This is a genomic window from Anabaena sp. CS-542/02, from assembly GCF_028331085.1.
Taxonomy (GTDB): Bacteria; Cyanobacteriota; Cyanobacteriia; order Cyanobacteriales; family Nostocaceae; genus Anabaenopsis; species Anabaenopsis arnoldii.
This window is the reverse complement of the sequence record NZ_JAQMTM010000073.1, coordinates 1-57,671: the sequence shown is the minus strand read 5'-3', so window position 1 is coordinate 57,671 and position 57,671 is coordinate 1. Positions and strand designations below refer to the sequence as shown.

Annotated in this window: 53 protein-coding genes, 1 tRNA gene, 1 other RNA gene and 1 pseudogene (1 of these 56 running past the window's edge); 20 read left to right on the top strand and 36 right to left on the bottom strand. The window is 43.2% G+C overall.

Annotated elements, in window-relative coordinates; genetic code table 11:
• The 3 genes from arsS to arsM all read right to left on the bottom strand — a co-directional run.
• A protein-coding gene (arsS, locus tag PN447_RS08050; RefSeq protein WP_271762209.1) for an arsenosugar biosynthesis radical SAM (seleno)protein ArsS crosses the window boundary here: on the bottom strand, positions 1–86 show its 5' end (the start). 925 nt of this gene lie to the left of the window's left edge; the window shows 86 of its 1,011 coding nt (coding positions 1–86); it begins with the start codon at positions 84–86; the stop codon falls past the left edge of the window.
• A 75-nt stretch (positions 87–161) separates the two neighbouring features.
• Positions 162–1,118 (bottom strand): inorganic phosphate transporter, encoded by a 957-nt coding sequence (locus PN447_RS08045; RefSeq protein ID WP_442867087.1) that lies wholly within the window; start codon positions 1,116–1,118, stop codon positions 162–164.
• Positions 1,119–1,135: 17 nt separating this feature from the next.
• A complete protein-coding gene (gene arsM / locus PN447_RS08040; protein ID WP_271762207.1) occupies positions 1,136–2,104 on the bottom strand; it encodes an arsenosugar biosynthesis arsenite methyltransferase ArsM in 969 nt (322 codons plus the stop codon).
• A 252-nt stretch (positions 2,105–2,356) separates the two neighbouring features.
• On the opposite strand from arsM, the gene PN447_RS08035 reads away from it, so the two are divergent.
• The gene (locus tag PN447_RS08035; RefSeq protein WP_271762206.1) at positions 2,357–2,977 is read left to right on the top strand and encodes a class I SAM-dependent methyltransferase; all 621 of its coding nucleotides are present in this window, start codon (positions 2,357–2,359) and stop codon (positions 2,975–2,977) included.
• Positions 2,978–2,986: 9 nt separating this feature from the next.
• Here PN447_RS08035 and PN447_RS08030 read toward each other — a convergent pair whose 3' ends face one another.
• The 6 genes from PN447_RS08030 to PN447_RS08005 form a co-directional block, all read right to left on the bottom strand.
• Entirely contained in the window at positions 2,987–3,127 is a 141-nt protein-coding gene (locus tag PN447_RS08030; protein WP_334311087.1) for a hypothetical protein, read from the bottom strand.
• Positions 3,102–3,836, bottom strand: coding sequence for an HAD family hydrolase (locus tag PN447_RS08025; RefSeq protein WP_271762205.1), 735 nt, complete (start codon positions 3,834–3,836; stop codon positions 3,102–3,104). Before PN447_RS08025 ends, PN447_RS08030 begins: the two co-directional genes overlap by 26 nt.
• A gap of 336 nt (positions 3,837–4,172) precedes the next feature.
• Entirely contained in the window at positions 4,173–5,252 is a 1,080-nt protein-coding gene (locus tag PN447_RS08020) for a 30S ribosomal protein S1 (protein ID WP_271762204.1), read from the bottom strand.
• Between the two features lie 298 nt (positions 5,253–5,550).
• Complete coding sequence (locus PN447_RS08015) at positions 5,551–5,658, bottom strand: photosystem II reaction center protein T (protein WP_089093525.1); 108 nt, start codon at positions 5,656–5,658, stop codon at positions 5,551–5,553.
• A 174-nt stretch (positions 5,659–5,832) separates the two neighbouring features.
• Complete coding sequence (gene psbB / locus PN447_RS08010) at positions 5,833–7,362, bottom strand: photosystem II chlorophyll-binding protein CP47 (RefSeq protein ID WP_271733947.1); 1,530 nt, start codon at positions 7,360–7,362, stop codon at positions 5,833–5,835.
• Between the two features lie 513 nt (positions 7,363–7,875).
• On the bottom strand, positions 7,876–8,010 hold the full coding sequence (locus PN447_RS08005; RefSeq protein WP_271762203.1) for a hypothetical protein: 135 nt from the start codon (positions 8,008–8,010) through the stop codon (positions 7,876–7,878).
• A gap of 195 nt (positions 8,011–8,205) precedes the next feature.
• Between PN447_RS08005 and PN447_RS08000 the strand changes: the two genes are divergently transcribed.
• The 3 genes and pseudogenes from PN447_RS08000 to PN447_RS07990 all read left to right on the top strand — a co-directional run.
• Positions 8,206–9,846: an ABC transporter substrate-binding protein gene (locus tag PN447_RS08000; protein WP_271762202.1), complete on the top strand. Its 1,641-nt coding sequence runs from the start codon at positions 8,206–8,208 to the stop codon at positions 9,844–9,846.
• 125 nt (positions 9,847–9,971) lie between these two features.
• Positions 9,972–10,997, top strand: a complete 1,026-nt coding sequence (locus PN447_RS07995) for an ABC transporter permease (RefSeq protein WP_271762201.1) — start codon at positions 9,972–9,974, stop codon at positions 10,995–10,997.
• A gap of 312 nt (positions 10,998–11,309) precedes the next feature.
• A pseudogene (locus PN447_RS07990) lies at positions 11,310–11,561 on the top strand (Uma2 family endonuclease); the annotation flags it as partial.
• A 33-nt stretch (positions 11,562–11,594) separates the two neighbouring features.
• On the opposite strand, the gene PN447_RS07985 reads toward PN447_RS07990, so the two are convergent.
• Complete coding sequence (locus PN447_RS07985) at positions 11,595–11,879, bottom strand: hypothetical protein (RefSeq protein ID WP_271762197.1); 285 nt, start codon at positions 11,877–11,879, stop codon at positions 11,595–11,597.
• A 112-nt stretch (positions 11,880–11,991) separates the two neighbouring features.
• On the opposite strand from PN447_RS07985, the gene egtC reads away from it, so the two are divergent.
• Both egtC and egtB read left to right on the top strand, forming a co-directional pair.
• Positions 11,992–12,780: an ergothioneine biosynthesis protein EgtC gene (gene egtC, locus PN447_RS07980; protein WP_271762195.1), complete on the top strand. Its 789-nt coding sequence runs from the start codon at positions 11,992–11,994 to the stop codon at positions 12,778–12,780.
• Positions 12,755–13,996 (top strand): ergothioneine biosynthesis protein EgtB, encoded by a 1,242-nt coding sequence (egtB, locus tag PN447_RS07975; RefSeq protein WP_271762194.1) that lies wholly within the window; start codon positions 12,755–12,757, stop codon positions 13,994–13,996. The genes egtC and egtB overlap by 26 nt, the downstream gene beginning before the upstream one ends.
• Here the strand turns inward: egtB and PN447_RS07970 are convergent.
• The gene (locus PN447_RS07970; RefSeq protein WP_271762193.1) at positions 13,993–14,694 is read right to left on the bottom strand and encodes a serine/threonine protein kinase; all 702 of its coding nucleotides are present in this window, start codon (positions 14,692–14,694) and stop codon (positions 13,993–13,995) included. The genes egtB and PN447_RS07970 overlap by 4 nt on opposite strands.
• A gap of 267 nt (positions 14,695–14,961) precedes the next feature.
• Here PN447_RS07970 and egtD point away from each other — a divergent pair, with 267 nt between their 5' ends.
• A complete protein-coding gene (egtD, locus tag PN447_RS07965; protein ID WP_271762191.1) occupies positions 14,962–15,993 on the top strand; it encodes an L-histidine N(alpha)-methyltransferase in 1,032 nt (343 codons plus the stop codon).
• 148 nt (positions 15,994–16,141) lie between these two features.
• Positions 16,142–16,873, top strand: coding sequence for a hypothetical protein (locus PN447_RS07960; protein ID WP_271762189.1), 732 nt, complete (start codon positions 16,142–16,144; stop codon positions 16,871–16,873).
• Positions 16,874–16,884: 11 nt separating this feature from the next.
• Here PN447_RS07960 and PN447_RS07955 read toward each other — a convergent pair whose 3' ends face one another.
• Together PN447_RS07955 and PN447_RS07950 are read right to left on the bottom strand one after the other, a co-directional pair.
• The gene (locus PN447_RS07955) at positions 16,885–18,015 is read right to left on the bottom strand and encodes a quinone-dependent dihydroorotate dehydrogenase (protein ID WP_271762187.1); all 1,131 of its coding nucleotides are present in this window, start codon (positions 18,013–18,015) and stop codon (positions 16,885–16,887) included.
• Between the two features lie 169 nt (positions 18,016–18,184).
• Positions 18,185–18,547, bottom strand: a complete 363-nt coding sequence (locus PN447_RS07950) for a four helix bundle protein (RefSeq protein ID WP_271762185.1) — start codon at positions 18,545–18,547, stop codon at positions 18,185–18,187.
• Between the two features lie 105 nt (positions 18,548–18,652).
• Between PN447_RS07950 and PN447_RS07945 the strand changes: the two genes are divergently transcribed.
• From PN447_RS07945 to PN447_RS07930, 4 genes are all read left to right on the top strand, one after another.
• Entirely contained in the window at positions 18,653–19,045 is a 393-nt protein-coding gene (locus PN447_RS07945; protein ID WP_271762183.1) for a hypothetical protein, read from the top strand.
• Between the two features lie 29 nt (positions 19,046–19,074).
• Entirely contained in the window at positions 19,075–22,833 is a 3,759-nt protein-coding gene (locus PN447_RS07940; protein ID WP_271762181.1) for a WD40 repeat domain-containing protein, read from the top strand.
• A gap of 107 nt (positions 22,834–22,940) precedes the next feature.
• A complete protein-coding gene (locus tag PN447_RS07935; RefSeq protein WP_271762180.1) occupies positions 22,941–23,096 on the top strand; it encodes a DUF2256 domain-containing protein in 156 nt (51 codons plus the stop codon).
• A gap of 139 nt (positions 23,097–23,235) precedes the next feature.
• The gene (locus PN447_RS07930) at positions 23,236–24,183 is read left to right on the top strand and encodes an isoaspartyl peptidase/L-asparaginase (protein WP_271762179.1); all 948 of its coding nucleotides are present in this window, start codon (positions 23,236–23,238) and stop codon (positions 24,181–24,183) included.
• Positions 24,184–24,468: 285 nt separating this feature from the next.
• On the opposite strand, the gene PN447_RS07925 is transcribed toward PN447_RS07930, so the two are convergent.
• The 3 genes from PN447_RS07925 to PN447_RS07915 all read right to left on the bottom strand — a co-directional run bounded on the left by PN447_RS07925 (position 24,469) and on the right by PN447_RS07915 (position 27,243).
• On the bottom strand, positions 24,469–24,891 hold the full coding sequence (locus PN447_RS07925; RefSeq protein WP_271762177.1) for a DUF29 family protein: 423 nt from the start codon (positions 24,889–24,891) through the stop codon (positions 24,469–24,471).
• A gap of 42 nt (positions 24,892–24,933) precedes the next feature.
• Positions 24,934–26,286, bottom strand: a complete 1,353-nt coding sequence (gene glmU / locus PN447_RS07920) for a bifunctional UDP-N-acetylglucosamine diphosphorylase/glucosamine-1-phosphate N-acetyltransferase GlmU (protein WP_271762176.1) — start codon at positions 26,284–26,286, stop codon at positions 24,934–24,936.
• A 72-nt stretch (positions 26,287–26,358) separates the two neighbouring features.
• On the bottom strand, positions 26,359–27,243 hold the full coding sequence (locus PN447_RS07915; RefSeq protein WP_271762175.1) for a tRNA (5-methylaminomethyl-2-thiouridine)(34)-methyltransferase MnmD: 885 nt from the start codon (positions 27,241–27,243) through the stop codon (positions 26,359–26,361).
• Between PN447_RS07915 and PN447_RS07910 the strand changes: the two genes are divergently transcribed.
• The gene (locus PN447_RS07910; protein ID WP_271762174.1) at positions 27,242–28,063 is read left to right on the top strand and encodes a sulfurtransferase; all 822 of its coding nucleotides are present in this window, start codon (positions 27,242–27,244) and stop codon (positions 28,061–28,063) included. The genes PN447_RS07915 and PN447_RS07910 overlap by 2 nt on opposite strands.
• On the opposite strand, the gene PN447_RS07905 is transcribed toward PN447_RS07910, so the two are convergent.
• The 3 genes from PN447_RS07905 to nifJ form a co-directional block, all read right to left on the bottom strand.
• Positions 28,064–28,387 (bottom strand): hypothetical protein, encoded by a 324-nt coding sequence (locus PN447_RS07905; RefSeq protein ID WP_271762173.1) that lies wholly within the window; start codon positions 28,385–28,387, stop codon positions 28,064–28,066.
• 154 nt (positions 28,388–28,541) lie between these two features.
• Positions 28,542–28,733, bottom strand: coding sequence for a hypothetical protein (locus tag PN447_RS07900; protein WP_271762171.1), 192 nt, complete (start codon positions 28,731–28,733; stop codon positions 28,542–28,544).
• A gap of 326 nt (positions 28,734–29,059) precedes the next feature.
• Positions 29,060–32,608, bottom strand: coding sequence for a pyruvate:ferredoxin (flavodoxin) oxidoreductase (gene nifJ, locus PN447_RS07895; RefSeq protein WP_271762170.1), 3,549 nt, complete (start codon positions 32,606–32,608; stop codon positions 29,060–29,062).
• A gap of 320 nt (positions 32,609–32,928) precedes the next feature.
• Between nifJ and PN447_RS07890 the strand changes: the two genes are divergently transcribed.
• Positions 32,929–33,669, top strand: a complete 741-nt coding sequence (locus tag PN447_RS07890) for a cytochrome c biogenesis protein CcdA (RefSeq protein ID WP_271762169.1) — start codon at positions 32,929–32,931, stop codon at positions 33,667–33,669.
• Positions 33,670–33,672: 3 nt separating this feature from the next.
• Positions 33,673–35,043, top strand: a complete 1,371-nt coding sequence (locus tag PN447_RS07885) for a cytochrome c biogenesis protein (RefSeq protein WP_271762168.1) — start codon at positions 33,673–33,675, stop codon at positions 35,041–35,043.
• A 35-nt stretch (positions 35,044–35,078) separates the two neighbouring features.
• On the opposite strand, the gene queF is transcribed toward PN447_RS07885, so the two are convergent.
• From queF to PN447_RS07860, 5 genes are all read right to left on the bottom strand, one after another.
• On the bottom strand, positions 35,079–35,495 hold the full coding sequence (gene queF / locus PN447_RS07880) for a preQ(1) synthase (RefSeq protein WP_271732352.1): 417 nt from the start codon (positions 35,493–35,495) through the stop codon (positions 35,079–35,081).
• 23 nt (positions 35,496–35,518) lie between these two features.
• Entirely contained in the window at positions 35,519–35,917 is a 399-nt protein-coding gene (locus tag PN447_RS07875; RefSeq protein WP_271762167.1) for a hypothetical protein, read from the bottom strand.
• A 210-nt stretch (positions 35,918–36,127) separates the two neighbouring features.
• The gene (locus PN447_RS07870; RefSeq protein WP_271762166.1) at positions 36,128–36,526 is read right to left on the bottom strand and encodes a phasin family protein; all 399 of its coding nucleotides are present in this window, start codon (positions 36,524–36,526) and stop codon (positions 36,128–36,130) included.
• 26 nt (positions 36,527–36,552) lie between these two features.
• An RNA gene (gene ffs, locus PN447_RS07865) (signal recognition particle sRNA small type) lies at positions 36,553–36,649 on the bottom strand.
• Positions 36,650–36,686: 37 nt separating this feature from the next.
• Positions 36,687–36,953, bottom strand: coding sequence for a YciI family protein (locus PN447_RS07860; protein ID WP_271732357.1), 267 nt, complete (start codon positions 36,951–36,953; stop codon positions 36,687–36,689).
• 144 nt (positions 36,954–37,097) lie between these two features.
• Here PN447_RS07860 and PN447_RS07855 point away from each other — a divergent pair, with 144 nt between their 5' ends.
• Positions 37,098–37,379 (top strand): small RNA NsiR4-regulated ssr1528 family protein, encoded by a 282-nt coding sequence (locus PN447_RS07855; RefSeq protein ID WP_271732358.1) that lies wholly within the window; start codon positions 37,098–37,100, stop codon positions 37,377–37,379.
• Positions 37,380–37,442: 63 nt separating this feature from the next.
• On the opposite strand, the gene petA is transcribed toward PN447_RS07855, so the two are convergent.
• Positions 37,443–38,444, bottom strand: coding sequence for a cytochrome f (gene petA / locus PN447_RS07850; protein ID WP_271732359.1), 1,002 nt, complete (start codon positions 38,442–38,444; stop codon positions 37,443–37,445).
• 60 nt (positions 38,445–38,504) lie between these two features.
• Positions 38,505–39,044, bottom strand: coding sequence for a cytochrome b6-f complex iron-sulfur subunit (gene petC / locus PN447_RS07845; protein ID WP_271762165.1), 540 nt, complete (start codon positions 39,042–39,044; stop codon positions 38,505–38,507).
• Between the two features lie 229 nt (positions 39,045–39,273).
• Between petC and PN447_RS07840 the strand changes: the two genes are divergently transcribed.
• The gene (locus PN447_RS07840) at positions 39,274–39,582 is read left to right on the top strand and encodes a DUF3067 family protein (RefSeq protein ID WP_271762164.1); all 309 of its coding nucleotides are present in this window, start codon (positions 39,274–39,276) and stop codon (positions 39,580–39,582) included.
• A 345-nt stretch (positions 39,583–39,927) separates the two neighbouring features.
• Here PN447_RS07840 and PN447_RS07835 read toward each other — a convergent pair.
• A tRNA-Phe gene (locus PN447_RS07835) sits at positions 39,928–40,000 on the bottom strand.
• A gap of 88 nt (positions 40,001–40,088) precedes the next feature.
• Positions 40,089–40,958, bottom strand: coding sequence for a metal ABC transporter permease (locus PN447_RS07830; protein ID WP_271762162.1), 870 nt, complete (start codon positions 40,956–40,958; stop codon positions 40,089–40,091).
• A 179-nt stretch (positions 40,959–41,137) separates the two neighbouring features.
• Here PN447_RS07830 and PN447_RS07825 point away from each other — a divergent pair, with 179 nt between their 5' ends.
• Positions 41,138–41,401: an ArsR/SmtB family transcription factor gene (locus PN447_RS07825; RefSeq protein ID WP_334311089.1), complete on the top strand. Its 264-nt coding sequence runs from the start codon at positions 41,138–41,140 to the stop codon at positions 41,399–41,401.
• Positions 41,402–41,473: 72 nt separating this feature from the next.
• On the opposite strand, the gene PN447_RS07820 is transcribed toward PN447_RS07825, so the two are convergent.
• Together PN447_RS07820 and PN447_RS07815 are read right to left on the bottom strand one after the other, a co-directional pair.
• The gene (locus PN447_RS07820; RefSeq protein ID WP_271762161.1) at positions 41,474–42,241 is read right to left on the bottom strand and encodes a metal ABC transporter ATP-binding protein; all 768 of its coding nucleotides are present in this window, start codon (positions 42,239–42,241) and stop codon (positions 41,474–41,476) included.
• 53 nt (positions 42,242–42,294) lie between these two features.
• Positions 42,295–43,305 carry a metal ABC transporter solute-binding protein, Zn/Mn family gene (locus PN447_RS07815; protein ID WP_271762160.1) on the bottom strand — a complete coding sequence of 337 codons (1,011 nt, stop codon included), beginning with the start codon at positions 43,303–43,305 and terminating at the stop codon, positions 42,295–42,297.
• Positions 43,306–43,696: 391 nt separating this feature from the next.
• On the opposite strand from PN447_RS07815, the gene PN447_RS07810 reads away from it, so the two are divergent.
• Positions 43,697–45,256, top strand: a complete 1,560-nt coding sequence (locus PN447_RS07810) for an iron uptake porin (RefSeq protein ID WP_271762159.1) — start codon at positions 43,697–43,699, stop codon at positions 45,254–45,256.
• 269 nt (positions 45,257–45,525) lie between these two features.
• On the opposite strand, the gene PN447_RS07805 is transcribed toward PN447_RS07810, so the two are convergent.
• The 6 genes from PN447_RS07805 to trpS form a co-directional block, all read right to left on the bottom strand.
• Positions 45,526–47,247 carry an Rqc2 family fibronectin-binding protein gene (locus PN447_RS07805; RefSeq protein WP_271762157.1) on the bottom strand — a complete coding sequence of 574 codons (1,722 nt, stop codon included), beginning with the start codon at positions 47,245–47,247 and terminating at the stop codon, positions 45,526–45,528.
• Positions 47,248–47,269: 22 nt separating this feature from the next.
• Positions 47,270–48,535 (bottom strand): glycosyltransferase family 4 protein, encoded by a 1,266-nt coding sequence (locus PN447_RS07800; RefSeq protein WP_271762156.1) that lies wholly within the window; start codon positions 48,533–48,535, stop codon positions 47,270–47,272.
• Positions 48,536–49,237: 702 nt separating this feature from the next.
• Positions 49,238–49,723, bottom strand: a complete 486-nt coding sequence (locus tag PN447_RS07795; RefSeq protein ID WP_271762154.1) for an RNA recognition motif domain-containing protein — start codon at positions 49,721–49,723, stop codon at positions 49,238–49,240.
• Between the two features lie 1,053 nt (positions 49,724–50,776).
• Positions 50,777–53,092, bottom strand: coding sequence for a M48 family metalloprotease (locus PN447_RS07790; protein ID WP_442867086.1), 2,316 nt, complete (start codon positions 53,090–53,092; stop codon positions 50,777–50,779).
• Between the two features lie 604 nt (positions 53,093–53,696).
• The gene (locus PN447_RS07785) at positions 53,697–54,620 is read right to left on the bottom strand and encodes a methylenetetrahydrofolate reductase (RefSeq protein WP_271762153.1); all 924 of its coding nucleotides are present in this window, start codon (positions 54,618–54,620) and stop codon (positions 53,697–53,699) included.
• 59 nt (positions 54,621–54,679) lie between these two features.
• Positions 54,680–55,690 carry a tryptophan--tRNA ligase gene (trpS, locus tag PN447_RS07780; protein WP_271762152.1) on the bottom strand — a complete coding sequence of 337 codons (1,011 nt, stop codon included), beginning with the start codon at positions 55,688–55,690 and terminating at the stop codon, positions 54,680–54,682.
• A gap of 216 nt (positions 55,691–55,906) precedes the next feature.
• Between trpS and PN447_RS07775 the strand changes: the two genes are divergently transcribed.
• Positions 55,907–57,475 (top strand): B12-binding domain-containing radical SAM protein, encoded by a 1,569-nt coding sequence (locus PN447_RS07775; protein ID WP_271762151.1) that lies wholly within the window; start codon positions 55,907–55,909, stop codon positions 57,473–57,475.
• Positions 57,476–57,671 lie beyond the last annotated feature (196 nt).

Genomic DNA, 57,671 nt, shown 5'->3' with positions numbered 1-57,671 from the left:
ATACTTTTTTTTGTCAGAGGATAAGTAAGTTTATTTTTAAATGATGTTATGACTGGTGTAAATATATTTGTTTGAATATTTGACATGATTTTATATTTCCCAATTAGTTCATATTATTATGGTTTATCGAAATTTTATCTAACTTATAGTACTTTTTACTATTATTGTAATAATCTGTAAATAATTCCACTAATCATCATGGCAATGGGTAAAGTTAAAACCCACGATAATAAAATCTGACCAAAGACGCGGAAATTAGATTGGCTGTCAATCAGTCCTACACCAAAAATAGAACTAACTGAAACTTGAGTAGTGGAAATAGGCAGACCAAAATAACTAGAGGCTATTACTAAAATCCCAGTTACTATATTTGCAGATAGTCCCTGGTTATGATTGATGTCGGCAATTTTTTCGCCCATAGTTTCGGCAATTTTTTGGGAGTTGAGTAAACCACCGAGTCCCATGGCCATTGCTATGGTTAACATTCCTCCTTGAACCGAAAAATAATCAATAATTAAAATGAGGGAAACAATCTTAGGAGTATCATTTAAACCTCTGGTAAAACTGATAATACCTGCACTGATCAAGTGGCAAATATTAACTATTTTTTCGTCGGGTTGCAGGTGAACTTTAGAACCGATGTATTGGAAGAATCGATGAATTACTGCTGCTAAACAAATAGCAATAATAGGACTGAGAAAGAGGGGTAAAATAAATAAGCTGCCCAAAACTGCAAAGTTAACCTTGAGTCCAATAGCCACTAACCCTGCCCCCAGTATAGCACCTGTGATAGTGTGAGTTGTGGAAATGGGAAATCCTGTGATGGCAGCAAATAGCAAGGTTAAACCGGTGGTGATGGCTACAGCTAAATGGATTTCTGGTGCATTAGCGATCGCATCTGGAAATATACCTTGAGCAGTAAACCTTGGTACTAATGTACTTGCCCAGAAAACCGCAGCTAGAGCACCAGCAAAAGTTGTAAAACTTGCCCACAAAATTGCTGTTTGGTAACTGATTGTACAGCTACCAAACAGTGTTGCTACACCTTTAAAGTTATCGTTTGCTCCATGGGAATAAGCTAAAAAAAGCGTAGCCAAAAATAAACTAATTATTAACATTTCTGGGGTGTTCAGAGTTAACAGCAACCACCACCGCTATAGTGCCAGGTAGAATCGGTGATTAAAATTTCTGCTGGCTTGAAGGCGGCCAGTTTAGCAGCCGTTTTATCACAGACGGCTGCGGGAATACCACGCTGTAGCAGATGTCCATCCCCATCATTAAAACAAGATTCTATACCAGCATAAATTGCCGTTTTCCCTGTAAATATACAAGGGCCATCTTCGGGAATATCAACTTTAAAAGCAACAGAATCAAGACTTTCTAACAGGAGATGTGTTTCTATGTTGTAAGTGTGGGAATCTAGCAGACGGTAAGGGCGGCGGGCGCGAATTTCAATTTGACCAAAACCGGCATTAACGATACTTTGACTATATTCCTCATAAGTGAGCGCCCCGGATAAACACATAGCACGTAGTCTCTCATCCTGTTGTAAATGAGCAGGAATTGCACGGGTAGCAATGGGGTCGCTCATTTGCAAGCGTCCACCTGATTTTAAAACTCGATATGCGGCTTTTAAAGCACGGCTTAAGTCTTCTGGCTCAAAAATGTTAAAAAGGCAATTTTGCGCCACAATATCGACCCTAGCATCACCTACGGGCAAATTAAAAGCGTCGCCTTCCCGAATTTCTACAAAGCTGGGGTCAAACCAGGGGTTTTCTCTAGCAGCAATTTCTAGATTACGTGCTGCGGCTTCTCGCATAGCTGCAACTGGTTCAATGGCAATTACAGCACCTGGATAACGAGAAAAATAGGCGAATTGCAGTGCTTCCAACCCACCACCCACACCGACATACATCACCGTGGGTTGGTTGGAAAGTTCATTATGGTGAACGGTGGTACCACAACCATAGTTCATTTGCTGCATTTCCCGGGGAATTTTCAGCCCTGGGAGTTGCACGGGTGTAGTTTGGACACAACACAGTCCCACTTCTGGTGTTTGTGCAACTTGACTGTAAAACTGTGCTGCTGTTTCTAGATAGGTCATTATAGTTTTGGTCTGATATGTTGTGTCTAGATGCGGCCTTGTGCATCCTAATATAGCTAATCATGATTTAAATCAAACAAGTGCAGATTTATCGATTCTTATCTGTAATTAGTTATTTCTTCAAGTACTATGAGTCAAATTCGGATAATTAGTGATGTTTTCCCCACTCGTTGCATCTACCCCTGAACTTGAGTAACACTTGAGAGGGGTTACTCCCTTTGAGTTTTAACCAGATACAAGGGTGATTGATGTATGACTTCTAAGTTTTTGAGCAACAAAAAGCGCCTTTTTGATCAATGGGCTCCCAGCTATGATTGGCTGTTTCCTTCGGTAATTTACCAAGCTATCCACAAGCGGTTATTGGAGTATGTGGATTTACCCCGGAAGGCTAATATACTTGATATGGGCTGTGGAACTGGAAAACTTCTGGAACGATTACTAAATGAGTTTCCTGATGTGAGTGGTACTGGTTTAGATTTGTCTCCAGAAATGTTGCGGATAGCCAGACAGAGCGATCGCCACCGTCCACGTTTAATTTATATTCAAGGTCAAGCGGAATCTTTACCATTTGGTGAAGGTGAGTTTGATGCTGTATTTAGCACTATCAGCTTCTTACACTATTTGGAACCTGAGCAGGTACTAAGGGAAGTAGCGCGGGTGCTTTCTGCGGGAGGGCGGTTCTATTTAGTGGACATTACCACCAAAAAACAGACAGCGCCCCAAGTGTTACCAATGTCTGATGGGAGGATGAGATTTTATAGTCCTCAACAACGTGAAGTTTTTGGCTCATCGGCGGGATTATTGTGTGTGACTCACCAGTATTTATTAGGTCCAGTTTTGCTGACAATTTTTGCTAAACCATCTGAGATTTAATCAGAAATATTACTGAATTGGTGGTAGCATTTCTAAAACAAGAATTTGTAAATCAGGAAACGCCAAGGGGGAAATAGTCGCATCTTCTGGCAAAATCCCTGCGCTTTCATACCCTAATAATGACTCAATCTGCCAAAATTTGAATTTCATCTAGTTGATTAATTACCACATCCGCACCCCGGACATGATCTGATTGACCCACCCAGGTAATACCAATGCAACCGGCGGCTTGAGCATTACGCGCCATTTGCATATCACCGATCGCATCCCCTACCATCAAGCTATGACCAGGTTCCACCCCCAAAGCCTGACAAGCCTGTAAAAACAAGATGGGATCTGGTTTACTCGGTCCGTCATCTACTCCTTTTTGTACCTGGATGTAATCATTTAATTGGTATCTTGTGACAAAATCACGGACTTCCGCTGTGGTGGCGGCGGAAATTATCCCCAGTTTGATTCCTGCGGCTGATAAGGATTTTAATAGCTCGAAAGTACCTGGAAATAGTGGCGCTGGCGTGGTACTGAGATATTTTTCCGCTTCCTCTAAGGATTTGCGAGCGATTGTTAAAGACTCAAACCATCCTCTACCAGTTTCGGCAATATATGCAGCTGCTGCGATTTCTGTTTCCCTGCGACTAGCTACCGAAATTAAACCTGCCCGGTCTAGGGTGTCGCTGTTGATACCAAAAGCCATTAATAAAGGTTCGCCAATACCGGGTATTTGCGCGTCTATGATCCGCACTGCTTTTTGTCCGAGCGATCGCAAATAGGCTTCTGAGTCTTCCAATGTACCATTTTTATCAAAAAAAATTGCCTCGATCTGATCAAAACTGATATTTCTACATTTAATATTTACCAAGCCATTTCACCTCATATAAACAGTTTGTAGTAGGGAATATAGTAAAAAACTCCCATAATTATGGGAGTCCTGCACTTTTGGTCATCTGAGACAACAGGTTTTAACCGATACTTTTTTGCTCACTAAGGCTAACAAATACATAACTTAAGATTGTTTCTCAACCAAGGGGTATCAAGCAATGCACTCCAGATAAATTAAGCGCGCACCTGTTAAAAAATTCCTGGATATAAGTCTGTAACAAGACCTTGGTTCTCGGCTTTATGTTTTAGACTTTCGTGAGCAGGATTTTTTTTTACCTTGTTTTAACAAAAGCATTAATGAAAGGAACTGAGCAAATCATTCCTGTTCAACAACGGCTGGAATCTCGTCTTCAACATCAGTTGCTACTGGGGCTTCCGCATCTATTGTAGTTACATCTGATACTTCTTCTGCAGATGGAGCTTCTGCTGTAGCTTCTATCGCCTCCTCAGCAGCCACAACCTCCTCAGCTTCGGTAGGCGCAGCGGTAATACCTTGCTGTTTAGCTAACATCTGTTCGCGATACTTAGCCGCCATTTCTTCGGCTTTATCATAAACCAAATCACGGTTTTTAATCATATCACCGGGTTCTGGTTCCAGCTGCTTGGTAGACAGGGAAATCCGACCTCTTTCTGCATCCAAATCAATGATCATGACTTTAACTTCATCATTAACATTGAATACGCTGTGAGGTGTATCAATATGCTCGTGGGAGATTTCCGAAATGTGTAGCAGTCCGCTCACACCACCAATATCAATAAATGCACCGTAGGGTTTGATACCACGAACCGTACCGATGACCACTTCGCACACTTCCAGGCGGTTCATCTTGCGCTCAACCAGTGCTCGACGATGGGAGAGAACTAGGCGGTTGCGTTCTTCGTCCACTTCTAGGAATTTTAATGGTAGTTCTTCGCCTACCAATTCTTCTTTGGCTTTGCGGGTACTAATATGAGAACCGGGGATAAAGCCGCGTAATCCTTCAATGCGGACTAATGCACCACCGCGGTTAGTAGCAAACACACCGGAGCGAACAGTAGCATCTTCTGCTTGTAACTGCCGCACACGTTCCCAAGCCCGCATATACTCGATGCGACGAATGGAAAGGGTTAGCTGACCATCTTCGTTTTCATCGGTCAGGATGAAAAATTCTCTGGTTTCGTTGGATTGTAAAACTTCTTCCGGGGCATCGACCCGGTTAATAGACATTTCTTGTATAGGTATGTAGGCTGCTGTTTTAGCACCTATGTCAATCAGAGCGCCGCGCGGCTCTATACTGAAAACTGTACCTGGGACAATATCCCCAGGGCTAAAATGATAGTCATACTTATCAAGTAGAGCAGCGAAATCTTCGTGAGTGAATCCAATTTCTGTAGCGGTTAAGTTCTGATTGACCATGCTGATTTGTTCCTGGTTCTAGTCTCCGTAAAGGTTGTGGCATAGGCGTGATGTATATGCAAGGCACTACGCGGCAGGTACACCTACATCTTTTTTTATATTAGCTCACAAAAGCTAGTATTAACACATATTAACTTCCAGATATTATATTATATCACATTATTTTATGACAGCAATGATTTTTTTATGGTGATTTAACACTGCCTGGGTATTGACAAAATGACACAGCCGCCGAGCACAATGGTGTACTCGGCGAATAATAAGATTTAAATGCCCTTAACATTCCGGTAAGAGCGGTTTATTTTTCTTCTTTCTTTTCGATGCGGGGGGGTTCGCGGAATGCGATCGCAAAGAAAAGAACTCCTATAGCCAAAGCCAAAATCAAGATATATGCAACGCTTTCCATCTTAAAAGCTCCTGCGTCATTAATTAGTTAGTAATCATGGTTTATTGTTATTTGACGAATTTTGGGGCTAATTGCCAGCCATCAAGCGTCTTTTTTAGGGGTAGGTGGTGGGACAGGGGGTTAGGAGAAAACCCCTTCCCCAGTCCCTAATTACCCGGAAGTCAAACGAATTGCTTACGCTTCCTTACGTACACGGGTGGTCTTGTCACCCACTTTCTGGAACAGACCCCATTCAACTTGTTCTTCCAGGTCAGCATCAACACCGGCAAATACGTCTCGGTAGATTGTCCGAGAACCGTGCCAGAGATGACCAAAGAAGAACAGGAGAGCAAATACAGCGTGTCCGAAGGTAAACCAACCCCTGGGGCTGGTACGGAATACACCGTCTGAGTTCAAGGTTTCCCGGTCAAAATCAAAGATTTCGCCACCTTGAGCCTTACGGGCGTACTTCTTCACATCAGCTGGATCTGTAAAGGTTTGACCATCTAGGTCACCGCCATAGAAGCTAACGGTAACACCAGTTTGTTCAAAGCTATATTTGGATTCTGCCCGACGGAAAGGAATATCAGCGCGGATGACTCCATCAGCATCAGTCAATATCACTGGGAAGGTTTCAAAGAAGTTGGGTAGACGACGCACGGTCAATTCCCGACCTTCACCATCTTTGAATACCGCGTGACCTTGCCAAGATTGGGCGATACCATCACCCTTAACCATTGGCCCTGTACGGAATAGACCACCTTTAGCTGGGCTATTACCCACATAATCATAGAAAGCCAGTTTTTCAGGAATTGCTCCCCAAGCTTCTGAGAGGGTAGCGCCTTCAGCCAAACTGCTTTGTACGCGACGCTCAATTTCCTGAGTGAAGTAGTTTTGATCCCACTGATAACGAGTAGGTCCAAACAGTTCAATAGGGGTGGTAGCGTTACCATACCACATAGTCCCCGCAACTATAAATGCTGCGAAGAACACCGCCGCAATACTGCTAGAAAGTACGGTTTCAATGTTCCCCATCCGTAGGGCTTTGTATAGCCGTTCGGGGGGTCTAACTGTCAGGTGGAATAAACCCGCAATAATACCAACAACCCCTGCGGCGATATGGTGAGCCACAACGCCACCAGGGTTAAATGGGTCGAAACCTGCCGGACCCCATTCTGGCGCTACTGGCTGAATACTACCAGTGATTCCGTAGGCGTCAGAAACCCACATACCAGGGCCAAATAGTCCGGTGAGGTGAAAAGCACCAAAACCAAAACAAAGTAGACCGGATAAGAACAAGTGAATGCCAAACATTTTTGGCAAATCTAAAGCAGGTTCACCAGTGCGAGGATCTCTAAAGAGTTCCAAATCCCAGTAAACCCAGTGCCAAACGGCTGCTAGGAACAATAAACCGGAAAGGACGATGTGAGCCGCAGCTACACCTTCAAAAGACCAGAAACCAGGGTCACTTGCAGGTCCACCGGTGACGCTCCAACCACCCCAAGATTCGGTAACGCCTAAACGTGCCATGAAAGGTAGTACAAACATACCTTGACGCCACATCGGGTTAAGAACTGCATCACTGGGGTCATAAACAGCTAGTTCGTACAATGCCATTGAACCAGCCCAGCCTGCAACTAGGGCTGTGTGCATCAAGTGTACAGAAATCAACCGTCCTGGATCATTCAGAACGACTGTATGTACTCGGTACCAGGGTAGTCCCATCGACTACGCTCCTCCTCGATGAATTATGTTTACAAAGGAATTTTCTTACTGAGGTTCTGAGGGACGGAACCGTTTAAGGTTTGCAGTGGCTTAGGTGGGGTTAATCCTCCTATGTCGCTGTTTTACCGCCATTCAGCCAACTCTTTGAGTTTTTTTTATTGCCAGTCTGCTATATAAAGCCTAGACAAAGCTAGACTTTACTTTCTACTTCAACGGGAGCATGGGAGCGGTTATCCCTCAGTAGACTTGCACGCCTTAGCCAGACGCGATATTTCTCAAGTTGAGATTTACAAGAAAGACTACCGCTATCATTGCTTGGTTTTCGCCTTGGCAATAGTCTTAATTCAATACTTGATATCGTAGGATTATATATCAAGTGGGCGATTTTCTTAACTCACTTATGTCAATGCTTGTCAACATAAGTATATTTTTGTCTATAAAATAGTCGGTTTAGGACTACCTCAGACACTATGGCTAGTTTGGCAATATTGTCGGACTCTGGGGAACTTGACTCTACAGAGTAGGCGATCGCCTGTATGACTTTCGAGAGATTTTCTTTGTGGAAAATTCCTCACTGGTGTTTGAGTAACCAGCCAAACGCCTGTAAAACGTTGGTAAATCAGGAAATCCCGCCCTTAAGTCAGTCACCTTTTGAGCGTCTGAGCAATTGCCAAGCAAAAAATGAGAATGTTTTAAAAAGTGTAACTAATTGGTGCCCTTGTTTGCAAGCGTGTAATTGAGACTCTTGAAACTGCACGGACTAACTATGTTGCGAATAGTTAAATATTTAGCCTATGTATCATAGTATGATAGTTAACCGCTAAGTGGAAAAATCACAATAGTATGATCTGGTTTTCCTTGACCGTGAGACGATGGAGCGCCATCACAAAATTTTTATCATGGTTTTCTCTTTGTCTACTTTTGGTTGTCAGTTGCGCTCCTGTCCAGCAGACAGGGACTTTACCCCCTGCTACAGGTGACGGTCGGATTACTGTCGGTACAACTCTCAAACCCAGAACCCTCGACCCCGCGGATACCTACGAGTTGGCTTCCTTGGGTTTGGTGTTCAATATGAGCGATCGCCTGTACACTTATGAACCAGGTAACACAGAAATTAAACCCCAATTAGCGACAGCATTACCCCAAGTTAGCCCTGATGGTTTAACTTATACCATTCCCTTACGTCAGGGAGTGGTTTTTCACGATGATACTCTGTTCAACGCCCAAGCTATGGAGTTTAGTATGAGGCGATTTATGGAGAATAAAGGTAAGCCATCTTTTTTACTATCTGATACAGTACAATCAGTAAAAGCGACAGATGATTATAAGTTAACTATTAAGCTCAAAAGACCATTTGCAGCCTTTCCCTCACTCTTAGCATTTTCTGGGTTGTGTGCAGTATCACCCAAGGCTTACGAAATTGGGGCGGGTAAATTTCAGCCCAATATCTTTGTAGGGACTGGCCCATATAAGTTAGCCCAATATGGCACAGATTCACTGAGATTAGATGTATTTGAGAAATACTGGGGGGAAAAACCAGCCAATCAGGGCGTTAACGTCCAAATCCAGACTAGCCCAGTAAATTTATTTAATGCTTTCCGTACACGTACAGTAGATATAGCCTATCTATCCCTACAACCAGAGCAAATTCGCAGCTTAGAAGCAGCAGGAGAAAAAGGCGATTGGCAAAATATTACTGCTGAGGGTAGCGTAGTGAGTTATATGGTATTCAACCGCAATCAGCCACCCTTAGATCAACCAGAAGTGCGAGCCGCTATAGCGGCTATGATTGACCGTCAACTTTTAAACCAAAGAGTTTTACTTGGTCAAGCCCGTCCATTATACAGCATAATTCCTACCACCTTTAAAGTTTCCCACCCAGTATTTCAAGAAAAATATGGCGATGGTAACTTTCAAAAAGCTCAAGAATTATTAACCGCAGCTGGCTTCTCCCCAGAAAACCCAGCAAAAGTTCAAATTTGGCATCCCTCCACCTCAGCTAATCGCAGTTTAGCCGCACAAACTCTTAAATCATTAGCTGATCGAGAAATGGGAGGACTGCTACAAATAGAAGTTAATAATGTGGAAAGCGCCACCTTCTTTAAGGACATTTCCAGGGGTCTATATCCAGCGGCCTTACTTGACTGGTATCCCGACTTTTTAGACCCAGACAATTATGTATACCCATTCTTATCTTGTCAAAAAGGCTCCCAGTCTCAGGGGTGTCAAAATGGCGGTAGTCAAAGTCAAGGTTCATTTTACTACAGCGAAACCATGAATAAACTAATTGCAAGACAACGCCAAGAGCAAAACCCCGCAGCGCGTGAGGCAATTTTACGACAAATTCAAGAGCAAGTCGCCAAAGATGTTCCTTACATTCCCCTGTGGCAAACCAAAGATTATATATTTGCTCACAACGGAGTTAACAACGTCCAACTTGACCCCACCCAAAATTTAATTTATCGGAGTATCAGCAAGCAGTAGAAGGGCGATTTGTTAGTAGGGTGGGCATCCTTTGCCCGCCCCACAAGACTTTTAGCTGATATCAAGTTTATATAGCTGGTCAATGCCAGCTATCAGATATTCTCTTAAAAATTACACATTAAAATATGTCTCGTTCTCAGGCTTTACAATATTACATTGCCTCTCGATTACTTCTAGCGCCTCTGCAACTGTTAACTATTATTACTATCGTATTTTTATTACTGCGAGCTACACCGGGAGACCCCGCAGATGCAATTCTGGGGGGGCGCGCGCCAGAAGCAGCTAAGGAAGAGTTACGCCAACAACTAGGTTTAAATCTTCCCCTGTGGCTCCAGTATGGTAATTATCTAATTAACTTATTGCGCTTTGATTTAGGAACCTCCTTAACCAGTCGGGGACAGGATGTATGGGAGATCATTGGGCAATATTTCCCAGCCACTGTAGAATTAGCGGTATGCAGTATGGTAGTAGCTGTAATTGTGGGTATTGTCGCCGGTACTGTTGCTGCCTCTCGTCCCGGTACTTATTTTGATATTGGCGGGCGTTTATTCGGTATTATTACTTACGCGATCCCCATGTTTTGGGCGGGAATGCTTTTACAGTTGATTTTTTCTGTACAATTGCGTTGGTTTCCTACTTCTAACCGGTTTCCCCCTAATCTTCCCGCTCCTGTGTCCATCACTGGACTATATACCATTGATAGTTTGCTCACAGGTAATTTTACCCAGTTATTGGTATCTTTGCACCATTTAACCCTGCCGAGCCTGACCCTAGGAATATTGCTCAGTGGCATTTTTGAGCGCATTGTCAGGGTAAATCTTAAACAAACCCTCAAAGCAGACTATGTAGAAGCCGCTAGAGCCAGAGGAATTCATGAAAATAAGATTTTAGTATCCCATGCCCTAAAAAATGCCCTCATCCCAGTAATTACAGTGTTAGGATTAACTTTTGCCTCTCTCCTGGGTGGTGCGGTTTTAACTGAGGTAACATTTTCCTGGCCTGGTTTAGCCAATCGTCTCTATCAAGCTATTTCTGACCGTGATTATCCCACAGTCCAGGGAATATTAGTATTTTTTGGGGCAATTGTGGTTACCGCCAGCATATTAATTGACATTCTCAACGCCTATATTGACCCACGGATTCGCTATTAGTCGTCAGTTCTCTTAGCAATCCTCCTCACTTTTAAAACATTATCTGAAATATTTAAATAGGTGTTTTGACTTTCAATTAAAATATCTTTAGCTTGATCAATTAAATCTACCGTGATGGGGATATTTACATCTTCCGCTAAATACTCTGTAACTTGACGGGCGATCGCATTAACTAACCAAGGTTGACCCTGGGTTAAATGATAGGCGTGGTTAATAGCTTCGGGGGTAAAGATTTGCCCAGTGGCTGTAGTGTGTTGTGTGTATAGATTTTTTATATCTTCTAAGGTAAAATTACTTAAGTTTATAGATTCTACCTACGACAGAGGCGGTAAATTCCGAATGTACCGCCAAAACCCGGCTTTAATAGATTATCTGCTAGTCAGTTCTACCAGCATGGAAATTGACCTTTATCACAAAAATGATGCAGGAGACTGGTTGATTATCAACTACAAAGCACGTGACACTATCGAACTCCAAAGTATTAACCTCAATTTCCCCATTGAAAAGGTCTATCACGGTTTAACCCTGACCCCAGAAACCTCAACAGACTTTTGTCATAGATAGTGTGTAATCGTTGAAACTATAATATCCGTACCTTTAGGTTAACGGAGTGTCAAGTTTGATAAATACGACTGTTCCCAATTTGGCAAAAAACGCAAAACTATTGTTAAATTGTTGACCCAAGCCCAGATGTTTGGCTTGACCGGAAGTAACATCTTTGCTGATAAAGACCACCTGGGTGATTATTTTGGTATAGGTCAAGGCGATCGCTATCACTATTTTTGTAGGGCAGATATTGATTATTCGGTTTGGTGGTAGCATCTTCAGAACAATACCTTTATCTTTCATGGACTGGGTGCGTGTAGTTGTGGGCACATCCATAGTGCTTGTGATTGGTAAACTTTGGCGTTTAATTAGCTCGCGACATTGGAAGCTAGGGTAGTCAAAGGGATACAATAGAGCAAAATTAGCTATTATAGAGTAAAATTCCCCTATGTGCCGCTTACTTGCCTACCTGGGTCAACCCGTCACCCTAGAAGACATACTATATAAACCGGAACATTCCTTAATAGTTCAGAGTTACCAACCCCGAGAAATGACTGCTGGGGTAGTGAATGCAGATGGCTTTGGTATAGGTTGGTATCATCGCCAAAAAGATACCGCCCCATTTACCTACAAAAATACCCTACCCATCTGGAACGATTTAAACCTGCCCCATCTGAGCCGTTATGTAGAATCTGAATGTATAGTAGGTTATGTTCGCAGCGCCACACCGGGACAAGCCCTAGATTTTGCCAATTGTCAGCCCTTCCACCACCAACAACAGCTATTTATTCACAATGGATATATTGAGAACTTTCGTCAATCAGTATACCGAAAAATCCGTAATCAATTAACTCCTGATTTTTACGACCACATTCATGGTAGTACGGACTCAGAGCATATTTTCGCCCTGCTACTGTCTCAAGGTCAAATCAATCAACAGCTACTTCCAGAAGATGCTTTACACAGTACCTTAGTCATCTTATTAGAAATGGCAAAACTCCATCAAGTAACGGTTTCCGCCAACATAGTCTTTAGTGATGGTCATCGTTTGATTGCTTCGCGCTTTTCTAGCAGTACCCCCGCACCATCTCTCTATTGGCTCAAAGATGACCTAAATTTTCCCCAATCTGTAATTATTGCCTCCGAACCGTTATTTACTGGTAATTGGACTGCTTGTCCAGAAAATAGCATTATCAGTGTGGGAGAAGACCGTGATATCCAGATTAAATCAATCTAGTCTCAAAGAGGCTATTTTTAACGCTTTGGTGGAATGTCGCCTTAAAACCCAGACCCTGTTTGAGGGTATGGAGGAATCGACATTTTGTAGTCAACCTCATCCTGATTTTAGTCCTGTGGGTTGGCACTTAGGGCATATTGGCTTTATTGAGTCTTTATGGTTACTAGAACATAGCGGGGGTCTCCCTTGTCCTTTCCCCCAATACCGCAAACTATTTGCAGCTGATGGTTTACCTAAATCAGAACGTGTGCGGTTACCCCATATACAGGAAACCCTTTATTTCTTGGAAACGGTCAGAAAACAGGTTCTCCAACGCCTGGAAGTGATTGATCTTGAAAAAGAAGAACGTCTTTGGCGCTTTTTGATTCAGCATGAAAGCCAACACTGTGAAATTATCAGCTTTGTGCTGGAATTGATTAATCGGGAAAAAGTGAAGATGACAAAGATGATTTCTGGGGGTGAAATCAGCAATATTACTGAGATGATTCTCATCCCCGCTGGTGAATTTGAACAGGGAAGCGATGATGTATATGCTCTGGATAATGAGCGCCCCGCCCATAAGAGATATTTAGATACTTATTATATTGACCGCTATCCGGTGACTTGTGGACAGTATCGCTTATTTATGGCAGCCGGCGGTTATGATGATTCTCGGTGGTGGTCAGCCGCTGGGTGGAAATGGCGGGAAAATCAGCAGGTGATTCAGCCATTATACTGGAGTGGCGATCGCCATGGGGACAATCATCCGGTTTGTGGTGTTAGTTGGTATGAAGCCGAAGCCTATTCACGATTTGTGGGTAAACGCCTCCCCACAGAAGCTGAATGGGAAAAAGCGGCGAGTTGGGATGCAAAAGCTGGTTGTAGTCGCGTTTATCCTTGGGGGAATAAATTCCCCACATCTGAATATTGTAACTGCGATCGCTCCATTGGTGAGACGACACCAGTCAATGACTACCCTGCGGGAAAAAGTAGTTATGGATTATACGACACTCTCGGTAATGTCTGGGAGTGGACTAGTACTTGGTTTGATGGTTACAATGGTTTCCAGAGCTACCCTTATATTGGTTACTCCCAGGTTTATTTTGACCAGCAGCACCGGGTTTTAAAAGGCGGGAGTTGGGCTACACGCCCTTGGGGACTACGTGCTAGTTTTCGTAACTGGTATCATCCCCATGTACGACAAATTTTTGCTGGGTTTCGCTGTGCTACTAGTTAAGGTTTGAACAATTTCCACTGAGGTAATCTCAGGAGTACTTGACGACAGGAATTTCTCACAGCACTTAGTAGACGATAGGATTTACGAATCATATCTAATGTAGAGTATGATACATGCAGTCGTAATGGGGATAACACAGGGAGATAAAACCAGTAATAAGCCGTTTTGAGGTCATTCCACTTTGAGCAGGGTTCTTCATGTAGGAAATCTGATATATCTACTACCAATCCTCTACCCTGGTACATCATCACATTACGACCGTGGACATCATGGGGTCGTAGTCCACGACTTTGAGCATATTCAAGAGCCTGGTCAATATCCCGTATGACTTGTTTGGGAATAGATAATCCCTGGTGTAGACAGTCGTACAGAGTTGTGCCATAAAGCCGTTTCAAAACTAAAAAGTTATCTTTAGCATATAAACACTCAGAGAAAGCCGGGTGAGAACCCAGAAGACGATAGACCTCTATTTCCTCTGTAAAGCCTGGGCGATTAGGGGCATAAATTTTTACCACTAAATCTGGGTGATGAGGATGATAAACGACTACAGCATAATTCCCTTTGCCAATCAGCCGCCAGGGTTGTGGTAGATACCTGACCTTGATGGGATTACGTGAGTCCACACTTTCAATTTCTAAGCTAGGTAGTAGTTGCTGATCAATAATCTCTAGCAAATCCTGCGGGGGTAACTGGTTCATGTTACATAAACTAGTTGGGTCTAATGTTGAGTTTAGCTGTTTGTACTGACTTATCTGACAAATTTCAACTTGACTTAGTTCAACTCGATTCGTTTTTTATATAAAATCAGTAAAGTCGTGAAAAAAACTTGATTAATCTAGCTCAGGCGTGATGTGATGGGCTATGAATATGTGTTTCATTGGGTGGGGTAAAGCTTACCCTAACTTATCTAGTGTTTAAATACACATTATTCCGTATGCTCAATGAGGAATTAAGTTGGAGGTTGAATGTCAATATCTCAGGTTGCTAGTAGCTTCACTTCTGAACATAGTATTGAAGAGCGCTTACAAATAGAGCATTTAATCCCCAAAAACCCCCTATTTGTTCCCAGTGCTGGGAGTGATGTAATTAAGGGATTAACTCAAACACCTAAAACCCTTCCCGCTCGTTATTTTTATGATGACCGTGGCTCTGATTTATTTGAACAAATCTGTGAGTTACCAGAATATTATGTCACACGTACAGAAACCAAAATTTTACAGCAATATGCTGGTGAAATTGCCAGGATAACCGGCCCTTGTGAATTGGTAGAGTTGGGTAGTGGTAGTTCCACCAAAACTCGTATAATCTTAGATGCCTACGCACAACTAGGCCACCCCCTGCAGTATATGCCCATTGATGTCAGTGCAGGGATATTAGAAACCAGTGCTAAACAGCTATTAGCAGATTATCCCTGTTTAAAAGTTCATGCCCTAGTGGCAACCTATGAGTTAGCATTAGCACAAATATCGCCGACAAAATTATTCAGCAGAATGATTAGTTTTATCGGTAGCAGTTTAGGTAATCTCAATCCCCAAGAATGTGATGTGTTCTTTACTCAAATTACCAACGCTTTACAAGTGGGTGATTATTTTCTCCTGGGTATAGATTTACAAAAGCCCAAACATATCGTAGAACCAGCTTATAATGATGCCCAAGGTGTGACAGCAGCTTTTAACCTGAATATGTTAGAGCATTTAAATCACCAGTTTGAAGGGAATTTTGACACCACCCAGTTTGAACACTGGGCATTTTACAATGAAGCTGACAATCAAATTGAGATGCATTTACGCTCTTTGCGATCGCAGTCTGTAGAATTAAGCGCCCTCAACCTCACCGTTGATTTTGCTCCCGGGGAAACTATCCTCACAGAAATCTCCCGCAAGTTTAATCTTAACATGATGCAAGAACAGCTCACCGCCGGGGGTTTAGTACCCATCCAGGGGTGGACTGATGCTGATGGCTGGTTTGGTTTATTGCTTTGTCAGCTACAAGCATAAATTTTCAGTAATTTAAGGGGGGGAGGCAGTTTTTCCCCTCCCTTCACAGCCGATTACCGGGAGTTTTGCTAAAAGATACAAAAAAAGGTCACACTTTTTGCCAAGATGATAGTATTATTTTCCCAAACTTCAATTGGCAATGGTCGGCATGAGTGAAAAAATAATAGACAGCAGCGGGAAAGGTTTTCTCGTTCTGCTTTTGCCAATCTCGTTTTTAATTATTTTCCTGGTTGCTACCTGGAAAATTTTGCTGGTTATGTTAATGGTAATCATTGGCTTCCGGGCTGTGCAAGAATATCAATGGCAAAAGTGGACTGAGCAAGTTAATCCCATTTTTAATGAGTTGCTCTGGGAAACCCAAGGCAAAATTACCGCCATGGATTTAGCAATTAAGGGTAATTTTTCCGGAACAACGGCAAAACGCTATTTAGATGGTAAAGCTAGTGAGTTCGGTGCGAGTATACAGCCTTCACAGGATGGCGGTGAAGTTTATTACTTTATCAGCGCCAGTATTCTCGGCGATATCCTGGACAGTAGCGAACCGGTTACACAAGTTTCACCTTCCTCAGTCACTCAAAGAAACCTATCTCTTTTAGCCCCCCCACCAACCCCACCAGTAAATTTAGAATCAGAAACTGAAGCACCACCACCACAAACCCATCAAGCAGTTAAGCGCTCACTAGAACAACAGTTAATGTTTGGTTCTCTCATCCAATCGGAACTAGCCAAGCGACTAAATGTGTATTCTAGCACGGTGTATAAACGGCGTAATGATCCAGACTTTTCGGAGTGGAGTCGCAACAGAGACCCTGATAGTATTGCTTGGAAATACTCAGAAAAAACTAAGGAGTTTTTTCCCCTAGAGGAAGGTGAAACATGATTGATGTTTAGTTATTCACAATTGTTGATACCTACAGCCTCGGTGATGGAATTTAACTGATGTTTTTCCAGTTCTAATAGCAAACCTTCCAGAATACGGCGCACCATCATTGGTCCTTGGTAAATCCAACCGGTGTATACTTGAATTAAACTAGCACCTGCAGTGATTTTTTCCCAAGCGTCTTGGGGGGTAAAAATGCCACCGACACCAATAATAGGGATGGTTCCTTGGGTTTGCTGCCAAATATACCTAATTACCTCAGTGGAGCGATCGCGTACCGGCGCACCGCTAATTCCCCCAGGCTCCTCCTGGGGTGATTTGCCTGTTTGCTCAATTACTTGAGTTCTCAATCTATCCCGGCTAATGGTAGTATTAGTGGCAATAATCCCAGCTAATTGGTAAGTTTTCGCTAAACTGATAATGTCTGCGATCGCCTCCCAGGTTAAATCCGGGGCAATCTTGACAAAAACCTGCTTTTGTGTCTGGTTTTCCTGTTGTAATAAATCCAAGATGGTACTCAGCATAGCAGCATCTTGGAGCGATCGCAGACCTGGAGTATTAGGAGAAGAAACATTAACCACAAAATAATCACCCAAGTCCTTGAGTAAGCGAAAACTATGTAAATAATCTTCCGCTGCTTCCTCTAGGGGTGTCACCTTAGATTTACCTAAATTTATCCCTATGGGAATTGTTCGCCCTAAATCGTGGTAATCTGTGCTGAGTCTGGTAGCCATTGCTGCAGCACCACTATTATTAAAACCCATGCGATTGAGAGCAGCTTGATCCAATGGTAACCGAAATAACCGCGGACGGGGGTTTCCTGGTTGGGGTACAAAAGTCACAGTTCCTAGTTCTGCAAAACCAAAACCCAGACTAGACCAGATTTTTGCCCCCACCCCATCCTTATCAAAACCCGCTGCTAACCCCAAAGGGTTGGGAAACCTTAGCCCCCATAAATTTTGTTCTAAGCGTGGGTCTTGCAGACATAAAGACTTTTGTAAACGTCGATTAACCCAATGAGCAGAAGGGTTGCGAGTGTGGGAGAGCCAGTTTAAAGTACTAATAGTTTGCTGATGTAACCACTCTGGGTCAGCCTTGATCACATTAAATAATACGGGACGAATTACTTGGTAAAAATCCATTGCCAATTTTACTTGAGGGAACAGGGAACAGGGAACAGGGAACAGGGAAGAAGGAATGGGGAATGGGGAACGGGGAACAGGGAACAGGGAAGAAGGAATTAGGAATTAGGAATAGGAGATGCGGAATAGGGAATGAGGAATGGGGAATGGGGAACAGGTGGAAAAAATTTTAATTTTCGAGTTTTTTAATAAGACTAATAATCATTCGGCTTTCCTCTTTTAATAGGTTAAGAATCATTTCTATATCTTTTTCTGTGCATAATCCTACCCGCTCTGATAAAATTAGGTGAGTTTCTAATTCATTAACTGACCCTTGCGCTATGTTTAGAAATCTTACATATTCTCCTTTATATCGTCGTCCATATCCTTCAGCTATATTAGCTGGAATAGATACTGCACTTCTTCTGATTTGTTGAACCATAGCATATGACTCATCTTTGGGAAAAAGTTTAGTTAGGAAGTAGCATCTTTCAGCAATATCCATCCCTTTTTGCCAAATCATTAAGTCTTTAAAGTCATTAATATCCGACATTCTTCCCATTCCCCATTATTCCCCATTCCCCATTATTCCCTGTTCCCTGTTCCCTATCCCCATTATTAACTATTTTCTCCCATAAAAAAAAATTAAGGATGAAATATGGACCCTATTTCTATGATTATTGCCGCTTTAAGCGCCGGTGCTGTGGCTGCTAGTAAAGATACCGCAGAGAAAGCAGTTAGAGATACCTATGAAGGGTTGAAAACCTTAATTAAAAAGAGGTTTGCTGACCAGGGTAAAGAAGATGATAGTAATATTATAGACAAGTACGAGAAAAAGTTAGAATCACCAGCATTTAAGGAATTACTCAAAGAAGAGTTAATTAATTTAAGTGCAGAGCAGGATCATAAAATCATCGAGTTGGCAGAGAAATTACTGAAGCAGGGAAAACCTGAAGAACCGGCAGCATCTAAGTATAATACAGTTTTCCAAGGAGAAGTGAAGGGGGCGCAAGTAGGCGATCGCAACACACAGAACAATACATTTACCTAGATACATTTACTTAAAAGTCGAGTACTTCAGTGGATCAAACAAGTTCTCAATATCATTCACCCTTTGAACAAGAAGTCAAAAGTGCTGTAGTTGGCGAACATAACGTTATTTACAACTACTTCTACTACAGAGAACAAGTCAACCCCCCAAGCCCATCCAGTCCAGATGATGACCATCTCCCTTGTCCCTATCAAGGCTTATTTCACTTTGGACCAGAGGAAGCAGATTTTTTCTTTGGGCGGGAAATATTTATCGAACAACTGTATACCGCTACACAAACCCGTAAATTTATCCCCTTACTGGGTGCATCAGGTAGCGGTAAATCCTCAGTAGTTTTAGCGGGATTAGTACCTAGGTTACAAAAACAAGGTAGTTGGCAATTTACCCACTTTCGCCCTGGTTCAGAGCCATTCCATGCCCTAGCCTTAGCATTAGTTCCACTTTATACCCCAGAATTAAACGCCACAGAAAAAATAGCCCAAGGGCGCACCTTAGCCACATACCTAGAACAAGGCACCATCAGTTTATCCGATGTTTTCGCCCAAATTCAGCAGAACCACCCGACTCACCGGGTGTTACTGATAGCAGACCAATTTGAAGAAATTTATACCCTATGTCCCCAGCAAGAAATTCGCCATCAGTTTTTAGATTGCCTACTAGCTAGTTTAACAAAACCAAGCTCCCAGATGGTTTTAGTCACCACCATGCGGGCGGACTTCCTCGCCAATGCCCTATCCTATCGTCCCTTTGCCGATGTTTTGCAAAATGCTGACCTGAAAATTGCCGCCATGAACCGGGAGGAACTCACACAAGTGATTACCAAACCGGCAGAGAAATTAGGAGTATCCTTTGAGGGGGGACTAGTAGAAAGAATTTTAGATGATGTAGCAGACCAGCCAGGAAATTTACCATTACTAGAGTTTGCCCTAACACAGTTGTGGAACCAGCGCCAGGGTAAACAATTAACCCACAGCATTTATGAAGCAATTGGGGAAGTAGAGGGAGCATTAGCTCGCTATGCAGACGAGAAATATGGCAACTTGACAGCAGCACAAAAGGAAAAAGTCCAGCGGATTTTTATTCAACTAGTACGCCCAGGGGAGGGAGCCGAAGACACAAGACGCATAGCAGTGAAAGCAGAAATGGGGGAAGAAAGTTGGTCGTTAGTCAAACAATTAGCAGATGCGCGGTTAGTAGTGACTAGTCGTAACGTCACCGCACAAGAAACAGTGGAAGTAGTCCATGAGGCGTTAATTCGTAACTGGGTAGAACTGCGGACATGGATAGATAGTAACCGGGAATTTAGAGCCTGGCAAGAAAGACTCAGAGCCGCCAAGGAACAATGGAAAGCCACGGATAAAGATCCGGGTTCATTGTTGCGTGGGGCTGCACTAGCCCAAGCCCAGGAAAAACTACAAGAGCGCCCAGAGGATTTAATTGATGAACGAGAGTTTATTGAGCAGAGTATTCAAGAACAGAGCCGCCGGCGAAAACGGGAAATCACCACCGCTTGGGTAATTGCGGCGGGTTCCTTAGTAGCAGTGGTGGTCAGTATTGCCTTGGGTCTAACGGCTATGCAACAGCGGAACCAAGCCCAATTGAATGAAGCCGAATCTCTGGGGCGGTATAGCTTGTCTCTGTTTAAAGAACATAATCAGTTAGAAGCCATGGTCGAGGCTATTAGAGCCGGGAAAATCCTTCAGAATAGAAGGGGAAACCATCCCGAGGTAATTGCTGCATTACAAAATATTTTTTACGCCAGCCAGCGTCATTCCTGGGAAGGGCATAATGACGTGGTTGGGATCGTCATCAGCGCCGACGGCAAAACCTTGGCTTATGGGGGTGATGACAAGACCATCAAAATCTGGGATGTAGGTACGGGGGAACTGCTGCACACCCTCCCAGGGCATAATGACGGGTTTTGGCGTGTCACTATCAGCCGAGACGGCAAAACCTTGGCTTCTAGGAGTGATGACAAGACCATCAAAATCTGGGATTTAGGTACGGGGGAACTGAAGGACACCCTGGAAGGGCATAATGGCGCGGTTAATGGCTTCACCATCAGCCCAGACGGCAAAACCTTGGCTTATGGGAGTGGTGACAACACCACCATCAAAATCTGGGATTTAGGTACGGGGGAACTGAAGCACACCCTCCCAGGGCATAATACCAAGGTTTCGAGCGTCACCATCAGCGCCGACGGCAAAACCTTGGCTTCTGTGGGTGATGACATCGGCTTCCTCACCATCAAAATCTGGGATTTAGGTACGGGTAAGCTGCTCCGCACCCTGGAAGGGGATAGCGTCAGCATCAGCGCCGACGGCAAAACCTTGGCTTCTGGGAGTCATGACAAGACCATCAAAATCTGGGATGTAGGTACGGGTAAGCTGCTCCGCACCCTGGAATCGGATAATGGGTATGGGAACTTCACCATCAGCCCCGACGGCAAAACCTTGGCTTCTGTGGGTGATGACTACACCACCATCAAAATCTGGGATGTAGGTACGGGTAAGCTGCTGCACACCGTCCAAGGGCATGATGGCGGGGTTAATGGCTTCACCATCAGCCCAGACGGCAAAACCTTGGCTTCCTCTGGGCGTGATGACAGCACCATGGACTTCTTATATAGTGACAACACCATCAAAATCTGGGATGTAAGTACGGGTAAGCTGCTCCGCACCCTCCCAGGGCATAATAGCAAGGTTTCGAGCGTCACCATCAGCCCGGATGGCAAAACCTTGGTTTCTAGGAGTATTGACAAGACCATCAAAATCTGGGATTTACCTACCAAAAACCCCATCCCCACCCTCGAAGAGCATAATAAATCGGTTTCTAGCGTCACTATCAGCCCGGACGGCAAAACCTTGGCTTCTGGGAGTGATGACAACACCATCAAAATCTGGGGTGTAGGTACGGAGAAACTGCTGCACACCGTCCAAGGGCATGATGGCGGGGTTAGGAGCGTCACCATCAGCCCGGATGGCAAAACCTTGGCTTCTGGGGGTGGTGACAGCACCATCAAAATCTGGGATGTAGGTACGCGGGAACTGCTGCACACCCTCCCAGGGCATGATGGCGGGGTTAGGAACGTCACCATCAGCCGAGACGGCAAAACCTTGGCTTCTGGGGGTGGTGACAGCACCATCAAAATCTGGGATGTAGGTACGGGGAAACTGCTGCGCACCCTCCCAGGGCATAATAAATCGGTTTCTAGCGTCACCATCAGCTCCGACGGCAAAACCTTGGCTTCTGGGAGTTATGACCAGACCATCAAAATCTGGGATGTAGATACGGGTATCCTGCTGCGCAACCTCCCAGGGCATACTAAGTTCCCGGTTTTTAGTGTCACCATCAGCCGGGACGGCAAAACCTTGGTTTCTGGGGGTGGTGACAGCACCATCAAAATCTGGGATGTAGGTACAGGTAAGCTGAAGTACACCCGGAAAGCGCATATTGATTTCGCGGTTAGGAGCGTCACCATCAGTCCGGACGGCAAAACCGTGGCTTCTGGGAGTCGTGACAAGACCATCAAAATCTGGGATTTAGACACCGGAAACCTCATCCGCACCCTGGAAGGGCATAATAACGAGGTTTTGAGTGTCACCATCAGCCCGGACGGCAAAACCTTGGCTTCTGGGAGTGGTGACAACACCATCAAAATCTGGGATTTCGATTTAGACTCTTTAATACAGCGCAATTGTGATTGGGTGCGGAATTATCTCCAGAATAGTTCCGAGGTCAGTCAGGAAGATAGGGGCTTGTGTGATGACATCCCCTCATCAATCTGAATATCAAGCCTTTTGGTGTGTCTCATGAAGTACACACCAATTTACTCCTTACTCCCTGTTCCCTGTTCCCTCTTCCCTAAAACTCAAACACCGTTTACCTCACAGATATGGGGCGTAAAATATCTAAATCTGACCTACCTGAAAAAATCTGTCCTGTATGTCAACGTCCCTTCACCTGGCGCAAAAAATGGCAAGATTGTTGGGATGAGGTGAAATACTGCTCAGAACGTTGTCGTCGTCGTCGTTCTCAAGTTCAAAATTAAAAGCAATCGGGAGAAGCGCACCCCATGAGGGGAAAAGACCCCGTACATGGTTGAGCTGCTGGCGAATCATAATTAATTCATCTAACTTGATATAAGACCAATTCCAAGTAAGACGCACATAGCGCAAGGGTGATAAATCATGAGGGTGCAACCAAAAGTAATTATTCATGGGGGAGCTGGTAGTTCTCTCCAAGGTAAAGGGGGTTTAGAGTCCGTACGCCGTTCACTACATACCATAGTCGAGGGGGTTTATTCTCTACTACTGTCAGGCGCAACTGCATCTGAGGCGGTGTTGCAAGGTTGCAGAATGTTAGAAGATAACCCCCGCTTTAATGCTGGTACTGGTTCGGTGCTGCAATCGGATGGTCAAATTCGTATGAGTGCTTCCTTGATGAATGGTGCATCGGGGCGCTTTAGTGGTGTAATTAATGTTTCACGGGTAAAAAATCCCATTGAGTTGGCACAATTTTTACAAAGTTCTCCAGACAGGGTACTGTCAGATTATGGGGCGGCGGAACTAGCACGGGAGTTACAAATTCCCAGTTATAATGCTTTAACTGATTTAAGATTACAAGAATGGATACAAGAACGCCAGGATAATTTTCAAAGCACTATGGCTGGTGTGGTGGCAGAACCGGAATTAGCCCCAAGTAGTAATGCAGGGCGGGGGACTATCGGCGTAGTAGTTTTAGATACTTATGGTTGTGTGGCTGCGGGTACTTCTACCGGCGGTAAAGGCTTTGAGCGCATTGGTAGAGTCAGTGATTCTGCTATGCCGGCTGGTAATTATGCTTCTAGTTATGCTGGGGTTAGCTGTACCGGTATTGGGGAGGATATTATTGATGAGTGTTTAGCCGCTAAGATTGTGGTGCGGGTAAATGATGGTATGTCTCTCAAGGATGCAATGCAGCGCTCCTTTACGGAGGCGAGTCAAAATCATCGGGATTTAGGGGCGATCGCACTAGATGCTACTGGGGTAATAGCATGGGGTAAAACCAGTCAAGTCTTACTTGCTGCCTATCATAATGGTGAGGCGATTGGTGATACTTTGGAATGGAATGATGGCCAGTTAATCGGTTATTGTTAAATTCGCCCCAAGGCTATCTAGTCCCCTCCCCTTGGGTTAGGGGCTCACAGGGGTAGGTTTTTAATATGATCTGTGAAGGGAAGACCACCGAAGACAAGGAAGGAAAGTGGACAACGAAGATTTTATACGGACAATGGTCTTTTAATGGGCTATTTTTGTGACTAAGAATACAGACTTTGTACTGTTTTCCTCCCTTGTCACCTTGTCCACCTTGTCCACCAAGTCTTACCCTCACGACAATGTAAAAAACCTACCCTTGTAAGAGGGTTAGGCTGGGGTGAGACTTCAACCATGAATGAGTTGTAAAGCCTGCGTTAATATTTCTGATTCTTCAACCATAGCGGCTAATTCTTCAGCTTCATAACGCCCTTCAAAGGCTTCTACGGATGCTTTTTTGAGTGCTATTTCATATCCTTGTTGGAGAATATCGCGCATTTGTGCATAGTTGAGATAATTACCCCCTGATTTGCGCCGCTGATTGATTTTTTTGATTTCCCGCACAGCATTGGCCATGGAAATCTCCCAAGAGCGAGTTAAACGTTTTTCTGCTTGCTGTTTAATTAAGTGGATGAGAAGAATAACCCCATAACTATCAATTTTATTGATTTTGTCGCTGAGGCTCATTTCTTCTAACTCATCCACCAGCAGTAAAGCTTGCTCAATTTTGCCTTGTTCTAGAAGTCGCCTGAGTTCTAGTAGTTCTTCCATGTTGAAGACGAGAATTTGGGCTAAAATATTAATCTAACTAATTTAACCATCCTTTTTTATCTGCCAATCTGGTTTGACTACCTGACGACTACGAGCAATTACCAAGGAATTATCAGGAACATCTTCTGTGACAGTGGAACCTGCGGCTACGTAAACATCATCACCTAAAGTCACCGGTGCTACTAAAACACTATTAGAACCGGTTTTAGTGCGATCGCCTATGGTGGTATGATGTTTGTTCACACCGTCATAGTTAGCGGTAATTGTCCCAGCGCCAATATTGACTTGTTGACCGGTGGTTGTATCGCCTAAGTATGATAAATGTGCCGCATTAGTGCGATCGCCTAACTGAGTATTTTTCAATTCTACAAAATTACCGACCCGGCAATGACTACCTACCTCTGCATGACCCCGTAAATGAGCATAGGGACCAATTTTACTACCCGTCTGCACCACACTATCAGTAATTACCGAATACTGCACCCTGACATTTTCACCCAAGTGGCTATTTTCAATTAAACACCCAGGTCCAATGCGACTCCCGGTATTAATAAAAGTATGACCTCGCAGGTGGGTTTGAGGTTCAATAATCACATCTGCCTGTAACTCTACCGTATCATCAATAGTGATGCTGTGGGGGTCAATCAGGGTAACACCAGCAGTCATCCATTTTTCCTTGACTCGCCCTTGTAAAATTTCGTATGCTGTGGCTAATTGTAGGCGGTCATTAATGCCTAAAATTTCTTGGTAATCTTCCACATCCACAGCCATCACCTGACCCACTTGAGTCACAGCATCAGTGAGATAATATTCCTTCTGAGCATTATTTGCTTGTAGGTGGGGTAGAACCTGCTCTAATTCCGGCCAACTAAAACAGTAAACCCCCGCATTAATGCGGCGATTTTGTCTTTGAGCAGCGGTACAGTCCTTATGTTCTACAATTTGCTGCACTACATTCTCACTATTACAAAAAACCCGCCCATAGCCTTGGGGTTCAGGAACGTGAGAAGTCAGGATAGTAGCGGCGTTATGATTGTCTTGGTGAGTTTGTAATAAGTTTTTGAGGGTCTGAGTGCGTAATAAAGGGACATCCCCATTTAAAACCAGCAAATCCCCAGTATAACCCTGTAAATGGGGTAGTAGTTGCTGGATAGCGTGACCTGTCCCCAGCTGCGACCTTTGTTCCACAAACTCTAACATAGGGGATTTGATGGCGGTTTTCACTTCTTCACCCTGATACCCTACAATCACCATCCGTCGTGAGGGTAAAAGCGGTTCTACACTGTCAAGAACTCTTTGTACTAGCGATCGCCCCCCCAAATGGTGTAAAACCTTGGGTAAGTGTGATTTCATCCTTGTACCCCGTCCCGCCGCCAGAATTGCTACAACTACCATAATTTAGTTATCATAGATTTGGCCTCAAATCATACCAGCTTATCAATGTGATGTCATATAGCTGATGTGAGACTATTTTCCTGAAAACCAGCGTTTGCGCCAACTAGAAGTAGGTTCTAGGGGAGAAACTTCCTGTTCTTGGTTCCGTCGTCTGAGGATGACATCAGCAGCATCTATTAATTGTGGGTCGCGGTAAGGAACAGCAGCACGGGTGTGTAAATGCTCTTTTTCCGATTCACCAAGCGGAGGGAGACTATTCCCAGGATATGCCGCAATTGTACCAGGCGATCGCCTGCCCACAGGAGGAGTAGAACCGATTTCTAACCCCGCAGCTAATAGCGCCGTGCGCACCGCAGCAGCACAAGAATAAGTTGCTAGCAAACCTTGGGGATGTAAACACCCAGCTACCTTTTGCATAAACTCCACAGTCCATAACTGAGGACACCGGGGAGGAGAAAAGGGGTCTAAAAAAATTGCATCAGCGAGAAACCCTGATTTATGTACCTGGGTAATTAAATTTCTCCCATCACCAATCAGCAGTTTCCCCTGAAACCGATTTGTTTTCACTTGCTGCTCAACAGCCAATTGAGTTAAAATCGCTGTATACTCATAGTGCCAATTATCAAATAACCCATGGGCGATCGCTGCTTGTGGTACAGATGGATTCAGTTCTAAGCCAATTAACTCTACATCACAATGGGGATTCACCGCCCAAATTGTCTGCAAAGCGGCGGCTGTGTTGTATCCTAGACCATAGCAAATATCTAAAATTCGCAAACTTGGTTTAACAGCAGAGGTTTCTAATCCAGTAGGAACTACAAACTTTAAAAAACTTTCCTGTTTAGCTCCAAAATGGCTATGAAACAATTCACCAAACTCATCAGAGATAAAGGTGAATGAACCATCTGCTGTTACTTGTGGTTTAAATTCTTCTAAATTTGGCGTTGCACTTGTCATGAATAACACCCAAATTGCTGTTTCCCCTGCTTGGTTATTTGCACATCTTAACGATCCAGATATCGTTATTGTTGATTGTCGCTTTTCTCTGGCTCACCCACAACTAGGAAAACAACAATACCAAGCCACTCACATCCAGGGTTCCTATTACCTAGATTTAAATTTAGACCTTTCTAGTCCTGTAGGTCAACATGGCGGTAGACATCCTTTACCAAATGTCCATGATTTCGCCGAGAAATTAGCAGCAATCGGGGTAAATTCTCAAAAAACTTTAGTTGTAGCCTATGATGATTCCCGCTTCGCCTTTGCATCCCGTCTGTGGTGGTTATTACGCTACCTAGGACATCAGCAAGTAGTCGTATTAGATGGAGGGTTTACAGCATGGCAACAAGCTGGTTATCCTGTCACCGATATCATACCCCAACCCAGACCAGGACAGTTTGAACCAATGGTAAATCCGGACTTATTAGTAAACTATGAAACCGTCAAAACTCGCAAAGACCTACCCACAGTCACCTTAGTAGATTCCAGAGAAGGCGATCGCTACAGGGGAGAACGAGAACCAATAGATAAAATTGCTGGTCACATTCCCGGTGCTGTTAACTATCCTTGGTTGGAAATTACCGACTCATCCGGCTATTTACTTTCACCCTCACAGCAACGCCAAAGATGGGATAAACTAGCAACATCCCCAGAAATTATAGTTTATTGTGGTTCCGGTGTCACTGCCTGTGTAAATTTACTTTCCTTAGAACTAGCTAATATTCACACCGGAAAACTTTATGCTGGTAGTTGGAGCGATTGGATTAGTTATGATTAGTTATTTACTCCCATCTTCCAAATCGGCTATGGCGTAAGCAAACTCACTAAAAGCAGTTTTAATTAACATCTCTTTCATACTTCTGTCTAACCGAGAGTTGCGGATGATATCAGCTAACTCCACAAACAGCAAAGAAAACATATAACGGTCTTGGCGCTCAACCTGTTTCAAACAAGATAAGATAAAACTATAAAGCTCTGTTTGTCGTGGTTTAGTTTGTTCGTCCCACATTTTCAAACCAAGGCGGAAAGTTTTCAGGCGAATTTCATTACTGTTATAAGACGTATCTTTGTAGCGAACTGATACGCGCTGGGGGATGTCCATAAGTTTTAGAGATGGAGACTTGAGATAAACTATTATCCATTTGTTTTTTGGTCAATCCGGACATTTTTGATGTAGAGATATAGAAATACCACATCTCCACATCAGATTATCTCCTATCCCTCATGAACTCAGAGAGTTTGCAGGGTTAGCTAAGTTAGAATCTATCACCAAAGTCATCCTCAAATCCATCGCCAAAGCCGCCACGTCCGCCTCTTTCACGGAAGTAGGAACCACAACGGGGGACGATGACACGCCGAGGACAGCGTCGTCTTCCTCCACAGAGCAGCTGTTGCTCCTGTGTAGTCAATTCAACCATAAATTCTGGTGCGATGACTGCTAATGTCATAATTTTTTACCTCACTTACAAATTAGGCGGTAAAGATATCGCTACCTAACTACATAACTGTAAGAACTGCTGATGAATAATTCATAACACTCAAGGTATAACCTCTACTCTACCCAAAGACCAACCTATTCAAACAGTCAGGTGTTTGACTAGTAGTTTATATGATCATGGGCGGGTAAGATGACCTGTTAATGATTTGGGCATTTAGATTAGAATATAATCAGGACTTACGCAACTGGCACAGGCGATCGCGAAGCGCTGGATAAAAATAAAAATCCCCTCCCAGCTTGCGGGGTGGGGTATCAATTGTCATCAACAAGGAAATATTACCGATTAGCCAAATATTGATACATTTGCCAACGGGCGTTAACTTCTCCTTGGGCTTGGTCTAACAACTGTTTAGCAAGTTCCGGGTGACTCTTGGTTAACATCTTGAAGCGATTTTCTTGATACATGGATGCTTCTACCGATTGGGTAGGCGATCGCATATCCAATTGCAGAGGATTTTTACCTTGAAGTTGCCACTCTGGGTTATGGCGATACAACAACCACCGACCTGATTCTACCAGAGATTTCTGATGATTCATCCCTGTAGTCATATTAATGCCGTGGGCGATGCAATGGCTGTAAGCAATAATCAATGAAGGACCATCAAAAGCCTCTGCTTCCAGAAAAGCCTTGAGGGTATGTTCATCTTTGGCACCCAAAGCCACACTAGCCACATAAACATTACCATAGGTCATAGCCATCAAACCTAAATCTTTTTTAGGTGCGGGTTTACCACTAGCAGCAAACTTCGCCACCGCTGCCTTGGGCGTGGCTTTGGATGATTGCCCCCCAGTGTTAGAATAAACTTCTGTATCCATGACCAAAATATTCACATTTCGCCCACTGGCTAACAGATGGTCAATACCGCCAAAGTCAATATCATAAGCCCAACCGTCACCGCCCACAATCCAAACACTCTTTTTGACTAAATAGTCAGCTAGGGACTTGAGACTGTGAACTTGGGAGATGAGACGGGGGTCAGAAGTGGTAATTTGCTCTAACTGTTGTTTGAGTAACTCTACCCTTTCCCGTTGTTCCCAGATTTCCGCCTCTGATGTTTGTGTAGCATTCAACAGAGAGCTAACAAGTTTTTCTTCTAGTTCACTTCCCAAACTTTGCAATAACTCCGCTGCAAATTCCGCCTGTTTATCCAAAGACAAACGGAAGCCAAAACCAAACTCGGCGTTATCTTCAAATAAACTATTAGACCATGCGGGTCCGCGTCCTTGAGCGTTGGTTGTCCAAGGAGTAGTAGGGAGGTTTCCCCCATAAATAGAAGAACAACCCGTCGCATTCGCAATCACCGCGCGATCGCCAAACAATTGTGTTAATAACTTTAAATAAGGTGTTTCACCACAACCCGCACAAGCACCGGAAAACTCAAACAGTGGTTCTTGTAGTTGTTGTTGGCGAATTTGGTTCACCTTTAACTGTCTGCGGTCAGGGTGAGGTAAACTCAAAAAGAAATCCCAGTTTTGCCGTTCTTGTTCCCGTAAAGGTAGCTGCTGCGCCATATTAATGGCTTTGTGGGACAGTTCAACCTTACTTTTAGCCGGGCAAATATGTACACAGATAGCGCATCCTGTACAATCTTCTGGGGCGACTTGAATCGTGAACTTCTGCTGACTAAAACTTTTATCCTTAGCATCCACAGATTTAAAGCTACCCGGTGCATTAATTAACTCATCCGGTAGATAAACCTTAGCCCTAATAGCACTGTGGGGACAAACCATCACGCACTTACCACATTGTACGCAGATATCCGGTTCCCATACAGGTATATCTTCAGCAACATTACGTTTTTCCCATTTAGCTGTACCAGTAGGAAAGGTTCCATCAGCAGGTAATGCACTTACAGGTAATTCATCACCACGCCAAGCCATGATTTCACCCAGGACATCCCGGACAAATTCCGGCGCACTGTCTAGTAATTCCAGCTTTTGGGTTTTGACCTTTGACTTTTGCACTGTTGGGGGTATATCAACTTTATGTAAGTTAGTCAGGGTGTTATCTACTGCTTGTAAGTTCTTCTGGACAACTTCCGACCCTTTCTTACCGTAAGTCTTTTTAATAGCTGTTTTAATTTTAGTAATTGCTTCCTCTTGGGGTAACACACCTGCTAAGGCGAAAAAGCACACCTGCATAATAGTGTTAATTCTCCCACCCATACCACTGTCACGGGCGACTTGGTTGGCGTTAATAATGTATAATTTCAGTTGTTTACTGATAATTTCTTCCTGGATTTTGGGGGGTAAATGTTCCCAGACTGTATCCGCACTATAGGGACTATTCAGCAGTAAAGTGGCTCCCGCAATCGCCGCTTTTAATACATCTACCCGTTCCAAAAAGCCCCAATGATGACAACCAATAAAGTTAGCTTTGTCTATGAGGTAAGTGGAGCGAATTGGTACCGGACCAAAGCGCAGGTGAGAAACCGTCATTGACCCAGACTTTTTGGAGTCGTAGACAAAGTAACCTTGGGCGTAGTTGTCGGTTTCTTCCCCAATAATTTTAATAGAGTTTTTGTTAGCACCTACTGTACCATCAGCACCTAAACCATAAAACATCGCCCTAACAACGTTATCTGCTTCCGTGGAGAAGTTGGGGTCAAAACTCAAAGATGTATGATTGACATCATCATTAATGCCAATAGTAAAGTGATTTTGCGGTTCTGCTTGCGCCAGATGATCAAAAATTCCCTTGACCATAGCTGGGGTAAATTCCTTGGAGGACAGACCATAACGACCACCAATAACTTTGGGCTTATTTCCCCCTGCTTCATGAATGGCGGTGACTACATCTAAATATAAGGGTTCCCCCGCGCTCCCCGGTTCTTTGGTGCGGTCAAGGACGGCGATCGCCTCTACACTCTTAGGTAAGACCGCCATAAATCTTTCCACATCAAAGGGGCGATAGAGTCGCACTTTCAGCACTCCCACCTTTTCCCCCAAGGCGTTGAGATAATCTACAGTTTCATGGACAGTTTCACAACCCGAACCCATGAGAATAATTACCCGTTGTGCATCTTCTGCGCCGTGGTATTCATAGATTTGGTAATATCTGCCTGTAATTTCCCCAAATTCATCCATGAGGCGTTGGACAATAGCAGGAGTTGTGTTATAATAAGGGTTAGCAGCTTCCCGGGACTGAAAGTAAATATCGGGATTCTGGGCAGTACCCCGCAATAACGGACGGTCTGGGGTGAGGGCGCGGGCGCGATGGGCTAAAATTAGATTTTCTTTAATCAGCGATCGCAATTGTTCATCTGATAATAAATTGACTTTCTGCACTTCATGTGATGTGCGGAAACCATCAAAGAAGTGCAGAAATGATACACGTGTTTCCAGAGTAGCAGCTTGGGCGATGAACGCAAAATCATGACTTTCCTGCACCGAAGCGGAACACAACAGGGCGAAACCTGTAGCACGGCATACCATAACATCACTATGATCACCGAAAATTGATAAAGCGTGGGTAGCCAAAGAACGCGCGGCGACATGAACCACAGTACTAGTTAATTCACCGGCGATTTTGTAGAGGTTAGGTATCATCAACAGCAACCCCTGGGAAGCGGTGAAAGTGGTACTCAAAGAACCCGTTTGTAACGCTCCATGTACAGCAGCAGCTGCGCCACCTTCACTCTGCATCTGGACGACGCTAGGAATAGTATTCCACAGGTTGGGACGGTTTGCAGCTGACCAAGCATCTGCCCATTCACCCATGGCTGAGGAGGGTGTGATAGGATAAATGGCAATTACTTCGTTTAATTTGTACGCAACACGCGCAACAGCTTCATTACCGTCAATGGTTGCAAAGTTCTGGTTCATGTGTGTTCTCTTTCTTTTGTGTGTAGCGATAGAGAATTTGGCAGATTTTATATGTATTTATCTATAATTTTGACTCTGTTGGGAATTCTATCATTTGCTAAATTTTGACATCTGTTGTAAATTGAGTTTGCACTCACTGTAATTGGTGTTTGATGGTTAGGGTTTGGCGGTGTTGCTGATGAGTTTATGGGGTTGCGGTTCGGGTTTTTTAACGCCAAGGTATGCAAAGGTGATAGTTAACCATCTGATTTTAAGTTCAACAGTCCTCCCATAATCAGCTAGAATGCTAATATAATAAGCGTTTGCCGTTTAAATATCCCATGCTGGAGACTCTACAAACACGATTTTACGAACTAGAACAATTTGCCAACGGCTTAGTATCTTCCCAACTTACCCACGTCAGTCTACTAAGTATTGGGATAATTTTTGCAGCTGGTTTACTTACTAGTCTTACTCCCTGTATGCTTTCTATGCTCCCAATTACCATTGGTTACATTGGGGGTTATGAAGCCAAAGGCCGCTTACAAGCAGCAGCTCAATCTACATGGTTTGCTTTAGGTTTAGCAACTACCCTGGCAGGTTTAGGGATTGTAGCAGCTTTTGTTGGTAAAGTCTATGGTCAAGTGGGAGTCGGTTTACCAATTATCGTCAGTATGATCGCCATTCTCATGGGGTTGAACTTACTAGAAGCATTACCCCTAAAATTTCCATCTTTAGGTGAAACTAAGTGGATTTCCTCAGATTTACCAGCGGGTGTGCGGTCTTATTCCCTGGGTTTAACCTTTGGTTTGGTTGCTTCTCCTTGTAGTACTCCAGTTTTAGCCAGTTTACTGGGTTGGGTGGCTAGTACACAAGATTTAATTATGGGCGCTGTGTTGTTACTATCATACACAGCCGGCTATGTAGTACCTTTGATTTTAGCCGGTACTTTTACTGCTACTATCAAAAAGCTCCTGGAACTACGGCGCTGGTCTGGTTGGATTAATCCAGTTAGTGGGGTGCTATTGGTTGGATTTGGTGTATTTTCTTTAATTTCGCGATTTCCCTTGAGCAGTTTTTAAGCAATGACTATAGAGAATTCAGCATTTACAGCATCTTGGTGGTCAATACCGGGGCGAATATTACGCAAGGAGGTTTTACCTGTACTCACTAATTTACGCCTAGCGATCGCACTTTTACTATTAATTGCTGTTTTTAGCATTAGCGGTACAGTCATCGAACAAGGTCAGTCACCGGCATTTTATCAGACTAACTACCCCGAACATCCAGCTTTATTTGGTTTTTTAACTTGGAAAGTAATTCAAGTCCTGGGATTAGACCATGTATATCGCACTTGGTGGTACTTGGGGTTACTGATTGTATTTGGTGCTAGTCTCACAGCTTGTACCTTCACCCGTCAACTACCAGCTTTAAAAACCGCTCGTCGGTGGAAATATTACCAAGAACCGCGACAATTTCAAAAGTTAGCCTTAAGTGCGGAATTAGATGATATTTCTGTGCAATCCTTAAAAGAAATCTTACACAAGCGCAAGTATACAATATTTCAAGAACCCGAAAAACAGGATATTCTTTACGCCCGCAAAGGAATTATTGGACGTATTGGACCTATTATCGTCCATGTGGGGATTGTCACCATCCTCCTGGGGGGAATTTTGGGAGCGATGACTGGATTTATTGCCCAAGAAATGATATCTAGTGGTGATACATTTCAAGTCAAAAACATTATAGACGCGGGACCATGGGCAAACTTCCAAAACCTCAAAGACTGGTCTGTGCGTGTAAATCGGTTTTGGATTGATTACACTCCCACCGGTGGAATTGACCAATTTTATTCCGATATGTCGGTAGTGAATAACCAGGGAGAAGAAATTGATCATCAAAAAATTTTCGTGAATCAACCCCTGCGCTACCATGGAGTCACATTTTATCAAACCGATTGGGGAATTTCCGCGATTCAGATTAAATTTAATAATAGCCCCATCTTTCAATTACCTATGGCTTCCTTAGACACCAAAGGTAAAGGGAGACTGTGGGGAAGTTGGATACCCACCAAACCAGACCTAAGTGAGGGGGTTTCGGTCATAGCCAAAGACCTGCAAGGAATGGTATTAATTTATGATTCCACAGGTAAACTAGTAGATACAGTCCGCACAGGAATGTCTACTAATATTAATGGCGTTAACTTAAAAATAGTCGATGTTATAGGTAGTACCGGATTACAAATCAAATCAGACCCTGGTATCCCCATAGTATACAGCGGATTTGCCCTATTAATGTTAGGCGCAACCATGAGTTATTTCACCCATTCCCAAATTTGGGCGTTAAAAACAAGCGATCGCCTGTATATTGGAGGTAAGACCAACCGAGCTCAAGTAGCATTTGAAAAAGAGATTTTAGAAATACTAGACACCCTCTCATCCCCAGCAAAAACATAAAAGCAGACAGAGGAACGCTTTGCGTACCTTTGCGTTTAAACATCCTTCTGGTGACGCACTTCCACCACAGTATGGACATTACCACGGGGGGTAAAATCTGCCTTAATAGTCACTGCTAGCGGGTCACAAGCAGCCACAAAATCATCTAAAATTTGGTTAGCCGACTCTTCATGAGAAATATAGCGATCGCGGTAACTATTAATATAGAGCTTCAAAGCCTTTAACTCTACCACCCGTTGATCTGGGACATAGGTAATATAAATCGTAGCAAAATCAGGATAACCAGAAAAAGGACATTTACAAGTAAATTCTGGTAAAGTGATACTCACATCATATCGCCGACCCACACGGGGATTAGGAAAAGTAATTAATTGACCTTCTGCAATTTCCCGTTCTCCATACTTCATTTCTGACTGTGACTCAGATACCGTTTCCGATGAATAATTGTTCATACTTTTAAAAATATATAATGGCTCTAATTTTCTTTTTCCCAATCAGGACAATTTTCATCATCCCACCCATGGGGATGCATAGCACAGACTAACAAATTACCACCATAAACTTGGCCGTGATAATTCTGACAACCTATACAAGCAGCATTCCTTTGTGGTGTTGCTTCTACTCCGTAGGGGAAACCAATATCTGTATCTACCATCACATCTTCCAGTTCCCAGTAAACCTCCAAAATAGGATCTGTTAGTTCCTGTAAATACTGGTCAATTTCCGTAGCTATATAATTTTGTACCTGATCAGATAATTCTTCGCTGACTTCAAAAAATCCATCTATCATGTCACTTACTTCCAGTAAAAAACGCTCTACTTCATCCGCTACAGTTTCCAGGATTTCCCCTAAGTTTTTTTGCCATTCTTCCATAAACCTACGCCCTTACTGAATATCAACAGGACGTTTAGTGCTACCAGGCTTGCACCACTATAATACATCCTAGTCAATGTATATTATCAAATTTCTGCACTTAAGATTACCGGTTTTCTGTGAAACTTCACTATCTCTGGTAAACCGGATGATTCATTTATCTTACTCAAACAAAAATACCCCAAGTTTAAGTATCTCTAGTATTAAATACTACTTATTATTTTTGCCTTGTTGCAGGTTTTTCAACTCTTCTTGTAGTTTGAGAACTTGATCACGCAGTTGCTCAACATTATTTGTATCTTGGGAATCTTTGACAGTTTCCCCTTCATCTTCTTCTTGTAAAATTTCGATGCGGCGGGGTTCAGAGGCTGGTTTTTGCTCCGGAGTTTCACTAGATTTTGGCGACTGTTGGGCTTGTTTCATCATATCTTCGACAAAACGCCGGGCTTCTTCCGTGTTCATTTCGCCCTTAGCCACCATGTCATCCGCCAGAGTCTGGATTTGCGATCGCAGTTCACCCAACTTACCCCCTGCTTTCTCAGTGGCGTAAGCAGCCAATCCTACACCCAAGTAAAAAGCTTTTTGAACAATATCTCCAAAACCAGGCATTGTTACTCAGCGCAGCTAAAAAATAGGGCGACCCGGATACTACGCCTACTATAAGCATCCCGTATTGCTGCTACCTTCCGGTCCTGACAAGATTTGGGCGTTACAGTCGCGTAGGTCCAGGTCTATGACTACTATAACACTAAAATACCCAAAGTGTGTGTTATTCCACAACAATTTTCCATTCATAAAGCTGATAAGTAACACAGCCATGCTGCACCAATGGGTCACGAGCCACAATCGACTCTGCTTCATCCCTAGAGTCCGCCTCAAACAGTAACATTCCGCCCCTGTCTTCTACCCAATAGCCTGTGCGAGCTTTGTGTCCTTGAGCAATCAAATCCTCAACATAGGCTTTATGGGCGGGGACATATTGGTCAAAGGTGGATTTATCAACTTTACCGGCTTCAATTTTCACAAACAAGGGCATTTAATTAGTACCTCGTAATTTTTTGTATCTGATTGTGAAGTAAAGTTACCTCAAAACTAGCTCATTCATCCGCAAGACTCGATATTTTTTCTTGATCCGGGAAAGACTGGTAAAATCTACCCAGAGAATTGAGAATAAAATACCATGAGTACAACTAAAGGTGCTGACGCCATCGATGAAGCTATCGCCCAGGGAATTGATTTTGATGGTTCCCCCATTCCCCCAGAAAAACTAGAACTGTATAATCAGGTGATGGGATTAGAGGCCAATAGACAACGCAGTGGTGTCTCAAATACCATGCGATCGCGGATTGTGCGCATTGGCGCTAAACACATTCCACAACCAGAACTAGATCAAATGCTCGTAGAAGCAGGTTTTGCGCCCCTCAAACCCAAAGAAATCGCTTTTTTCTACGCCGGCAAATAAGTTAACATACAAAAAAAGACAGGCATTTTGCCTGTCCTCATCCTCATTGATTTAGCAAAGAATTTAGAAATTAAGTTCAGCAGCTTGGACTTTTTCCACTTGCTTCTTCTTGAGCACAAGCATAACTTGAGCTAACATCACAAGAGCAATGAAGGCAATCAATCCTTGAACCCTTGCGGAATTTTGCAATACAATTTCTACATCTTTCTGACCAAATCCACCCACATTGGGGTTATTAGTCAAAGCATCACCAGCAGTAACAGATTGTCCTTCGGAAACAATCAATTCTGGACCGGGGGGAATGGTATCAATAATGGTATCGCCAGATTCTGTTTGGATGTTAACTAGATATTTGGCACTACCATATTCATCTTCTTGTTTCGCAATCTGAGTAATTGTACCAGTAGCGGAAGCATTGTAAATGGTATTATTGCTCTTTTCGCCAGTAGGATAAACTTGTCCACGTCCACGGTTTGCGCCTAGGTGAACTGAATATTTACCGAAGTGAATATTTTTATCGGTAGCTGGGTTAGGGGAAAGAACTGGGAAGACAATTTCTTGATACTGTTCACCGGGAATGGGTCCTACAAGCAGCACATTCTCCTGGTCTTCAGTGTAGGGTTGGAAGTAAACATCACCTACTTCCTCTTTAAGTTCCTCAGGAATGCGGTCCGCTGGTGCAATTTTGAACCCTTCGGGTAACATCAGTACAGCGCCGACATTCAAGCCAACTTTAGAACCATCAGCCCCAACCTGTTGCACGCTGGTATCATAGGGGATTTTCACCACTGCTTTAAACACAGTATCAGGTAGAACTGATTGGGGAACTTCTACTTCTGCTGGTTTAGCTGCTAGGTGACAGTTAGCGCAAACAATCCGCCCTGTCGGTTCCCGGGGAGTTTCAGGATAGGTTTGTTGAGCCCAAAAGGGATAAGCGGCGGCGCTTTGGGGTAAGGCTAGATCGCTAGTCAAGTAAAATGTTAAGGTAGCGATAGCTATGAGCAATGTTTTGACCATTGCTTTAGCAGTGCGAGTCACACTCGCTGTGGTACAGGCATTTCTCATCTCTATAAGGACAATGATTCTCTGGTTAACTGGTCATTGGTGATTAGTCCCGGCACTTAATTAAGACCACCAAGGTTCTTCACCGGTACGGAAGTCGGTTTCGGTCCAAGGGGTCAAGACGATTTTGTCATCTTCTGTTTTGGCGTGTGCGAGAGCTAAAGATAGCGGTGCAGGTCCTCTGACCACCTTACCAGTTGCATCGTACTGGGAACCGTGACAAGGACACTTAAACTTGTTCTCTGCTACATTCCAGGGAACAACACAGCCTAAGTGTGTACAGATAGCATTAATACCGTAATCACCAATAGCTTCTTTGCTTTCTACCACAATATAGGTGGGGTCTCCCTTGAGTCCTTGAACTAAGGGGCGATCGCCTACGTTATGGCTTTCCAGAAACTTACTTACACTAACATTATTACCCAACTCATCTTTTGCTGTCGTACCGCCACCCGCGCCACCGCTGGCAGGTGGAACAAAGTACTTGACTACAGGGTACAATGCACCCAGAGCCACACCAGTTACAGTTCCAAAAGTCAACAGATTCATGAACTGACGACGCCCCATATCGGGTACGTCCATTGATTCAGAAAATTGAGCCATAATCTACGCGCTCTTTGTGTATTTTGTTCATCATGCTTACAAGAGTACCAACACTTGAGCAACTCCTGTTTAAGTCGAAATGCTAAGGACTACAATGATGCTAAATTTCTTTATTTCAAGATATATTGAGCATCTGTTCTCTTAGCATTACATTTCTTTATATCTCTATCATACTTGAGTCACGGAACGTAACATCATAACTAAATGTAAAATCTAATGGAGGAAAGCTATGACAGGACAGGAATTACGCAAATTATTACTTGAGAAGTGGGGATACTCCTATGATCTGCAGTTCCGCCGCACAAAAGGCAAGATATTTCTACAAATCATGTGGAAGTATCTTGAGCAAGCTTCTTTTCCCTTGACTGAGGCGGAGTACCAAGAACATCTTGATAGCATTGCTAATTATCTTCATGCCTTGGGTGGTGCTGTGCAAGTGCAAACATTTATTACCCAAACCCGGGAGCGTCCCCGTTTAGGTAAGGCTGTGAGTATTCCTCTTGATTTAGGTGAACGCGCATCGGAATGGATGATGTGATATAATTCTCTACACCCCTACATAGACAATTAGGGGCAAGTATTAAAACTTTTATAGCACTACGCATACACGTTAGGACATCATAATTGTGGTTTTAAGGGAACAGGGAACAGGGAACAGGGAACAGGGAACAGGGAATGGGGAACAACAAGCAGGGAAATGTCCTAACACTTGTGGTTACTGCTATAGCAGCCAATCTGACTTGATATCTTGATATATTTAATAAAGTTGCCACAACCATCGTTTTTTTCTTTTAAGGATTCACCTATCTGACCTATCTGATGATTTCCCGTGATAATTACACCCTTGAAACTAATCAGTCTCAAGGTGTGTAATCAAATGAAATGCCAGGAACCAGACTTGAACTGGTGACACGAGGATTTTCAGTCCTCTGCTCTACCAACTGAGCTATCCCGGCTTGTTGATTTATTTAACCAACTATTACTTAATTTAGCACAGCAAAAAGAGTTTGGCAAGGGGTTGAAGGAAAAAAATTTCCCAAGATTTTAATTTAGTTTCAACTTCAACTTCACTGACAAGAAAACACCCAAAAAAAACAAAAACTGCACCACTACAATACTAGGCCCTGATGCCAGGTTAAAAACACCCGAAACCATAATACCAGCAATGCTTGTGGTAGAACCTATGATGATTGATAACACCAAAAAGCGGTGAAAGTGATGACTCATCAACTTGGCTGTAGAAGCGGGAATCACTAAAAAAGCATTGACTAGCAAAACACCAACAGCTGTAATTGTCACAGCCACAGCTAGGGACAGTAGCATCACAAAGGTATAGCGATACAATTGCACCGGAACCCCTTGTACTTGAGCTACATCCGGGTTAAGAGTCAGCAAAATTTGCTGTTGCAGGGTGGAAAATAAAAATACGCCACTGACTACCAGCAACACTAGCGTCACAATCAAATCTGTATTGTCGATGGCCAGAATATCCCCAAACAATACTCTCATTAAATTTCCCCGATAACCGGGGACGAAGCTAGTCAAGAGCAAGCCAATACTTAATGCTCCTGATAGCACTATTACCAGAACGCTATCGCTGGCTAAATCGGTTTTATCAATCAAATAAAGGACAACCACCCCAAATACTAATGTAAAGGGTAATAGCATCCAAGTTGGATCCAACTGTAGCAATACACCTAAGACCACACCGATTAATGCTGCATGACCCACAGCATGGCTGAAAAACGATAGTTGGCGCAATGTCGCAAAACTGCCCAGTAATCCCCCAAGTATTCCCATTAACACAGCACCGGCGATCGCTCGCAGCATGAAAGGAAATTGTAACAAATTTACTAAATCAGCACCGGGAGCGATCGCTACTAAGTTTGTCAGTAAAATCGAGTATAAGTACATAAGGACAATCTATATAAGGTAAATCTTGAAAAACTCCCATCAAACAAATAGGATGATTTAAATTAGATTTAATTTTAAAACTGTAAAACATTGAGTATAATTTAAGAAAGATTACTATAGATATTAGTATTGTGCAAGACTTAGCAGAACAAATTATCAGCCCCGAAAAAGCTCAACGTATGGCCGAATTTTTTAGCTTTTTAGGAGACCCTAATCGTCTGAGGATTCTTTCTTTTTTAGCGACCAAAGAACTGTGTGTAGGTGATTTAGCAGGATTACTAAACATGAGTGAATCGGCGGTTTCCCATCAGCTAAGAAACCTAAGAGCAATGCGACTAGTCCGCTATCGTAAACAAGGGCGTAATGTATTTTATCACCTCCACGATCATCATATTTTCCATCTTTATCAGGCTGTTGCTGAACATTTAGATGAACCAGAATAAAAACCAAAATCAAAGTTATGGCTGAATTTCATTAGCAGTAAATTACCATAATAAATACCCCCTCTGAAAATATTAATGCTGATGATGGTAAGGACTGAATCCTGGCCCATAGGTTGCTAATAGATTTTGGGGTGAAAGGGCAATTTCAGGTTTACCAGTACATACAACAGTTTGGTTCAGACACAGAACGCGATCGCAATGATGGCTGACCATATCAATATCATGGGAAACCTGTAGCACACTCCAACCTTCTTCGTGCTTTAACTCATTTAACAACGCGTAAAAATCTGTTATACCCTGGACATCAACCCCAGCAAAGGCTTCATCTAGTATCAATAATTGCCGAGGAGTGACCAAACAATAAGCCAGCAATACCCGCTTCAACTGACCGCCGCTCAGAGTTCCAATAGCTTTATCCTTGAGATGATAAACATCGGTTCGCCGCATCGCCTCCCCTATTGCTGCGGATTTTTGCCTATCTTTTCTCCACAAGGGAAAAAATAAATTTTGCTTTTTGTTGGGGTTTTCCCATCCCAGTCCCACTAATTCGCCTACAGAAATAGGGAAACTGCGGTCAAAGATAAAATTTTGGGGCATATAACCCAATCGGTGACGCAACTTTCCTAAATTGGTCATGGGGCGACCAAAAATTTCAATCTGACCACTACTGTGGGGAATCAAATTTAAAATTGCTTTTACCAAAGTACTTTTACCGGCACCATTAGGACCAACAATAGCCGTATCTGTTCCTGCTAGCAATTCAAATGTCACATCTCGAACAGCCAAATAACTGCCTTGATATACATTTAATCCTTCGACCTTTAAAATAGGAGACATCATTAGTCCTGGATTATCGGTAATTAATCATTAATATCACTGGCGTTGCCATGCAATTACTGACACCCAGCCTCAAGAATTTGCAAGTTGTTTCTCATAGCCTGGAAGTAATACTGTGGATTTGTATCACCCCCAGTAGTTTCTAGAGAATCCAAGTTACGCACAGTTACATTCAAATCTTGAGCAAGACTAGTTAATAACTTATTATCTACCCCTGGCTCGCTAAATACAGCCTTAGCATTATACTTTTTCACAGCGTTAACGGCTCTTTGTACATCTGCTGGTGAAAGTTGGTCTTCAGGAATTTGCACCACAGCAACCTGTTTGAGATTATAGCGTTGAGCTAAATATGGAAAGGCATCATGAAAGGTAATAAAGGTACAGTTCGGAGTCTTCTGTAAAGTTTGCTCAAACTCTTGATGTAATTTATCCAATTCTTGCAGATAAGCCGCAGCATTGGCTTCATAAGTAGCTTGATTAGCACGATCCGCAGCAATTAATCCATCCCGAATATTTACTACCTGCTGTTTTACTAAAACCGGGTCTAACCACACGTGAGGATTTCCATCACCATGGTCATGACTGTGACCGTGACTATGACTGTGACTATGACCATGTTCTGTTACCGTTTTATCAACCGCGGAAATCGCATTTAACGTTTTAATACCTCGACTGGCATCAATTTTGATTAAGTCAGGATTTTCAGCATTTTTGATAGTATTGTCCAGAAATTCTTCTAATCCCAAACCATTTTTTACTAATATTGCGGCTGTAGAAATCGCTTTCACATCATCCGGTGTTGACTGGTAATCATGTACATCGGCAGTTGGGGTCACGATAATTGATACATCTGCCGCTTCCCCAGCTACAGCCTTAGTAAACAAATAAGTCGGCAAAATTGTAGCGACCACTTTGGTTTTTTCTGGCTGTACTTGGGGTGTCTGTTCTTCTACCGTACCTGTGTTTGATTGGTTACAGCCAATAACCACTGAAAATGTCAGTAGAGCTATTAAAGTCAGGATACCTCGGCTGTGTTTACCTGTTATAGGTCTTAAAAGATTCCACATCACGGTTTTTATAACCCTTAATGATTACTCTACTTTTGTCAATGAACTTACTTTGATATTATAGAATAAGTCTCATTCTCAGACAATATGCAGGAGTTAAGCAACTAATATCTTGGTGCATTCAATCGGACAGGGTATAAAATATGTCAATTCTTTGATATTATTGTCGGCACTTAAGATGTATTACTGCGATCCGGGAATAACTAATAAGTGTTACCTAAGATACTGTTTTTTTTAATTTTTGGCTTAAGTATAAAAAGAGGTTGTTAAGTTGTAGTGATAGGAAAATTCTTAAACTCCTGTTAATATCCTGAATATACTTTTTCAGCAAATTATTCTCGAAAATGCTGAGTGTGAGTGCAATCTACGATAAATAAGTGTGAGGAAGGAAATGCGAGAATTCTGGAAGTATCTACCGATTAGCCCAGTATTTGCCTGTAATATACTGTTCTTTAGTGGCTCTGTCTATGCAGGGGAAATACCGACAACATCAGTAATAGAGAATCAAGAAACTCAAGCTCAGAACTTGAGAACAGGTGAGGTAATAGCTCAAACTACCTCGGTTTCTCAGTTATCTGATGTCAGACCTACTGATTGGGCTTTTCAAGCATTGCGCTCATTGATTGAACGTTATGGTTGTATTTCAGGTTATCCAGATAACACTTTTCGCGGTAATCGCACTTTAACCAGATATGAGTTCGCCGCGGCTTTGAATGCTTGTTTAGATCGGGTAAATGAATTAATTGCTGAGGCTACTACCAACGTAGTCACACAACAAGATATATTAAGATTACAAAGGTTACAAGAAGAATTTTCGGCAGAAATAGCCACACTACGGGGACGGGTCGATACACTAGAAGCACGCACATCTCAATTGGAAGCAAATCAGTTCTCCACCACTACTAAGCTCCAAGGAGAAGTAGTGGCAGTTATGAGTGGTGTTTTAAGCGATGATCAAAGCATCACACAGAAGAATACAACCCTGGGACTGCGATCGCGCATTGAATTTGTTACCAGTTTTACAGGGAAGGATACCCTATTTACCCGCATCGCTGCTAACAATATTCTCAGCCCTGACATTAACACACCAGAGGGTGGTTTAGCCTTTGCTGGTGGCACTGGCACTACAGATGCCCAGATAGATACTGTATTTTACAAATTTCCCCTCAGTGCAAACACACAAGTAGTTGCGATCGCCAATAATGGCGCTGCAGATGACATCACGAATACAGTCAATATACTTGATGGTGATGGTAGTCGTGGTGCCTTGTCTACCTTTGGTACACGTAACCCAATTTACAACCAGCTGGGTGGTGCGGGTTTGGGAATCAGCCACCAGTTCGGTGACAGATTAGCACTCAACTTAGGATATTTAACTAGTACTCCTAACGACCCATCAGATGGGAGGGGTTTATTTAATGGTCCTTACGCCGCTCTAGCACAGCTGACTCTTAAACCAAGCGATCGCATTACCCTCGGTTTAACTTATATCAACTCCTACCGCAAGCCCCTAGTTAGTGGTAGCACTAATGCGACTACGGAACCAGCTACACCATTCTCCAGCAATTCCTACGGCCTTCAAGCATCCATTGACATCAATGAAAGATTTGTCTTAGGTGGTTGGGCTGGATACACCAACAGTCAGTTAACAGACAACCCCGGAAAAGCTGAAGTTTGGAATTATGCGGTTACCCTGGGCTTCCCGGATTTGGGTAAAAGAGGTAACTTAGCCGGGATTATTGCCGGTGTAGAACCTAAAGTTACAACTTCTACCATTCCAGGAGTAAATACAGATCCAAATACCTCCTATCACCTGGAAGCTTTCTACCAGTATCAACTCAGTGACAATATTACCATTACCCCCGGTCTGATCTGGTTAACATCCCCCGATCATAACAATAACAATAATGATGTTGTGATTGGTGCCCTCAGAACCAGATTTAGTTTCTAAAAAGCGCACAATCTCATATCCCACAAAAAAGACCAGCTTTCCACAGCTGGTCAGAAATATCTTTTTCCGCGTTGTCTTCTCAACAGAGTTAAAACCAAATTGCGCGTTCCCAAAACTAACGGGCAACCTTTCTTAACATTATTGTAACAGTCAACACAGTTTTTTGATAAAAATCTCTAAAAAAACATATATCCCCCGACAATCAGCCTCTATCTAAGAGCATAAATTCAAAATTCCCGCAGGTGGAAATGGCGAAAAATTCTCACGGACTAATCACTAATGACTAATTGCGGCTGTCCCCAGATGATGCGCTCCTGCTTATAAATAGCAATACCAGGCTTGGCTCCTTTGGGTTTGTAAACGTGCTTGGGCTGAGTATAAACTACTGGTACTTGGTCACTCTGACGGCCACGACTGTAGTACGCTGCAAGATTAGCCACAAATTGTAAATCTACGGATTCGGGAACTGCACCCGGTTCTAAACGTAGCAGTACATGACTTCCAGGGATTTCTTGAGCGTGGAACCATAAATCATAATCTCCAGCCACACGAAAGGTTAATTGGTCATTTTGACGATTATTACGACCGATTAAGACTTCAAACCCGCTGGGGGTATGATAACGATGAAAATTCGTGCTAGTGGTTTCGCCGCGACTGCGATATCCTGGGTCTTCTAAATATTTCTGTGCAATTAACTCGTCGCGGATTTCTTCCAAAGCCTGCAAATCTGCTGCTGTTTGGTAGTTTTCTATCTGAGCGACGGCGGCTTCTACTTGCTCTAAATAGTTAATTTCTGAGTTGACATCCCCAAGCAATGGTTCCACAGCACTACGAGCGCGTTTAAGTTTCTGGTGCTGTTTGTAAAGACGTTGGGCATTTTGGACGGCGTTTTTATCTGGTAAGAGGGCGATGGCTATTGGTTGCTCTGTCTCAAAATCAGTCAGGATAATTTCTGTCATCCCTGGTTGCCATTTTTGCAGGTGAGACATCAACAAATCCGCTTTTTTGCGATATTCATCTGCTTGTTCTGATTGCTGCAGGCGTTGGGAAAAGGTTTGCGCTTTATTACGTATTTTTACTAAAATAGTATATAGTTTTTGATTTAATTGATGCCGTAACTGAGAAAATACTTGCTGATTTAATTCGTCAGTGTAGTATCTGTTAACTAAGGTTTGGATATCTTTTTCTGGTGCAACTGCGCCCCAACCCATGACTGTATATCCTTTTGCTGTCCAAGCTGGTTGGAATTTATTCAAATCCAATGCTTGTAGCCATTCTTGCCATCGTCTAAATAGCCGTTCCCAGTCTTCAGGTTGGAGCTGCTCTGTACTGGTTTCCGGGGCTAAATCTGCCGCAATTAACATGGATTCCACTAAGGCAGAACTCAAGCCGCTATAACTTTTTAATAACTGAGGCTTAATTGCTCCTGGTACTAAGCTGACCCGTTCTTGCCAGCGTTGAGCAGATTCATTCAAACTAGGAACAGGTCCAGTGAGTTTGGGTGGGGTTTCATAAGGTTGTCCGGTTTGAATGGGACGGACGCTAGATTGATGCTGACCAACTTGATGGGCAGCTGTGATCATCATATTGTTAGCATCGGTGAGGATAACGTTGCTGTATTTGCCCATCACTTCTACATATATATGGTACAGTGCCTCCTCTCCAGGACGGCGGGCAAATTGTAAGTTAACAACACGCTCCCAAGGGGCGATGGCTTGAATTTCCACCAAGGCCAGGCCACCTAATTGATGTACTAATTGTTGGCTAAAGGTAAATGTATCTGGTAATCTTGGTGGTGGTTCGCCAATACAAATATGCGCCGCTTGGGGATGCCAAGAAATCTCTAGCCAGTCCCTTTGTTTGAGGGTGCGTAATGCTACAGCAATAGTATAGCGATCGCGCTGATAAACTTGTTCTAATCGAGATGGTAGCCAGTGAGCGCGTAGTTCGCTACAAGCAGCAGTTAGGGTAGTATAGTCAACTGGTTGCACAAGAGTTATGATGACCTATTACTTACTGGATTAATGCTGGTTCTTTAACTTTTTGCTGCAAAATTTCACTGTAGAGTTGACTTAGCTGGGTGGCTACCCCATCCCAACTAAACTTACTTTCTACCCGTTTTCTCCCAGCTTTACCTAATTCGTCTCGCCATTGTGGATTTAACAAAATCCGATCTATTGCAGCTGCAAAGGCGGCTAAATCTTTGGGTGGAGCTAATAAACCTGTGATTTCGGGAACTACAGTAAATTGCAGCCCACCTACATCACTGGCTACTACAGGCGTATAACTAGCCATGGCTTCAATGGCCACTAGTCCAAAGGGTTCATAGTGACTCGGAACTACGCAAACATCAGCCGCAGCGTAGTAAGTAGGTAATATTTCCTGACTGAGGCGACCAGTGAGGGTCGTAAATTCACTCATCCCCAATTCGTTGATGATATTCTCGATGCGATCGCGCTCCATCCCATCACTATTACCGGGAGTGCTACCACCACCAATAATTAATTTCAGGTTTTGATCACCACGTAATTGGGATTCGTTCACTGCACGCACCAGGGTTTCTATTCCTTTGCGTCGATCAAAACGTCCTACATACAATACAAGTTTAGTTTCCGGTGCAATTCCCAATTCTAATCTTGCTGTTTGACGGTCAATAGAACCAAAGCTACGAACATCTGTACCGCAGGGAATAATGTCAATATTACCTTGAGGGGACACCAGCGATCGCATATGTTCTTTTTCCTGGGGACTTGTAGCCACAATTCGTTCTGCCCTCTCCAACACTTCTTTTTCCACTGCCAATCGCTGACTAGCAATTATGGGAATATTTTTTATTGTACCGTACTTAACGGCTCCCAGTGAATGGTAAGTATGAATTTGTCCCGTACCTTGGATTTTATTGAGTTGCATCCCTATCCAGCTAGAGTGCCAGTAGTTTGTGTGCGCCAACTGATAGGTTATACGATTGTGTCTTTGGAATTCGAGGAAATTATCCAAAAATTCCGGCATATATTCCAACAGATTATCTCGGGGTACAAACTCTACAAGACCTGCTTTTAAACGAATAGTGCGACAATTTTCGCTCAATTGCACAATTTTATCTTGTTCTCTACTCACTTGCCGGGTAAACATATCAACTTGCCATCCCAGCTTGGCGAGTGCTTCACCCACATTACGCACATAAACATTCTGTCCACCTGCCTCTTCCTGACCAATTTCAATCGCCGGGTCTCCATGAACAGAAATTAAGGCAATACATTTGTCGGTAGTAGGTTTCATAGTTTGTCTGTTGCTTATTCTGAGAATGTATCGTCAAAGTTTCGCCTTCTACATGATTATTTAGGAACTTTGAGTAATCTTTATTTTAATTTAATTATGTCCAACAATTTAATCTTTTGGGTACTAAGTCTATAGTTATGTGCGTATACAGCAATTGGCAAGTAATAAAACACACACTTTAATATTATAAATCTTATGGGTTGGGCATCTTGCCCGCCCTTTCGTACCTAACTCAGATGAAATATAGCATTTCTCATGCTCGTGAGGTACAAAGTTGTTTAGTTTCAGGGAACAGGGAATAGGGAACAGGGAATAGGCAATTGATGTGTACTTCATTAGCCTGAAAAAGGCTTTATGTTGTACAGTAAATAACTTGAAATGTAATTCTCATAAAAGCAACCCACCCCCAAAGCTAACTTGGAGGAGGGTATGAAGATATGTCTGTCATGACCCGATCCGCTGAAATTGCCTGGGACTAGCTCAGGGTAGACATCGCAATTCTTGATATAATTCACTCAACATGGGCATAAAGAATCCTGTGAAATTTTTTTTCATGTGTCTGGATCATAGATAAATTCCAGCAAAATTTGGCACCACACTGATAATCATTTCCTGGAAAAACTCGGCAAAGGGGGATTTATAGGGAATTAAAACCTAAAAACCGCGATTTTTAATTTTAATTCCTATCCCCTCCAGACTCAATTATTGTGCTGCCAACATCTGCTTGAGCTTTTCTAATTCAGACGCCCAACGTGGATCTGGACGAATTGCATCTGATTCAGCACTTGTGCTGGTTTCGCGCACAGCACCACCGCCGCCACGCCGTGACTTCTTAGAACCTTTCTCACGACGACCGCCTTCTTTTGGTGTAGGAGCCGGATGACCACTAACACCACTAGCTGCTTTAGCAGGTTGCTCTTCAGCTTCCTCAGGTTTGGTTCGAGGTAATGCTTTTTCTAGCTTGAGGGGCGTCTCTTTGAACAATTGACCATTATACTTTTCAATAATTTGATCAGCTTGCTCGTCATTGTTGACCGTGAGAAAACCAAAACCACGGCATTTGCCAGTTTTGCGGTCTTTAATTAGTTTTGTAGTCACAGCATCGCCTTCAGCGGCAAAAACTGCTTGCAAATCTTGACGATCTATTTCTTCTTTTGGCAAATTGCCTATATATAGGCGAATGGACATGAACTATACCTCCAGATTTGAACGAATATGGCAAGGTAAGAAAACTATTACTTTACCAAAACTGCTATCAACCAAATTTTTTACTCCAAACTGTCAACCTATACAATACAATTTTTTGTTGGGATCAGGCTTGTTTAATACAAAAGCGCATACAATACTCAGCTAACACCACCTCAATTATCAGAGTCTTCACCTCTTCCCGGTCTCAAGACCCGGGGATTCTCAACTGCTGCTACGTGACAAGTATAAACCTTGCCACTTCGCTTTTAGTTTTCGTTTCCCAGATCCGAAATCCGGTAGCAAGGGTCAAAAGTTGCATACAGACCTGTGTGAGCATTGCAAGACGTTTGTTTTACCATTGGTTAAGACTTTTCACCTTGCGTCCATCAAAGATAAAACTATTTCTACTGTTGGAAACACAGCTTAACCAATTCTTGATGCCAGGGTCAATTGCTAAAGCGTTGTCTGGATTAAGATAGTGGTTGATTGCCGATTCTTTTTTTATAGACGAAATCAGCAATAAACACTGATTTCTTGTCAAGATTCGCACTTCCTTAATGTCTTCAAACTGCAAATTGGATGGCATTAGGATAGGAAACTATCAAAATTGAACCAACGTTTAACGGTGTTTACCAAAGGAATCTTGATGTGATCACCCACAAATTTTAATGCTTGCTTAGGATAGCTCTGTCCGCAGAATTAAATACCATTTCTTATATTACCATGGTATCATCTACGTAACTAATTTAAAGCATACATTTTTAATAACAACATTTGTATATAGTAGCATAAAATACATTTTTTTCCTCAAGGAGGATCATCATAAACAAAAACCAGCCATTGGCTGGTATATTTGTGAGTGCATGGGTTATCTAGTCCAGAGGTTCTTATCCCCACAAGGGTTAACTTTGGGGATATGCTCCCCTGGATTTTCTAGTAGGGGTTTCAGCCGGTATTCTGGAGCAAAAGAAGATTCATTGACTCAAGTTGCAATTTTTATCCACATTCCCTAGGAGGTGAGTTTGGCTTTTGGCTGTTGAGTTCAAGGTAGTACTAGCCTGTGAGAAAAATGTATGCACCCCAAGCCTGTGCAGCTACAGCCACAAAAGTAGACCAAATGGGATGAGGACTATGAATATTTTTACCAGTTTGAGTTTGCACTGTGTGAATATCAATCCAGGGTGTTGCTCCTCGGCGAAACCAGCCTGTAACTATAATTTGCCGACCAATTAAATCTTGGGGATTAACTGACTGTCCCAGAGGAATGTGGTGTAATTTCACTAACCCCGTGCTGCACTGAAGTATTAAGTCTTGTCCTAAGCAATTACCCGTACCTCGACGACCCAGGAGCTTACCCACAAGTTGCACGCTTATACTATCAACAGGAAGAGCAGATGGATTAGTTAAGAGGTTGATCAGGCTTTGATCATCCTGGACAGTAGCAGTTTTGATGTCTGGAAAAAATGAACTCATCCGCGACACCATACCGATGCTAAAGCCAATTAGTAGAAAACCTGTAATCACAGTCCAATCTTCGTATGTCCACTGGAGATTTAACCACCTCAGATTGACAGCAGTTTGCCACATCAGCCAAGTGCAACCCGCAAATACCAAACCCAGGTGAATACCCAAAAAAGGAGCGATTTGCAATAAGAAGGACTGACGCTTTACCTGATAAGTTGCTTGGGCTTCGGCTACGGTCAAACCCAGGCTATTGAGATCTATTTCAGTATCTATATGCCAATGGCGAGCAATTTGGCTCAGACGTTGGATGCGATCGCCTATTAAAGGATGGCTATTATTAATAGTAAACCAGTGGCGATATGGATGAAGACTATCCCAAATCAATAGAGACTCAAAGGGGCGTTGACCAGCAATACTACCCAAACAAAGGCTCTGCTCATAACCGACTGGTATTAAGAAATTTAAACTTTCCAAATGCCAACTTGTTTGTTCTGATTTTTGGATATCAGCAGAAATACCCATGGCAATTTTCAGTAAAGCACGAGTCAGAGCGTTGGGATTACCGGTAATTTCCGCAGCTAGGCGATCGCTATAGTAAAGCCGTAATTGTGACAGCCATAAAGTAATACTAGTAAGCACATACCACAATCCATAAATCACACTCGCCAAAATATTGATAGGTTTATACCAAATTCCCTCTGACCTCTTGTTGCCCCATGTAGATATTTGCTCATATAGTCGATGAATGGGTAGTGAAAGCAGCAACACCAGAGACATAACCGCAAAATCCCAATGAGCAATATGTCCTAACTGTGTCGCATAAATAGTCGCAATTTCATCATCTGCCAGTTGCTCTAATAGTCCCTGACTGACTACAATCCGAGCGTTGTTAGCCAGACTACCATAAGTCAACGCCATTGGTGCTGTTATGGGTAAAATTCGGAGTTTAGGACAGTGCCAGCGACGCTGTTGACAGTAACGTTGTATGACTCTAGCCGTTTCGCGACTGTGGCGATTTAATAAATCCTTGGACAATTCAGTCTGTCCATAAGACTTTGCTAATAGCCTATCTAACAACCAAGGTGATAGTCCCATGATAATCAATAAAACTATCAATAAAAATGGTGCAGGGTTGCTGTGGGGCAACTGTTGGACTGTTAGGTAAGGTAATTTGTCTAAAGCAAAGTTAATCAATCCCGTGGTTAAATTGAGTATTACTCCCAGTAACCACAACAAAGCCATGAATGTTCCCAGTCCTAGCAACCGCAAGGGAATTAACTGATGCCTACCCAGGGGTTGCCATACCTTAGCACGTTTGGCTTGTCGCCAATAAATACACCGATGAAGGCTCGGACTAACCTCAGTCCAAGCAGTTTTTATATAGCTGGAGGATCTGAATAAATTCTGCGGGATCACCGTATTCGGCACGCTACTCAGACTGGCTCGCGAATATTGACTAGTTTCTGCTACTCTCTGTTTCTGGGACTCCACCACCCCGGGGGTCTTAGTTGTTGACGCAGTAGCGTTTTGAGAATTCTCACCAGTTACAAACTCACATCCCGGATTATCTGATAACTGGCGTGGCGTAGCCATAGATTTACTACTTTTTTTACGGCTTTTTGCCAAGTGTGTGAGAGCAAGTTCAGCCCATTGTTTAACTCGTGTATTTTGGCTCTCTCTGAGAGTCTGACACAGAATAGTAGCCTTGCGAATTTGGCCAGTGCGTGCATAAGCCATGACTAAACCAACCCTTGCCTGTAAGTTAGCTCTAGGATTTACTTGACTAGTGGCCACAGGTGTAAGTTTAGCGATCGCAGTTTGGTAATTTCCTTCTTTGAGGGCTACTAAACCGGCTTCCAAAGACAGTTCGGCATCTGATAGCTTGCGTGGCATAGCCATAGGCATAGAAATTTGGTTACTCCAATGTCCAGTAACTGATCCACGGTGGTAAACAAGCGCAAATCCTTAATGCCGTGGTCATTAATTCCACCCGATAGCTGGCGTGGCGTAGCCATTGAGTCCCATTAACACTAATGTTCCTCCAATCCACCGGGGCGATCTGCTTGCAGCGGCGTGGGAAACCCTACGCGCTTCACTTCAACTCACCGATGACCTCCCTGTAACTGTTGACAATTCCATGAAATGTGCAAGAGCAAAACTCCGCTTTCCATATTATCCAGTCTGTCCCACCGTCCTTATTCCCTGATGCAAGATGTAGACAACCACGTTAATATTTCTATCTTCAAAATTTTTGCCACAATCTGGACAAATATAAATTTTAGGTGATAGGCATTTTTGTAATTTTTCGGCACAGTTACCAAAATGGTGGCTGGTACTGTTATCTGAGGTTAATCCTGTTCAAACTTTCTTCGCCATAAATGCACCTCCCCACTCTGACGACACGGGGGGCTTTTGTCAGTTCGCTGTTTTCCGCTCACCTCAAACCCTCTCCACAGGTTTGGAGAGGGGAGACTTTAACCCCGGTTAAAAACCTGGATTTAGAGGTCATCTAATTGACATTACTAACTGGTGTAATTCCCGCCAAATCTAAGATTGGCGCAATCAGATCCTCCCGCTTTACCGCCATCATGTGGACACCCTGACATAATTGTCGCGCCATCTGCACTTGTTCAGCAGCAATTTTCATTCCTTCCTCCAGGGGATTCTTTGCGGTAGCCAACCTATCAATAATGTACTGAGGAATATTTACACCCGGAACACACCGATTAATAAACTCAGCATTCTTTGCCGATTTCAACAGGAAAATTCCTGCCATAATGGGTTTATTATGACTCAAGGCTATGATATCCATAAACTTTTCTAGGCGCTCAAAATCTGTAATCATCTGACTTTGGAAAAACTGCGCTCCAGCTTCAATTTTGCGTTCAAATCGCTTTTGTAAACCTGACCAACTGGGAGACTGTGGATCCACAGCCGCACCGGCAAATAAATCAGTCCCCCCATCTGTAAAGGGCTTCTCATCAGAATCAAGGCCTTGATTCATTTTCCGAATCATTTGCAGGAGCCGCACAGATTCCAAGTCAAACACCGCTTTAGCATGGGGGTGATCACCTACTTTCACCGGGTCGCCAGTTAAAGCTAAAATATTGCGGATACCCAAGGCATGAGCACCCATCAAATCAGCTTGTAAACCAATTCTATTGCGATCGCGACAAGCAACCTGACAAATCGGTTCAATGCCATTTTGCAACAAAATTACTGACGCTACCAAAGAAGACATCCGTAATACAGCGCGGCTACCATCGGTAATATTGACAGCATGAACCCTCCCCTTAAGGGTCGCCGCCATTGAAATCATGTGTGCTACATTCACCCCTTTTGGGGGAGCTACCTCGGCAGTAACTAAAAATTCGCCCGATTGGGCAGCCCGACGAAATGAGTTGAAAATTGTGGTATTTTGGGTATCCTGCATAACATTAATGTTTCACTTTCCTTCAAGGGTATAACGAATTACGCCCAAAAGTGAAACCTTTACAGAGGTAGGGAGTAGCCCAAAGCAGTTTTCACCTGTGCCAAAGTTTGATTAGCAATGGCTTCGGCTTTCTCCCGTCCCTCACGCAAAACAGACTGGAGATAAGCTTGATCTTCTATAATCCCTTGATATTTTTCCTGTATGGGTTTTAAAGCATTAATTGTCGTTTCTGTCAACAAGGGCTTAAATTGTCCCCAGCCCATATCTTGACATTCGGCTGCTACCTCTTCCTTCTTCTTCCCAGACAGCAGCATATACAGAGTTAACAAGTTATTACACTCTGGACGATCTGGATCACCGAAAGTCAAACCCCGAACCTGGTCAGTTTTACAGCGCTTAATCTTGTATTGAATCTGCTCTGGTGTATCCAGTAAATTAATTCGGCTTAAATCAGACGGATCAGACTTGGACATTTTGCGTGTACCATCGGCCAAACTCATCACCCTAGCCCCTTCCTGACGAATTAAAGCGGATGGTAACTTGATCACTGGTTGATCAGGTTTACCAAATTGATGATTTAACCGCGCTGCAATGTCCCTAGTCAATTCCAAATGTTGTTTTTGGTCTTCACCCACTGGTACTTTATCAGCTTGATACAGCAAAATATCAGCAGCCATCAGCACAGGATAGTCCAACAAGCCGACATTGACATTTTCACCCTGCTTAATCGCCTTCTCCTTAAACTGAATCATGTCTTGTAACCAGTTTAAAGGTGTAATGCAATTAAACAGCCAGGTCAACTCACTGTGGGCAGAAACATGAGATTGCACAAAAATCGTCGAGTGATTTAAATCCAGACCACAAGCTAGATAAAGCGCCACCAGGGTATAAGTATCAGATGCTAACCTTGTGGGGTCGTGTGGTACCGTAATCGCGTGCAAATCAGCCACGAACAGGTAATTTTCGTATTCGCTCTGACCTTCTACCCAATTGCGAATGGCTCCTAAATAGTTACCCAGATGGTAATTACCGGTTGGTTGAACTCCAGAAAGAACACGCTGCTTGCCCATAAATTTCCAATTTATCTCAAATCCGCTCTAATGATGTGGCGGTTACAAAACTCCTTCAATTTTGACACTTTCCAGCAAAACTCGCTAATTACTCATTGGTGCTTTTTTAGGTATCTATGTAACTTTTGCAAGTAAATATAATAAAACTTAATATCTAATGGAGAGACTAAGACTAACCTAGGAAGTAATCAATTCGTATTCCGGAGTGTGTGCTTTATGAAAGCCTTACTACTGTGGCCAATCATGCCTAACTCCTTCTGGTCTTACCAGGAAACCCTTGATTTGGCTGGTTTACGCTCGACTAATCCCCCACTGGGTTTGATTACAGTAGCTGCAATGCTCCCCAGTGATTGGGAAATTAGATTTGTAGATCGCAATATACGTTGGGAGGTAGATGAAGATTGGGAGTGGTGTGATGTAGTCCTTATCTCTGCAATGATTATCCAGAAAGAAGATTTTCGCACCTTGATTCACAAGGGAGTGGCTTTAGGTAAACGGGTGGCCGTGGGTGGACCTTTTCCCACGTCAGTACCAGACTTTGCCTTGGAAGCGGGAGCCCATTATCTCATCTTAGATGAAGGAGAATGTACTATCCCCATGTTTTTGGCGGCTCTCGTCCGAGGAGAGGAGCGCGGTATTTTCCGATCCCCGGAAAAACCGGATGTGACTCAAACACCAATTCCCCGGTTTGACTTATTGGATCTCAATGCTTATTTAGCAATTACAGTGCAATTTTCCCGTGGGTGTCCATTTCAATGTGAATTCTGCGACATCATCAACCTATATGGACGCAAGCCCCGCACCAAAACCCCGGAACAAATGCTCCACGAATTTCAAGTTCTGTATGATATGGGCTGGCGGCGGTATGTGTTTGTAGTGGATGACAATTTTATCGGTAATAAACGCAATGCCAAGGTTTTTTTAAAAGCACTCATCCCATGGATGGAAGAACATGATTACCCATTCATTTTGCTGACAGAAGCTTCACTGAATTTAGCTGAGGATGAAGAATTAATCGACTTGATGGTTAAAGCTGGCTTCACTATTTTATTTATGGGTATTGAAACCCCAGATACAGATAGTCTTGTGGGTATTCATAAAGTTCAGAATACACGTCATGACTTAATTGAATCTTGCCACAAAATTACACGGGCAGGATTACAGATTATGTCTGGTTTTATTATGGGTTTTGACAATGAGCGTCCCGGTGCTGGTCAACGTATTCAAGAATTTATTGAGGAAACGGGTATTCCCCAAGGACATTTCAGCCTGCTGCAAGCATTAGAAAATACAGCAATGTGGAATCGCTTGCAACAGGAAGGAAGATTATTTGACGGTATGAGTACATTGCACCAAGGCGCGATTATGAACTTTGTCCCCACGCGCCCGGTAGAAGAAATTACACAGGAATATATTCAAGGTTTTTGGCAGATTTATGAGCCTATGCCTTATTTGAAGCGCACCTTCCGCCATTTTCAGATGATGAACGGTTGGCGGGGTAAAACTCAGCTTCAGATAACTAGGACTGAGATGGGTTTATTTCCAGCGATTTGCTGGCGACAGGGTGTGGTACGTTCAACTCGGTTTCGCTTCTGGTGGCAATTAGTGGCGATCGCTCTGACTAAGCCCCGTTTATTGTATGATTACCTAACCACCTTGGGTGTGGGCGAACATTTTTTCAAGTATCGCTATGAAGTCAGGGCGCAGTTACAGGAAAAATTGGCAGCGTTAAAACAGGTGAAACCAGAGGAAAAAATCATTCATCAGTTAGAGCCTGTAAGTTGATTTTTGACTTTAGAACCTAAGAGGATGTTTGGAAAGTCATGATTAGTGTATCAAATATTGTTTTACCCCACCCTCTCCTTGCAAGGGTAGGTTTTTAATATGATCTGTGAAGGCAAGACTAGGAAGACAAGGAAGGAAAGTGGACAAGGAAGATTTTATACGGACAATGGTCTTTTAAGGGGCTATTTTTCTTACT

Excerpts from the sequence above, each read along its gene's own strand:
- trpS (WP_271762152.1), bottom strand. The coding sequence starts at position 55,690 with ATGGGCAAGCAGCGTGTTCTTTCTGGAGTTCAACCAACCGGTAATTAC.
- PN447_RS07820 (WP_271762161.1), bottom strand. The coding sequence starts at position 42,241 with ATGATGTCTCCTATTTTAAAGGTCGAAGGATTAAATGTATATCAAGGC.
- PN447_RS08015 (WP_089093525.1), bottom strand. The coding sequence starts at position 5,658 with ATGGAAAGCGTTGCATATATCTTGATTTTGGCTTTGGCTATAGGAGTT.
- PN447_RS07785 (WP_271762153.1), bottom strand. The coding sequence starts at position 54,620 with ATGCAGGATACCCAAAATACCACAATTTTCAACTCATTTCGTCGGGCT.
- PN447_RS07825 (WP_334311089.1), top strand. The coding sequence starts at position 41,138 with ATGGCCGAATTTTTTAGCTTTTTAGGAGACCCTAATCGTCTGAGGATT.
- petC (WP_271762165.1), bottom strand. The coding sequence starts at position 39,044 with ATGGCTCAATTTTCTGAATCAATGGACGTACCCGATATGGGGCGTCGT.
- PN447_RS07950 (WP_271762185.1), bottom strand. The coding sequence starts at position 18,547 with ATGTCGGATATTAATGACTTTAAAGACTTAATGATTTGGCAAAAAGGG.
- PN447_RS07890 (WP_271762169.1), top strand. The coding sequence starts at position 32,929 with ATGCTGGAGACTCTACAAACACGATTTTACGAACTAGAACAATTTGCC.
- PN447_RS07840 (WP_271762164.1), top strand. The coding sequence starts at position 39,274 with ATGACAGGACAGGAATTACGCAAATTATTACTTGAGAAGTGGGGATAC.
- PN447_RS07935 (WP_271762180.1), top strand. The coding sequence starts at position 22,941 with ATGGGGCGTAAAATATCTAAATCTGACCTACCTGAAAAAATCTGTCCT.
- PN447_RS07810 (WP_271762159.1), top strand. The coding sequence starts at position 43,697 with ATGCGAGAATTCTGGAAGTATCTACCGATTAGCCCAGTATTTGCCTGT.
- PN447_RS08020 (WP_271762204.1), bottom strand. The coding sequence starts at position 5,252 with ATGGTCAATCAGAACTTAACCGCTACAGAAATTGGATTCACTCACGAA.
- petA (WP_271732359.1), bottom strand. The coding sequence starts at position 38,444 with ATGAGAAATGCCTGTACCACAGCGAGTGTGACTCGCACTGCTAAAGCA.
- PN447_RS07795 (WP_271762154.1), bottom strand. The coding sequence starts at position 49,723 with ATGTCCATTCGCCTATATATAGGCAATTTGCCAAAAGAAGAAATAGAT.
- PN447_RS08035 (WP_271762206.1), top strand. The coding sequence starts at position 2,357 with ATGACTTCTAAGTTTTTGAGCAACAAAAAGCGCCTTTTTGATCAATGG.
- PN447_RS07815 (WP_271762160.1), bottom strand. The coding sequence starts at position 43,305 with ATGTGGAATCTTTTAAGACCTATAACAGGTAAACACAGCCGAGGTATC.
- PN447_RS07930 (WP_271762179.1), top strand. The coding sequence starts at position 23,236 with ATGAGGGTGCAACCAAAAGTAATTATTCATGGGGGAGCTGGTAGTTCT.
- PN447_RS07945 (WP_271762183.1), top strand. The coding sequence starts at position 18,653 with ATGGACCCTATTTCTATGATTATTGCCGCTTTAAGCGCCGGTGCTGTG.
- PN447_RS07875 (WP_271762167.1), bottom strand. The coding sequence starts at position 35,917 with ATGGAAGAATGGCAAAAAAACTTAGGGGAAATCCTGGAAACTGTAGCG.
- PN447_RS08000 (WP_271762202.1), top strand. The coding sequence starts at position 8,206 with ATGATCTGGTTTTCCTTGACCGTGAGACGATGGAGCGCCATCACAAAA.
- queF (WP_271732352.1), bottom strand. The coding sequence starts at position 35,495 with ATGAACAATTATTCATCGGAAACGGTATCTGAGTCACAGTCAGAAATG.
- PN447_RS07870 (WP_271762166.1), bottom strand. The coding sequence starts at position 36,526 with ATGCCTGGTTTTGGAGATATTGTTCAAAAAGCTTTTTACTTGGGTGTA.
- nifJ (WP_271762170.1), bottom strand. The coding sequence starts at position 32,608 with ATGAACCAGAACTTTGCAACCATTGACGGTAATGAAGCTGTTGCGCGT.
- arsM (WP_271762207.1), bottom strand. The coding sequence starts at position 2,104 with ATGACCTATCTAGAAACAGCAGCACAGTTTTACAGTCAAGTTGCACAA.
- PN447_RS07995 (WP_271762201.1), top strand. The coding sequence starts at position 9,972 with ATGTCTCGTTCTCAGGCTTTACAATATTACATTGCCTCTCGATTACTT.
- PN447_RS07855 (WP_271732358.1), top strand. The coding sequence starts at position 37,098 with ATGAGTACAACTAAAGGTGCTGACGCCATCGATGAAGCTATCGCCCAG.
- PN447_RS07985 (WP_271762197.1), bottom strand. The coding sequence starts at position 11,879 with ATGGATGTGCCCACAACTACACGCACCCAGTCCATGAAAGATAAAGGT.
- PN447_RS07900 (WP_271762171.1), bottom strand. The coding sequence starts at position 28,733 with ATGACATTAGCAGTCATCGCACCAGAATTTATGGTTGAATTGACTACA.
- PN447_RS07915 (WP_271762175.1), bottom strand. The coding sequence starts at position 27,243 with ATGACAAGTGCAACGCCAAATTTAGAAGAATTTAAACCACAAGTAACA.
- PN447_RS07925 (WP_271762177.1), bottom strand. The coding sequence starts at position 24,891 with ATGGAAGAACTACTAGAACTCAGGCGACTTCTAGAACAAGGCAAAATT.
- PN447_RS07775 (WP_271762151.1), top strand. The coding sequence starts at position 55,907 with ATGAAAGCCTTACTACTGTGGCCAATCATGCCTAACTCCTTCTGGTCT.
- PN447_RS07830 (WP_271762162.1), bottom strand. The coding sequence starts at position 40,958 with ATGTACTTATACTCGATTTTACTGACAAACTTAGTAGCGATCGCTCCC.
- PN447_RS07910 (WP_271762174.1), top strand. The coding sequence starts at position 27,242 with ATGAATAACACCCAAATTGCTGTTTCCCCTGCTTGGTTATTTGCACAT.
- PN447_RS07885 (WP_271762168.1), top strand. The coding sequence starts at position 33,673 with ATGACTATAGAGAATTCAGCATTTACAGCATCTTGGTGGTCAATACCG.
- PN447_RS07800 (WP_271762156.1), bottom strand. The coding sequence starts at position 48,535 with ATGAAACCTACTACCGACAAATGTATTGCCTTAATTTCTGTTCATGGA.
- glmU (WP_271762176.1), bottom strand. The coding sequence starts at position 26,286 with ATGGTAGTTGTAGCAATTCTGGCGGCGGGACGGGGTACAAGGATGAAA.
- PN447_RS07955 (WP_271762187.1), bottom strand. The coding sequence starts at position 18,015 with ATGGATTTTTACCAAGTAATTCGTCCCGTATTATTTAATGTGATCAAG.
- PN447_RS07970 (WP_271762193.1), bottom strand. The coding sequence starts at position 14,694 with ATGAACCAGTTACCCCCGCAGGATTTGCTAGAGATTATTGATCAGCAA.
- egtD (WP_271762191.1), top strand. The coding sequence starts at position 14,962 with ATGTCAATATCTCAGGTTGCTAGTAGCTTCACTTCTGAACATAGTATT.
- egtC (WP_271762195.1), top strand. The coding sequence starts at position 11,992 with ATGTGCCGCTTACTTGCCTACCTGGGTCAACCCGTCACCCTAGAAGAC.
- PN447_RS07860 (WP_271732357.1), bottom strand. The coding sequence starts at position 36,953 with ATGCCCTTGTTTGTGAAAATTGAAGCCGGTAAAGTTGATAAATCCACC.
- PN447_RS07960 (WP_271762189.1), top strand. The coding sequence starts at position 16,142 with ATGAGTGAAAAAATAATAGACAGCAGCGGGAAAGGTTTTCTCGTTCTG.
- PN447_RS08045 (WP_442867087.1), bottom strand. The coding sequence starts at position 1,118 with ATGTTAATAATTAGTTTATTTTTGGCTACGCTTTTTTTAGCTTATTCC.
- PN447_RS07790 (WP_442867086.1), bottom strand. The coding sequence starts at position 53,092 with ATGCCTATGGCTATGCCACGCAAGCTATCAGATGCCGAACTGTCTTTG.
- PN447_RS07905 (WP_271762173.1), bottom strand. The coding sequence starts at position 28,387 with ATGGACATCCCCCAGCGCGTATCAGTTCGCTACAAAGATACGTCTTAT.
- psbB (WP_271733947.1), bottom strand. The coding sequence starts at position 7,362 with ATGGGACTACCCTGGTACCGAGTACATACAGTCGTTCTGAATGATCCA.
- PN447_RS08030 (WP_334311087.1), bottom strand. The coding sequence starts at position 3,127 with ATGAAATTCAAATTTTGGCAGATTGAGTCATTATTAGGGTATGAAAGC.